A 57,671-nucleotide genomic window follows, 5' to 3' on the forward strand; every position below is an offset into this window, starting at 1 on the left:
ACTCCTTTTGCGTTCCAGGTAAATCCAAATTCAGGAGGTCGCTCAGCCAAACCAGTAATTACAGGGATTGCTGATAAGAGTAAATTAACAATGGATTATAGAAGAACTTTCAACTATTATAATTTCTTTGGAACACATGTAAATGGTCAGCCAAGTGCGGTAGGTACATTTATGCGTAGTCTTTGGGAACAATACGCTGAAAGCAAAAATATAAATCCAAATTATGGTTCAAGAGATCCACTATCTTATTATGGCAATAGAACCAGCACCAATCAAGCGCTTGCATATGTAGATCCAACCACTTTTGAGTTAGTTGTTAACCCGAATAAATGGATTTCTAATGGAGAAGCTGCAAATGGTGCCATGATTGGACAGATTACATTCGGAACTGATGGAGCGGACCCACAAGGTAGTGCTTCTCAATTGTTCCCTATTGTTTTATGGTTTGACACTAAATTTTAAAAAGTACAGAAATGCATAATATGATAAAGATAAGTGTAAATAAGGGATTCATCATGACCATGGTGGCATTACTGTGGTCATTAAGTCTGTCAGCACAGAAACTTACCTTAAAGGGAAAAGTTTTAGACGAAACAAATACTCCTTTAAAAGGAGCTTCAATAACTATCGTAGGAAGACCCAATGGGACAATGACCGGAGATAATGGAGATTTTTCTATTCCTGCTCAAAAAGGTGAGACTTTAAAAGTGAGATATGTAGGATACAAAGAACAAACACTGAGAATAGGTGATATGAACAATATAACCATCAGATTAAAACCTGATAATGAACTACTTGACGAACTGGTTGTAGTTGGTTATAGTACTGTAAAACGTGGAGACCTTACTGGGTCAGTTTCTACAGTTAAAGGTAAAGATGTAGAAGGATTCAAATCAAGTTCAGTATTAGGTGCTTTAGGTGGCCAGGTATCTGGAGTTCAGATCACACAATACGACGGAGAACCAGGTTCAGGATTTAATGTTAACATCCGTGGAGTTGGAACTTTAACAGGTGATGCTTCTCCCCTGTATATTGTAGATGGATTTGAAGTTGCCAACCTTAATTTCCTGTCAAATTCAGATGTTGAATCTATTGAAGTACTGAAAGATGCATCAGCTTCAGCTATATATGGAGCAAGAGCAGCAAACGGAGTTGTTTTAATTACTACTAAATCTGGAAAAGTTGGCAAGCCTCAGATTGCATTTAGCAATGCAAGTACATACCGTCAGATCAATAAGACACTTGACTTATTAAGTCCCTATGAGTTTGTAAAACTACAGGCTGATGTAAATAGTGCTTATGCAGGTGCTTATTATAAACCAGGTAATGATGAAAACGGAATACCTTACAAATACCAGTCAGCTGAAGATTATATTGGCGTAAAAGGTATCAATTGGCAAGAAGAAACATTCAGACCTACCTGGTCACATGATCAGAATTTCTCTGTTAGTGGTGGTATAGAAACAACTAAATATAACTTCTCTCTAAACAGATATAATGAAAATGGTATATTCAACAATAGTGATTTTGGCAGAACAGCGGCCAAAATGAGAATCAACCAGAAACTTACCAGAGATATCACTGTAGATGCTACAATAAACTATGGTAAGACACTTAGATCAGGAGTTGGAACTACAGCAGATGCAGGACGGTTTAACATGCTGGGACAGATTTTTAGCGCCAGACCTACAGGTGGATTGAAAGTAGATGATGAAACGCTTTTGACATCAGCTATCGACCCTGAAATACTGGAAGATGGCTCGAGTTTAGCTCAGGTAAACCCTATCGTGCAAACAGAATCTGTAGTTAACAACAGAGCGACAGAGCTATGGTCATCCAACTTATCTGTTAACTGGGAAATCTTCAAGGGATTAACCTTCCGTTCGGCTGGTACCTTTAACACAACCTACTCACGCAATGATCTATTTTATAGAAACGGTTCGAAAGAAGCTTTCCGTAATGGACAAAAACCTTATGGGCAAACCCAAATGGGTAAAAACCTGCGTTGGACGAACTATAATAACCTAACCTGGAAAAAGAAAATTGACAACAAAAATTCTTACGATGTGATGTTAGGACAAGAGCTATCTTTCAATAGCACTGAATTTTTGTTAGGTCAGGCAATGGATTTTCCTTTCGACAATCTGGGTAATGACAATTTAGGAGTTGGTGCTACCCCAAGTCGTGTAAATTCAGGCTATTCAGATAAAAAACTATTGTCATTTTTCGCCAGAGCAAATTACAATTTTGACAATAAGTATTTGTTAACTGCTACAATAAGGGCCGATGGGTCAACTGTGTTCTCGGAGAAAAACAAATGGGGTTACTTCCCTTCATTTTCTGCTGCATGGCGCATTTCTCAAGAGAGTTTCATGAAAGATATAAGTGCTATATCTGATCTTAAGCTTCGTTTAGGATGGGGAGTAGTTGGTAACGATAGAATATCAAACTTCCTTTCACTAGATCTTTATGAACCAAGTAAATATGGTATTGGAAGCACCACATATACAGTATTGACTCCAAAACAACTTAAAAATGATAACCTGAAATGGGAAGGATCATCTACCATTAATATGGGGATTGACTGGGGATTCCTAAAAAATCGTGTAACTATGGTATCTGATTTCTTTATTAAAGATACCAAAGACCTTCTATTAGCCCAATCACTTTTAGAGCTTACAGGCTTTTCATCTCAATATCAAAACATTGGAAAAATCAGGAACAAAGGTTTTGAGTTGAGTATCACAGGTAAACCTATTCTAAAGAAAGATTTCTCATGGGAAACTAATTTCAATATTTCATTCATAGATAATAAACTGGTGGCGCTGCAATCAGGTGCTAACGCTATGTACACACGTTCTGGTTTTGATAGTAATTTTACCGAGAATGATTATGCAGCAATTATTGGTCAGTCATTAGGTCTTATATACGGTTATGAATTCGATGGCATATATCAGTACAGCGATTTCAATACTACTCCTGATGGAAAACTTGTTTTAAAAGATGGAGTTACAGACAATAGACGTATTACAAACCTGTCTCCTGGAGTGGTAAAATACAAAGATCAGGATGGTGATGGTATTATTTCAACAAATGATCGTACTGTTATAGGAAATGCTATTCCGAAAATGTATGGTGGTTTTAACAATACATTCTACTATAAAAATTTTGATCTGGGTGTGATGGTACAATTCAACTATGGCAACGATATCTATAATGCAACTCGTTTATATGCGACACAGTCTCGTTCCGGACGTAGAAATATGCTTGCAGAAGTTGCTGATAGATGGACACCTACACATGCTTCTAACAAAGTTCCTTCAACAAATGGATATATCACAAACGATGTTTACTCGCGCTTTGTTGAGGATGGTTCTTTTGTAAGATTGAAAAGTGTTGCATTAGGCTATACCCTACCGGCTGCATGGACTAAAAAAGCTTATATGTCTAAAGCCAGAGTATTTACATCAGCACAAAACCTGTTGACTCTTACAGGATACAGCGGTTATGATCCTGAAGTTAGTACATCAGGAGGCAATCCGATGACCCCTGGCTTAGATTGGGGAGGTTATCCAAGAAGTAAGGTATTTACATTCGGATTAGAAGTTCAGTTTTAATCAAAAAGAAAGAAATCATGAAAAGTAAAATTTATTATATACTAGCTGCACTTGTGTTAATGATGAGCACATCGTGTAAGGATTATTTGCTGGAAGAATCAAGGACAGATATTGATAAAAGTAAGTACATGCAGAATGCGGCAGAAGCCGAAAATGTATTGTTAGGCGTTTATCGTAATATGGTAACTGATGAATTATATGGCTATCATCTATCTATCCTGTTTACCATGGGTACAGATATTTCCCAGGTAGAAGGAAGTACAAATGAGAATTTCCGTATCATCCCTACAAATTCATTTTCTGCTAATCAGGTAGAAATACAACGTACATATGCAACATTGTATAACTCTATCTACAATGCCAATGATTTTATCGAAAGTCTGGAAAAGAAAATGGTTAATTTTTCGGATAAAGATAAGCAACTGGCTACTATTTACCTTGCCGAGGCAAAAGGCTTACGTGGATTATATTACTTCGAGTTATTACGCCGTTATGGACATATTGTACTAATTACTAATACTGCAATGTCTAATCAGGCTCCTTCTACATTTGTACAGGAAGACCCTGCAAATGTTTATAAATTTATTGAACAAGACTTAAAGTATGCGGTAGAAAATCTTCCCTATGCAGTTGACGACACTTACAGAAACAATAAGAGTTTCAGACTATCCAGAGGTTCTGCATTAGGTTTATTAACAAAAGTATATTCAACATGGGCGGGAAGTCCTGTTAAAGATGTTTCAAAATGGGAAATGGCAGCAAAGACTGCACAAATATTAGTTGAGTCGAACAAACACGGATTGCTTGAGAATTATGAGCAATTATGGAAGAATTCTGGAGCTGGATTATGGAATCCTACTGAAAGTTTAATTGAAGCTTCTTTCTACTCTCCGACAGCTACTAACGGAGCGGCTGACCCAATTGGTCGTATTGGTAAATGGAACGGTGTTAGAGCCACTATTAGCGCAGAACGTGGAAGTAATGCTGGTAATGTGAAAGTTGTACATACTTTTGTTTTGGATTGGCGTAACTATCCAGAGGATCTGAGAAGAGATATTTCTGTAGCAAACTATCAATATAATCCGACTAAAGTATTATGGGTAAAAGCAGCCAGTGAATCCGAGCAAACTGCCTTGACAAATGATGCAGACCCAACAAAAAAACAAAAGGAAAAACAAAGTTATACACCTGGTAAATGGGATACTGAAAAATATGTACCTCAAAGCAATAAACTCATCAACAATGATAAATCTAATGTCAATTGGTATGTTTTGCGCTATGCAGATGTACTATTGTTGTATGCAGAAGCATTGAACGAATGGAAACAAGCTCCTACTAACGATGCCTATGCTGCCATTAATATGGTAAGAAGACGCGGGTACGGTTTACCTGTAACTGCAACAAGTGCTCTAGCCGATTTACCAGCAGGTCTGGACGTAACTGGTTTCCGCAATGCTGTCCATAAAGAAAGAGCATTCGAATTGGCTTTTGAAGGAGACCGTAAATTAGATTTAATACGTTGGGGAATTTACTACGAAACAGTTAAGGAAACAGCTAAGAACCTTGGATCTTGGTGGATAACTGCTGGTGCTCCTAACTATGTTGTTGCACAACCAGGTTACACCACCAAAACGAAACATGATCTATTACCAATTCCACAAAGAGAAATGGATTTGGCTCCACACTTTGACCAGAACTTTGGTTGGTAATCATTTTAATTAAGCCATTAGGGTAATAATTGAATTCGCATAAAGGAGACGGTTAAGAAGAAATTCTTAGCCGTTTTTTTATAACAACTTTGTATTACAAAAAAAGCCATCCTTACGGATGACTTCCCCCAAAACACTTAAACTAAAAAAAGCATTTATCTGGATTTTTCTTTAAGCAGCTTTACTTCTTTCTTTAAAAGCTCTATTTCTGCCTGCTGCTCTTTAATGGCAGCCACAAGTACAGGAATCAGATTCTCTGTTTGCACTTCACTATACTTAGCTACTTTAGAGCTATTTTTACCAGCATCATATACTTTTGAAGCCTCATAAACCATTTCAGGAAACTCTGTTTGCACATTGCTGGCCATAAAACCATACTGTGCTCCTGCTGGTAATTTAAGATGCTTATACTTGCTTACATCGTAATTAAATGTAACCGGTTCAAGATTTTTCAAATGTTGCGTCGAGTTTGCGATCTTACCAACATTAACTTTCAGTTCCTGCTCATTAATTTTTTGTGCACTAGCTGTTAATGTAGCTGCACCTAATAAAAGTCCTGTAACAGAACATTTAAAAAAATGGTTCTTCATAAAATAAAATTTTGTGTAAATACTTAATTATTGACTGTTCAGATTAAGAACAATAGTCGGGAGGCGGATATGGCAATGAAATACAAAGAGCCATAACATCAGGCACAGTGATATGTGCCGCTTTTTTAGCAATTGTTAATGAAGCCAGTTCAAATAAAGGTTCGCCAATAAAATCTTCGTCTGCACTTTCTATTTGCTTACTTTCTTCTTCAGCTTCAGAATTTTCATCCGTTCCGTGATGAATACAACAAATAAGGGTATTCTGTACGCGTTGATGATCAGAAGCAAATAACGGCACCGCTTTTACCAGTAAAAAGGTAAGCAAAACAAATAAGCCTGTTATTCTTCTAAACATAAGCCGCTGGTCCGTATAATGTTATATTAGTATGCCAGCAAATATAAGTGCTGACTCTCTAAAAGCCAATCACTTCAATGTATTTTTTTTAATAGAATAATGCCGGGAGAAGTTATTATTTCTATAAAAGTATTAGGTTTGAAATACTGACGCTGTATATATAATATAGTAATCCAGGAATTGCAGACAAGTTGAAGTAAAAATATTTTAACAAGATATCATGTGTAAAAAGTACCTTATTATACTTATTGTATGGCTGAGCTCATTAAGTATGGCCATAAATGCCCAGGATCACCTTTCTGTATGGAAAATCGAGTATCAATACATCAGCAAATCATCTGATACGCTTATTAGTCCAGATACAAAGATGGCCAATATAGCAGCATATGGAAGAGTAACATTGTATTATACAGATTCAGCATACCGCATTCAGTATTCACCTGATTACTGGGAAATTGGAGATTTCAATGCCCCTCATCGATATAGCATTTATGATAATCTGGCCAGAGAAGGACTTTCTGCTACACAACAGATGCCAGATCTTTATGAAATTTCGGATGGTGAATTTCCAATAATTTTATGGGCTAATGACTATAAGATGCTTAAAGCAGAAGGAAATGCAAAGATTTTGGGAAAAGTATGCAATAGACTCGTATTTCATCCTCAAAAAAAACTTGTTGATGCGGTATATGAAATTTATGTCTCGGATGATGTACCCCGAATTTCCTGGTACCCTTATACATTCATCAGCCAATTACCAACTGGTTTTTTAGCTTTATATAAAAAAAATGTCGCCAACACTTTATTAGAAGGTATAGAAGCAAGAGAAATTAAAAAGGTGAATGTACCTATTGATTTTTTTAATGTCCCCAAAACGATGAAAATTGAGAAGATGATTGCTCCCCCAATGCTTAATCATTAATTTGTATTTAAAGCTTGATTTAAAGAACTTTAATTCATTATTTCCGATGAAGAAGTAAGTGTGAAATCTGCATATTTCCAAGCTTTATCTAAAGCAGTTTTTATTTTTTTTGCTTCATTATTTTTGTTTTGTTTTAGCAAAGATTGATATAATCCCGTAAGTGCCCAGCCATTTTTTTCCCAGGTTTGTAAATCTTCTAAATATACTTTCTCAGCTTCAGTGTATTTGCCGGCATAGAGCAGTACTGCTCCCAGATGATGCCTTACAGAGAAGAACCAATCTGGTGGTTCGTTATAATTAAGATTATCTTCAAGGACAATGGCCTCTTTGAGTGAGGAAATCGCTTTGTCTGTCTGTTTTTGTTTCATAGCAATTCCTGCATGTAATACCTTTGATGCAATCTTTACCAGATCAGCCGTTGTATTAATATCCCAAACCGTTAAACTCTGCAGGGTAGTGTCGGCACTCAAGACGGAAAGTATTTTCATTTCCTTTTTTGCATTAAGAATATCCTTTTTGCCGAGGTAAGCCATCCCCCTGGCATAATGCCAGATCGCCTTTGGATAAATCAGGTCTTTTGGTGGAATGGGCAAAGAAAGTATTGTATTCCACATATTCAATTTTATTGCTACGTAATATGGTATAGTATAATAATGCTGCAATGTTCCCCACCCCGGCTCTCTCATAATGTCTTTAGCAGTATGTTTTTGCACTTGCATAGCAGACTTCCATGCCAAAGAAGAATTTCCTTCCAAAGTGGCAGTTGCAGCCAGAAAATGAAAATTGTGCGGATAATATGCTAAGGGATATACCCCCTGCGCATGGCATGCTGTACTGTAAATACTATCTGTTTTTACAGCGTTTATGTTTGATAAAGTAGCCAGGTGATAATCTCCAGTATTGATGTAAATATGGGAAGGCATATGTATAAGATGCCCGGCACCCGGCACTAATGTATCTAACAATTTGGCACTAACCAATGCCTTTTCAGGAACAGAAGAAGCTTCCATAGCATGAATGTAAAAGTGGTGTGCACCAGGATGCTTTGGATTGATCTTTATGAGATGTTCCAATACTGTTATAAGTTCTGGTGTCCAGGGTTGTGCTACTTTCGTTTTCTTTTGATATAAATCCCACGGATGCAGATTCATCAATGATTCAGCATATAATGCTCCAACATCTGGGTCAGATGGATATTGGTGGTACACTTTTTTCATTGCTAATGAATAGGCTTTATCAAGTGATTTTCGGTCTGCTGGTGGTTGTGCAACATACCGGCTAGTCAATGCTATTATCAATGCTTTTTCTTTAGGTGTACAATTAGATGAAAGATAATGAGCTTTAATCACGGCATCATAAGCGCGTTGGAAATTATCTTCTTCCATACCACCATTGTAATTGGGGCCTAAAACATACGCAAATCCCCAATAAGCCATAGCGCATGCTGAATCCAGCCTCATGGCTTCATAAAATGATCTTGCGGCTTCTGCATGATTAAATCCGTAGGCCAACATCATTCCTTGATTAAAGTACTCCTGCGCTTCCTTATTTAAAGTTGAAATTTTAAACTTTATGCCTTTAAGACCTTTCAACATCGGCGCCTTACTACCAGAAGTATACCAATCTTTGTCATTGGTAGAAGGACTATAGCAAATACTTACCTGTGTTGTATTTGTCTGTGATTCTTTATGTTTTGACGAATTATCACTGAGACATGATACAAGAAAAAAGAAAACCAAAAGAAGATGACTAGGTTTCATAATCATAACTGGTTTTTATTAAGCTATTAAATATAAGGTTTTTATACCTTTATGTTTGCAACTTTGCTAAATATCTACAATATCTTAAAGGGGAATCATGATTAAGAAAACTATATTCATTGCGCTATTCGTATTATCTATTAAAACTGCATGGGCTCAAAAGGCTCCTGTTTTAAGTTCTGGTAAATGGCATGCTACATTGTTACGAACAGATGGGCGTCACATTCCTGTTCAATTTGAAGTTAAGGAGGAAAACAAGAAGTTAGCTATTTATATCATTAATGGTACTGAACGACTTAAAACTGAGCCTATACTTTCAAAAGATTCTGCAATTATTAAAATGCCTGTTTTTGAATCTTATTTTAAAGTTAAGTTTATCACGAAAGACAGCATCAATGGATTTTGGATCAGGGCTGCAGAAAATAAAGATATCATCATGCCTTTTTCTGCTTCTTCAAAGCTTAAACCTTCAGCCAGAGTAGCTAATAAAGCTCCCGCAAATTTAACTGGTAAATGGACAATTGAATTTACCAGGGCTAATCAAACCAAAAGACCAGCAATCGGACAATTTGTTCAAGACAAAAATTCAGTTTCTGGTTCCATACTAACTCCATCTGGTGATTACAGATATTTGAATGGAACTATTTCTGGGGATTATTTTAACCTTTCAACTTTTGATGGCATTCATGCCATGTTGTTTGAAGCCAAAATTGAAGGAGATACCATTAAAGGTTCTTTGTTATCTGGAGCTTCTGGAAAAGAAAGCTGGATAGCCTCAAGAAATGATCAAGCAGCCTTATCTACTACTCCGGTAACCACAATAAAAGAAGGAAGTAGCGGCATACCTGATTTTCAATTTAAAGATTTAAACGGCAACCTGGTATCCATTAAAGATCAACGCTATAAGAACAAAGTAGTCATTCTGCAGATCATGGGATCATGGTGTCCAAACTGTATGGATGAAACTGCTTTTTTAAGTGAATATTACAAGAAAAATAAACATAAAGGCATAGAAATTATTGCTTTGTCCTATGAACTAAGCACAGATAATGAGCGCTCAAAAAAGAGTTTGCAAAAATTCCAGACCAGGTTTGACGTTCAGTACCCTATCTTACTCACTGGTGTTACTGTATCAGATCCGAAAAAAACCGAAAAAACACTACCACAATTGACAGATATAAAGGTTTTCCCGACAACCGTTTTTATAGATAAAGCTGGAAAAATAAGTCATGTAGAAACTAGTTTCTACGGACCAGCTACCGGGCAGCATTATTTAAAGTATAAAGAAGAATTTGAGAAAACTGTTAATCAGCTATTAAAGAAATAGTTTAATAAACAAAGCCTCAATGAAAATTGAGGCTTTAATTTATCTATAGTAGTCTGTTAAATTTGTAATCTTCAGGATAGGTTCCCTTCTCGAATCTTACCAATTTTTCGCTCTTAAAATAGAAAAATTTATAATTTGTTAATTGGTTAAAAGTTCTATAAACCTTATTCCCTTCTTCTGTAGCTAAAACCAACTCTGGTTTATTTTTCTCTACAAATTCTTTTTCTGACATCCCCATTGTAAAAGTAGGTTCAAGACCATAAAAGAAAGTTTTGCAGCTTAGCATCATCATGGCTAAGCAAATTAAAATTACGTTTTTCATTTGTGTATATAGTTTGTGTGTATTTCATTTTTAGCAAAAAGCAAACCGTAAGATGAGATTATAAAAGTTTATTAGAAACATTTATGTGACATCGTAGCTGTCGCATTTGCCCCCTTAACTTGTCATTTTTACACATCTTTATGTCGATGTTATTACTGTACATTTGAGTAAACTAAATGAGAAAACAATTATGGCAACCCAAATTTTCGTAAATCTACCCATTAAAGACCTCAAAAGATCTGTAGAATTCTTCACTAAACTTGGTTATACATTTAACCCAAAATTTACCGACGAGAAAGCAACCTGCATGATCGTAAGCGATACCATTTACATTATGCTGTTGATTCTACCTTTCTTTCAGACTTTTACTAAGAAAGAAATCGTAGATGCCCATAAATCAATAGAATGTACGATTTGCTTATCTGCTGACACTAAAAATGCAGTTGACGAAATGGTAAGTAAAGCAGAAGCAGCAGGTGCCAATATACCTAATCCGGCTAGCGATTACGGTTTTATGTACCAGCATAGCTTTGAAGACCTTGATGGCCATCATTGGGAATTTGTGTGGATGGACCCTAATGGTGCACCCGAACATCAGGGATAAATTTTAAATTTAGATCAAAGTAATGGCAGAAAACAAATTAATTAGAATGGACAATATCGGCATTGTTGTAGAATCACTCGACAATGCCATTCCTTTCTTTATTGAGATAGGTTTAAAACTTGAAGGACGAGCTATTGTTGAGGGTGAATGGGCTGGTCGTGTTACCGGACTGGGCAATCAACTTGTAGAGATTGCCATGATGGTTACTCCTGATGGCCACAGTCGTCTGGAGCTTTCGCAATTTCTCAACCCGGTTACGATTTCAGATCATCGCATAGCCCCAGTGAATTCTCTTGGATATTTACGTGTCATGTTCACTGTCGATAGCATTGATGAGATGGTATCCAGACTTATCAAACATGGTGCTCAACTAGTTGGCGAAGTGGTCCAATATCAGAACTCGTACAGATTGTGCTACATTCGCACCCCAGAAGGAATTCTGATAGGTCTGGCAGAACAACTGCATAGCCAATAAGCCTGAATGTTATTTTTTTATTAAATAATTAAATTTCAAGCTTAATCTTCATTAAAGAGCAGTAACTTTAATATAGAACCAATCTTTACTCTTATGCTGCAAATCAACATCCCCCTCACAGCTTTGGCTGCAATTCTTGTCATCGGCCTGATTATTTATCTCATTTACAAAAACATCAAAGACAAAAAGAAATATGAGAAAGAAAAAATTCAGTCTGAAATAAAACCAGACAAACACGATGGAGATCATATTTAATATTATTACTAAAGTAAATTCATAAATTATTTGTTACTTTATTAAGAAAATCCCATCAATATGAAAAAAACTAAATTAATCAAAACTGCAATTGCTTTCACTGCTGTTGTTTTATTTAGTGCAACAAAAAAAATTGACGCTTGCACGAGGGTTGTATATAAAGGCCCTAACAATACAATTCTTACTGCCAGGAGCATGGACTTTACTATCCCTATTCCTTCTAACCTATGGTTGTTTCCAAGAGGAATGGAACGTGATGGAAGTACAGGAAAAAATACTGTAAAGTGGACTTCTAAACATGGCAGTATGACCACCAGTTCTTGGGATATCGCTATATCAGATGGTATGAATGAAAAAGGGCTTGTTGCCAATATGCTTTGGCTTGTAAGCTCAAAGTATCCTGAATTTATAAAAGATGGTAAAGGTAAAAAAGGTCTGGCAGTTTCTCTATGGGCACAATATGCACTGGATAATTTTGCTACAGTAGCTGAAGCCGTGGAGCAGTTAAAGAAAGAAGAATTTATTGTAGTTACAGATTTTATCCCGGGAACAGATAAGTATACAACAGTGCACCTTTCTTTATCCGATGCAAGTGGTGATAATGCAATTCTAGAATATATAAACGGAAAGTTAGTGATCCATCATGACCCTTCTTATACTGTAATGACAAACGACCCGGTATTTGAACAACAATTAGCAATAAATCAATATTGGAAAGGTATTCCTGGTAATATATTTCTTCCAGGTACCAACAGAGCGGCAGACAGATATGTACGTGCTTCTTATTATATCAATGCAATTCCACAGACGGACGATACCAGAATTGCTGTAGCTGGTGCTTTCAGTGTAATAAGACAGTGTTCTGTTCCTTATGGTATATCTACCGAAGGTTTCCCAAATCTATCCACTACAAGATGGAGAACTGTTTCTGACCAGAAAAATTTAGTGTACTATTTCGAAGATGCCCTTAGCCCTAATGCTATTTGGGTTGATCTAAAAAAATTGGATTTCAGCAAAACAGGAAAGGTGAGAAAATTGGCTTTAGATAAAAACCAAATTTATGCTGGCGAAACATCTAAACAATTTGTTGAAACAAAACCTTTTGTATTTCAGGGTATTTAAACTTAAAAACAGTATTTCCAAACCCAGTCATCAGTAAGCTGGGTTCTTGTTAACGCCTTAATGATAAGTACCCCCCTATATGTCAGGAATATCTCATCTAATGCTCTGTATATCTTTATGTTTTTGCCTGCGTTCAGCTTATGGGCAGAGTGCCACTGATTCCGTTGAAATAACGATCAAACCTTATGTGGGGCTTCGCGGCCATACAGCTATTTTTGATAAAAAAATGGAACTTCAGGAAAATGCATCAAGAATCGGAGCAGAACTCAGTATCAAACAAGGAAAAATTGGGTTTATTGCTGGTGTAGAAATACAGATGAATATGTTTAGAGGAAGTTCATCATTCAATGCTGATGGCAATTTATCAGGTGGATTTCTGAACATTCAAGCAGCACAAACTCAACAGGTTTTCGGAAACCGTTTGGGATATTTAGGAATAAATATGTATAAATATGGTATCCTTACCATTGGGAAGCAGTGGAGCGTTTACCGGGATATTAGTTCTTACACAGACAGATTTAATGTTTTCGGGTCAAGGGCATCAGCAACTTTTATTGGCGGAACAGATGGCGGTGAAAATGGCACAGGACGTGCAGATCAGTCCATAATCTATAGAAACAAGGTTGGTCCATTACATTTTGGCGCCCAGATTCAAGCAAGAGCTGGCAATAACAATCGGTTTATAGATGGATTTGGATTATCTGCCCAGCTGGAAATCATGCAAGATTTTTTCATTGGAACAGCTTATAACCGCGCTTTTCTTAGCGAAAATACAATAACTGGTGGAAAAATATTAGGGCTTTCCGGACACCCGACTTATATCACTTCAGGTACTAAATATATAGGTAAGAAAATGGATTTCAGTATAATCTATTCATTCCAGAAAAACGGAGACTTTGCACAAGGCCTTTATATAGATCCTCAAGCTGGGGAAGTCAGACCTACCATTGTTTTTGGTGCCAGGGGAATTGAAATCTTTGGCAAGTATAAACTTGATAAAATAGCTATGCTTGCAGGATATAATCATTATATGCCAATAATAGGCAACATTTCAACCGTTTTCGGGCAACTTCCCATTCACAACAGATTTAAAAGAAACGATTTTATTGTGGGGATTGCTTATCTACCTCTCAAATTTGTTCAGCTGTATAGCGAGCAACGTATATCGACTGGGAAAAATGCTGTTGGAGAACAAGAAAAAAGTGTTTTTACATTGGGAATTAAAATAGATGTTTCAAAAAAGTTCAATAAAGTTGTCCATTTATAAATACCTACCCTGTTCTACGAGCATTTTCATACTATAGTTCGCTATAATATTTATTTTTATAGTACCTTCGAAATGATACATTCTTATAACTTATGAAATTCAAATCTATTGCAACGCTTTTTTTCATCAGCACATCTATAACTATAGCACAGACAAAACAGACCCTTATCGAAAATGTCAGACTGTTAGACTATAAAACATCTTCACTTACAGTTCCGATGAATGTTTTAGTTTCTGGTCAAATAATTCAAAAAATAAGTCCTTCTGTTATAGAAGTTAAAGATATAGATGTAATAAAAGTTAATGGCAACGGTAAAACCTTAATACCTGGTTTAATTGATGCCCATGTACATATGGTATTTGGTTCTTTAACTATGGCTCAAATGATGGCTCCAAATATGTCTGAAGAAGGTTTAATAAGTAGTGTTGGATTATCTTCGCAACAAATGCTTATGCGAGGATTTACGAGTGTTCGTGACGCCGGTGGTCCAATCTTTCCATTAAAATCGGCCATTGATAAAGGTAAAATTGTAGGTCCACGAATCTGGCCTTCCGGAGCAACTATTAGTCAAACAGCAGGACATGGTGATTTTAGAACACCAGATGAGCGTTCACGTCGATTCTTTGGAAAACCATCTCGAGCAGAACAACTTGGAGCCACTTTTATAGCCGATGGACGAGATGATATACTTACTGCGGTAAGAGAAAATTTACGCTTCGGAGCAAGTCAGATTAAGTTGATGGCAGGCGGAGGAACTTCTTCAGCTTATGATCCTATTGATGTAACTCAATATACATTAGATGAAATGAAAGCTGCAGTAGAAGCGGCTGAAGATTGGGGAACTTATGTGATGGTACATGCCTACACGCCAAGAGCAGTACAGCGTGCAGTTGAAGCTGGTGTAAAGTCTATAGAACATGGTCAAATGCTTGATGAGGAAACCTTAAAATTACTTGCCAAGAAAAATGTTTGGTTAAGCCTTCAGAACTTAATGGACAATCACGATAATATGGACGAGCAACGTAAAGAAAAGCGTAAACCAGTACTAGATGGACAAGATAAGGTTTGGCCTCTGGCTAAAAAGCTTGGTGTAAAATTGGCATGGGGAACAGATTTTCTTTTTGAACCAGAACTAAATAAAGATCAAAATAGTTATATCATTCGACTTCAGAAATGGTTTAGTAATGCAGAAATTTTAAAAATGATTACACAAGATAACGGTGAGTTGCTACAACTTTCTGGACTTCGAAGCCCATACCCGGGAAAAATTGGCATAATAGAGGAACAGGCTTACGCAGATCTAATATTGGTTGATGGTAATCCACTGAAAAATCTATCATTAATCACCAACCCAGAAAAAAACTTCTTGTTAATTATGAAAAATGGAAAGGTTTATAAAAACACCATAAAAACTAAAAAATAACTCTTAAATTTTGAATTTGGTAGATAATGCTTTAATCCAAGCCCCCATTTAATTCAAATAGTGCAATGCAGTCTCTAGTAGGGTATTTTTGTGTATATAAAAAAGCACATTTATCTCTACTAAAGTAGTTTAAAAAGGATCAACTTGGATTGAAATACATTCAATGTTGCAGACAATAAGTTCACTAGAGAATACATTGAAATGTATTCAGCATTCGTATATATGCTCCTTTGTCTTATTTTTTACCAAGAAAACCTAAATTTAGTATACTGAGAAAATTTTACTAAATTTATTTAGCTTTCTCAATCCAGCGGCGGATAAACTCTATGAGTGACAGGATCTTAATTGGTTAGCAAACCTTATCCGATTTATATGAAAAATATCGCATTGGCTTTTTCTGGTGGTGGTTTTCGTGCAGCAGCATTCTCATTAGGTACACTATCCTATCTTCAATCAATAAACTATCAGGGTAACCCTCTGTTGGAAAATGTTAAGTTCATAGGATCCACTTCAGGAGGAAGTATCACTAACCTTGTCTATACTGCAAAAAAATGTGACGGAGCGACTTTTGATGACTTCTATCTTGATCTTGTAGAAATACTAAGTGGAGACACACTGATTGAAAATGTCTTCAAGATCCTCAATGACGACAAGATATGGGAAACAAGGCCTGGAAAGAGTCGAAACCTGATCAATGCATTTTCTATTGCCTATGACGGGAAAAACATACTCAATGGTAAAACATTTGGTCTATTCAGTGAAAAACTGACCAGCACACACCTTAACCAAGTTACCATCAATGCAACTGAATTTGCCAATGGCCTCAGTTTCCGATTCCAAAGCCAGGATAAAGTCAATAAATCGCCAATGGGCAGAGTGGGGAATAATTATATTTATTTTAAAGGTGCTGGAATGGAAAGTGCAGATAAACTAAAACTTGCTGATCTACTGGCCTGTTCATCCTGTTTTCCTGGGGGCTTTGAGCCTTTTATCTTCCCAGATGATTTTACCCATGCCCAGCTATCGAATGAAGAACTCTCAGATGGAATAAATTTCACAGAAAATCCTTTTAATATAAATACGGAAAAAAACGATCCGTTCAGGGATGAACAATTTAAAAGTAACAGCAAAAGATTTGGTCTTATGGATGGCGGTGTTGCCGATAACCAGGCAATTGACAGTGTACTAAAGGCAAATTACAGGCGAAAGGATAACAATAAGTTTGATCTTATAATTGCGACTGATGTATCGAGTTATTTTATGGATGGATATACCTTGCCCCTGGAGAAAAAGAACTTTTGGTCCCATTTTTCCTTGCGACACTTATCCAATGTACTACTTTACTTTGGACTTCTATTTCCTATATTTTTGTTACGCTGTTTTTTCAACTGGAGTCCATGGTTCAGCCTGTTTCTAATCCCAACAGCCTTGTCGTTAATTACCTGGATATGGGTTAAATTAAAACTGCGTAGCTCGGCAGCGCAGTCAATAAAAGATAAAAGCACCTGGGGTATTGAATTTTTTAAGTTCGGAAAATATTTTTCGCATATCAGACTTTCGGCACTTAAACAGTTCCTTACTTCCAGGCTTAAATCCGTGCTGCTGCTTACCAATGATATCTACCTTAAACAAATCCGCAGGCATTATTACAACATGCTATATCGAGACCCTGAGCTTTCAAAAATCATCATAAGTAATGCAATCTATGATCTGAGCAAAGTGAAACAAAATGCAAAACTCGACCCAGAGCTGGATAAGGTTATTGGATCAAATGCTCTTACCGAAAAAGACTTTGGTCTTCTACAGCCCAGTTTGGACCTTATTGAAACAGCCGAACGGGCCAGGTTGATGCCTACCACTTTATGGTTTGACAACAATCATCAGCAAGAGTATAGCATGGCCACCATTATCGCAACAGGGCAATTTACAACTTGCTATAATCTGCTCAAACACGTAAAGAAATTGGAAAGCGATGCCATCAAAACGCTAAAAGAAGCAAATCTTTCAATTCCAGACCAGATACTGGACAATGATTTGGAAGAACTCATGGCTAAACTTGAAGCAGATTGGCTTAAACTCAATACCACCTCACCTTTCTGGCTCTATAACCAGATGGGCGCAAATATCCAGGGGTTTAAAACCATATAAAATCTTGTCAATGGACTATTCAAACTATCCTCAACCATTTTTCCGTAAACTCAAGGGGTATGCCTTCGACCCCTCATTCGCTTCAACCCTAGCCAGGCGTCAGGTAAATGAGGTATTGTATAAAATAAAATGGGAAGAAACTTTACCCGGGCCTGTGGGCGAATATGTAGAGGTCATCGATTTTGACCCTACTAAAAACTGTTTCTATGAGCCCTTAAAGCTCAACCATCAGTTTGTTCTTGCTGATCACGGAATGGAGCTCTCCGAAGGCGACCCCAGGTTTCATCAGCAGCAGGTCTATGCTGTTATCATGAGTATCATCACTCAATTCGAAAGGGCATTGGGCCGAAAGATCATCTGGTCAAAGATTATGGATAATGAAACCACTGAGGGACGACCATATAGCCAGCAGTTTATCTCAAAGCTAAGGGTATATCCACATGCGATGCGACAACAAAATGCCTTTTACTCACCAGATAAAAATGCATTGTTGTTCGGTTATTTTAAAGCAGCCAATAACTGGAATGGAAATAATGTACCGGGTACTACCGTATTTACCTGTCTTTCCCCGGATATTGTAGCGCATGAAGTTACCCATGCTATCCTGCATAGCATCCACCCCTATCTCACAAGTAACACAAACCAGGATATGCTAGCATTCCATGAAGGTTTCGCGGATATTATTGCCTTATTACAGCGGTTCACTTTCAGATCGGTTGTAGAAGACCAGATTCGGAATTCAAAAGGTGATATGCTTTCCCCTGAGAACCTGCTTGGAGATCTTGCGATACAATTCGGGCAGGCAGTTTCAGGTAACAGGCGTGCACTGCGCAGCTTCCTGATAGAGAAAGATGAAAACGGGAACTGGAAAAACGTTCAACCAGATCAATCACTTTATCAAACGATTAGTGAACCACATAGTCGCGGAGGTATATTAGTAGCTGCCGTATTTGATGCTTTCGCAAGGCTATACAAATATAAAGTTGCAGACCTTATCCGACTGGCATCCAATGGGACCGGAATACTTGCCCATGGAGAAATCGATCCGGACCTGGTCAAACGTTTATCCAAAGAAGCCTGTGAAATTGCAGATAAACTAATGATGGTATGCATAAGGGCACTGGACTATTGCCCGCCTGCCGACCTCACTTTTGGGGATTACCTCCGATCGCTAATCACTGCAGACCTTGCTCATAATCCTGATGATGAAGAAGGCGTTAGATATGCCATTATGGAATCTTTCAGAAGCTGGGGAATAATTCCGGATGATGTCAACACCTTCTCAGTTGAAGCTTTAAAATGGGAAAGTCCCGACGAATTTTTTGATGATAGCCCGGAATTACGTTCATTGGTAAAAACCATCAAATATGCATTCGATCCGGATTTTTCATTGGGTCAACAATTAAACCATCCAAATCTTCGTATTCACGAGGTGCAAGGTGGCATAGAACGTATCATTAGAGAAAACAACAGGAAGATCATTTTTGAACAGACCAGAAAACTTTCGGCCATTGTTCATGACCTATTTAATCTAAAATGGAACATTCTGGATAAAGGAGCAGAAAAACTTCTTGGAATGCAGTTTACCGAGATCAATTATATACAAAAGGAAGAGATTATCAGTGAAGACAAAAAAGATATCGTTCTTTCCGCTAAGGGAAGAAAAGTCTTCCAGGTATACCAGTGCCGGCCATTGGTCCTGCCTGATCCATATACCGGAAACAGCAGAAACGTGATGCTGATTATGTTCCTGCAAAAAGTATTTATACCACTTAAAGGAACAAAATACCAGGGTTACATTAAAGACGACCGCTACATTTTCAGAGGTGGGGCAACACTAATCATCGATATGGCGAATTATGAAATCCAGTATATTATCTCGAAAAATGTCTACAGTTCAGACCGGCTTTTCCGCCAGTTAGACTATGCCATTAGGGATAATAGTCCCCTCTCAGAAACCGGTGCCTTGCTGATGCAGGAAAAAGAGCCATTTGCTTCCCTTCACCTCCATTAAAAAAAATAAAATGTCTGTTACCACAACCATACGCATGTATAACCAGAAAAACCTGGGCGATTGCTTTCTGCTGAAATTCCAGGCAGAAGGAAAAAATGAATGCTTTGTACTCATCGATTTCGGATCTTATACCGGAAATAAGGACAGAGAAAGACTTATTGCAGAAGACATCCGCAAGACCGTAGAAGGTAAAAAATTAACAGTTGTACTTACCCACCAGCATAAGGATCATATTAGTGGTTTTGGGACTTCTGAGGATATACTCCAGGGGCTTCCTTCAGAACTTTGGCTTTCTTTTCTGGATGATGAAAACAGCAAAGAAGGTCAATTATTAAGGGAATTGACACAAAAATACTGGAAGAAGAACGAAAAAGTAAAAAAGCTGGTTGGTGAAACGTTCCCGAACAATCCTAAGGTAAAGGCCATGATGAAAGCAAAGGAAGGTTTCGATCTTTTTGCCGAAGGTCAGTCCAACGGTGCAGCAATGAGTAGTTTACTAAAGTTAGCCGGGGACAATACCAGATTTCTTACTCCTGGTGATTCTTTTTTCCTTCCCGGAACGGATAATGAAATTAAGGTATATGTATTGGGGCCACCGGTAGATAAGAACATGCTAACCAAATTGGATCCCAATAATCAGGAAGAGGTTTCGGGCTTAAATATTTCCTTAGAAATGACAAATATGGACATTTCCGGCACCTTGATGCTTGAAGCATTGAACAACTATGGAGGTGTTAGTGGTCGGGAAGCCAATTTCCCTTTTAATGCAAAATACATCGGAAAACATAGCAATGAAACCTTGATGATTAAAACATTATATGAAGAGGAACAATGGAGAAAAATTGACCACGACTGGCTTAGCGAAATAGGCAGGCTCTCGCTGCATATGGACTCCCTGACCAATAATACAAGTCTGGTACTGGCCTTTGAAATGGTAAAATCAAGAAAAGTATTGCTCTTTGTTGGAGATGCACAAATTGGCAACTGGCAAAGCTGGTTTAACGTAAAATTCAAGGACAGTACAGTAAATGGGCAGGACCTGCTTTCGCGCACTGTAGTTTACAAAGCAGGCCATCATTCCAGCCATAACGCTACTTTAAAACAAGGATTGGAACTCATGAACAAAAAGGATCTGACTATTCTAATTCCTGTTGATGAATCGATTAGTACCAAACAGGGATTCCTCATGCTCAAACCCGATATGCTCATGGGCTACCATAGACAGAGTAACGGAAGAGTACTTAGATCGGATACAATAGAGCAATCAGGTGAAAAATTTACCCTGGATTTTCCTTTTGCAAAAAGGGCTGACTTAAAAAACCTTAAGGTAAACGAGGATGAAACTGGTAACCATCTTTCTATCGAATTAACCATAGAGGACAAAGTACAACGAATCAATACAGATGATTTCTCAATAGCTACAAATAAAACTATAGACCTTTCAACGGTTCCAAAAATCAAAATCAAACCAAGAAATCGACGAAAAGAGTGAACCTAACGTGGACAATTTGGAATTGTGAAGCAGAACTAAAGGAATTAAATTGACCCCCAATTTCTGAATATTTTGCGGTTCCCCGGAAAACAAAAAAGCTTGCAATCATTTGATTTGCAAGCTTTTACGTAGTTTTCACACTATCTTCTGTGATCCCGCTGGGATTCGAACCCAGGACCACTACATTAAAAGTGTAATGCTCTACCAGCTGAGCTACGGAATCTTCTTCTTTTATTTGAAGAGGCTGCAAAGATATAATTATTAATTTATTCTTCTAAAGAAAATTTAAAAAAATCCAAAGTATTATTTCAAGTATTTTATTCTCAGGTTTTTATTTTTCATTCCCTTTCTTCAATCTTAAGCTAAACTGAAGATTCATGTAGCAAAATCGCATAAAAATGTGTAATAACTATTAACGATTGTAAAGACTGGAGTTCAAATATTGTGAATTAATTTACATATATGGGACTGTATGCCTTATTTGATATGTAAACCTTTACAATTTACTATACAACTGAGTTGCTCCCGTTTTTCTTGAAATATTAATTCTATAACTTTATTCAGCAATAAAAAAGAATATCGTTTTGTAAACTTTTAAATTCTATTGAAATGAAAAACTTATATCTTTTTTTATCAATTACAATGGTCTTTATGGCCTGTTCTCCTCAGCGGGACTTAGTTTATTTTAGTAACCTATCAAAAGTATCCAGTAGTGAAATTCAAAATACTTCAGACCTTAGGCTTCAAAAGAATGATCAAATAACTGTCTCTATCAGTAGCCCGAACCCTGAATATAATGTTTTATTTGCCAGCAGCGGAAATCTGGGAACCAGCAATGTTTCTGGTGGGAAGGTAGCTATTAGAATAAACAATAAAGGAACCATTAACTTACCTCTTTTAGGTGAGTTAGCTGTTGAAGGATTAAAAATTGAAGAAGCTCAAAATCTAATAGCAAAAGAGTTTAGTAAGCAAGTTAAATCTCCGGTTGTGACCGTTGAATTGATAAATTTCAAAATTACTGTTATTGGTGAAGTCAACAAACCTTCATCTCTTAATGTTCCAGGAGAACAAATAAATCTATTGGAAGCATTAGGTATGGCCGGAGACATGACTGTGTACGGTAAAAGAGATAATGTTTTAGTCATTCGTGAGGCAAATGGAGTTCGTAATATGGCCAGACTAAATCTAAATGATAAAAATGTATATGAGTCGCCCTATTTTCAGTTAAAGCAAAACGACATTGTTTATATTGAGCCAGACAAATCAAAAGAAAAAGAGTATAGCCCAAACAATCGTGCTCTTCCAATTATAACGGCTTGTATATCCGCTGTCGCAGTACTTGCAACTGCTTTAATCAGATAATGCATTATTTATAACTAAAAATCATGAAAGTGCCCGTTCATCAATCAACATCTGCGATGATTAAAGATATGAAAGAGATAGTACAAAAGTATTCCAAATACTGGTATGTTTTTGTATTCTCAATCGGGTTGAGTATCTCAGCTGCTTACTTTTACTTAAAAAACACTCCTCCTATCTATAAGATTAGCAGCACGTTACTAATGGAAGACGATAAAAAGGGAGATGGAGAATTAAAAGGGACTGCTTTTAGTGACTTGAATATGTTTAAGACCGATAAAAAGGTTGACAATGAAATGGAGGTTCTTCGTTCAAGAGACTTGATACGCCCAATCTTGAAAAAGCTTGCCTTAGAAACCTCTTATTTTCAAAAAAATGGTTTCCAAAAAAATGAATTGTATGGCCCTACTTTGCCTATAAATGTTAAGTTATTAGGTGTAAACAAACTTGGTTATACAAAGACATTAATTATAACACCGGCAAAGGACAATACTTTTTTACTGGAGGACAAGAAAGAAAGCTGGGAATTACCGTACGGTCAGGCTATACAAAGGCCCGGTTATAAAATAATAGTAAACAAAGGCCCTACGAACAGCAAGAATACTAAACCGGTTTACATCAATTTCAGGGACTTAAATCCGCTGACGGAATTCTATAGCGTATCAGGATTAACAATTCAGCCAACCGTAAAAGAAGGTAATACTATTACGATCAGTCTAAATGACAATATTCCTCAGAGAGGTTTAGATATACTTACTTTATTAATTAAGACATATAATGATGAGAATGTAGCTAAGAAAAATACAATTGCCGTTAATACAATTCGTTTTATTGACAATAGGTTGAAATATTTGACCAAAGATCTATCAATTGTTGAAGAAGATGTAGAAAACTACAAGCAATACAATATGGTATCTGACCTTGGGGTAGAGTCAGAAATGAACATAACAAAATCTGGCGAGTATAGTTCTATGTTAGCATCTACTGATGTACAATTACGCTTAGTCTCTTCATTAGAAAAATACATGAATAAAGGGAACATCAACCTTGTCCCAAGCTCATTAAACATTAACAATAGCACTTTAAGTGAATTAACCAGTAAATTCAACACTTTACAGCAGGAACGGGCAACGATGCTTCGAACATCCGAAGAGGGAAACCCCTTAGTACAAAATCTAACTGCCCAACTAGGAGGTTTAAAATCTGACATTCAGGAAACCCTACAGAATATTAAGAAAGGATTAGTCATTGAACGAAATAACCTACAGGCTATGTCGTCCAGTTTTAACTCTAAAATCCGTTCTGTACCCGCTGTGGAACGTGGAATTCTGGAAAGAAGTAGGGAACAAAGTGTTAAAGCTGGATTATACAAATACTTACTTCAAAAAAGAGAGGAAACAACACTATCACTGTCTGGAACGATGCCTACATCTCAAATTGTTGATAAACCAGCTTATAGCAGTAATCCTATTTCTCCAAAAAAACAATTGGTTTATTTATTTGCTGGTCTTATAGGGTGCTTTACCCCCATTGCTTTTATTTATGGAAAATCAGTTCTGAATGGTAAGGTATTAGATGTGAAAGATATTGAACTTTATACCGGTGCACCTGTATTAGGGGTACTAAATCATCTTAAAAGAAATGAATCTGCTGTTATTGAGCAGAATAGTAGATCCACAATTTCAGAATTGTTCAGATATATCAGAAGTAATCTGCATTTTATGAATAGTGGTATGCCAGATCAGGTCCTATTAGTTACCTCATGTATGAAATCAGAAGGAAAGACATTCTTCTCTATTAACCTTGGAATGACGCTTGCTTCTGTGAATAAAAAAGTGGTATTACTGGAATTTGACATGCGTGAACCACAATTGCTACAAAAAATGCATTTGCAGTCTAAAGTTGGAATTACTGATTATTTATTGAACGATGACTTTAGCATTGATGATCTTCTAATGCAATCAAGAAAATATAATGAGTTATTACTTGTTGATTGTGGAAAGATCACTGGAAGTCCAGCAGAACTGATGATGCATCCTAAAATCGGTCAGTTAATTGAGGAGTTAAAATCACGCTTTGACTATGTAATTATTGATACTGCCCCTGTAGGGCAAGTAGCAGATGCATTTAGTTTATCACCTTTTACCGATGCAAGTATCTACCTTGTACGTTATAATTATACGGACAAACTGCAACTCAATGTCTTAAAGGATATACTTTATTATAAGAAATTAACCAATCCAATGGTAGTTTTTAATGATGCAAAACTAGAGAATACAAGCACCTATGGATACGGTGGATATGGATACGGACTAGAACTCTCAAAAAGTTATTAATAATCCCTAAACAAGAGCTTAAAAAGAATTACGTGAGTGATATAGCGAAGCTCTGCGCTTTCAAAAGTGGCCATCCTTAATTACTACTGTACTCTAAATACTCTTAATATGGAAAATTTATTCGGTATTCGTACTGCCTTAAACAGGCGCTGGCTGGTAGTTTACACACGTCCAAGATGGGAAAAAAAAGTAGATAAGCTACTAAAATCGATGGACATAAAGTCCTATTGTCCACTTAAGAAATCAACTAACCAGTGGTCAGACAGAAAAAAAATAGTAGAGGTACCTCTATTTAGCGGATATGTATTTGTTTGGATAAATGAACGTGAAGAATATAAAGTGAAGCAAACTTTAGGAGTACTGAACTTCATCTACTATATGGCCAAACCCGCAGTAATCAGAGATAGTGTAATCGAAAAAATTGAGCAATTCCTGACTACGGAAACTGATTGTGAAATTATAAGTTCTAAAGAATTAAATGCTGGAGATAGAATACGTATTAAAAGTGGTATTTTCTATAACCAGGAAGGTACAGTTATAAAAGTAAATGGAAGAAACGTACTTATGGTTTTTGATCATTTAAATTGTGCATTGGTTAGTAGTACTCCAATTACCAATGTAGTATTAAGCAGTGCTATTTAAAACTACATCTAAAAGTCTTAAGCTGACAGTCATAGCGACTATCAGGACTTCAAAATTATAATTTTAAAAACATGATTCCTGTAACCAAACCATTTCTTCCAAGAGAAGAAGAATTTAAAGAATATTTGGACAGCATCTGGGAGCGCCAATGGCTAACCAATAACGGTCCGCTTTTAAATGATTTTGAGCTAAAACTCAAAGAATATTTAAATATAAGACATCTGCTATTCGTTTGTAATGGAACTTTTGCATTGCAATTAGCAATAAAAGCACTTGAATTAAAAGGTGAGATAATTACAACGCCATTTTCCTATGTTGCTACAACAAGTAGTATCGTATGGGAAGGTTGTAGACCTGTGTATGTAGATATTGATCCTGAAACATTTAACATTGACCCCCTAAAAATTGAGCAGGCTATAACCAACAAAACTTCAGCGATTTTAGCAACCCATGTTTATGGAAACCCTTGCGATATAGATACCATACAACAAATTGCAGATAAACATGGGTTAAAAGTTATATATGACGCTGCCCATTGCTTCGGTACAAAGTACAAAAACAAATCTGTATTTGAATATGGAGATATTAGTACGACAAGTTTTCATGCGACTAAGTTACTACATACTATTGAGGGAGGTGCTGTTTTTACAAGAGACCCTGATTTGCTAAAAAAAATGCTTTATCTCCGAAATTTTGGGCACAATGGTCCGGAAGCGTTCGCTAGTGTTGGCATTAATGGAAAAAACTGTGAATTCCATGCTGCAATGGGGCTATGTAATTTAAAGCATGTAGACGAAATCCTGGAAAGAAGAAAACTATTATCTGAACATTATTTCCAACGGTTGGCTAATATTCATGCCAGATTTCCAAAGCTAAATCAGGATAAGGATTACAACTATGCTTACTTTCCCATGCTATTTCAAACAGAAGATTTAAGGATAAAATGTATGAACCAGCTGGAACTGTCAAAAATATACTGCCGTAGATACTTTTCACCGGCCCTTTCGACACTACCTTATGTTAGACAAGTAAAAATGCCTGTATGTGATGATGTCGTAAAAAAAATAGTTTGTTTACCACTTTACCATAGTTTAACATTTCCTGATTTGGATATGATCTGTCGCATTATTGAAAGAACTCAAAACTACAACATTATCGAATCAGCTTTACCCGAAAATTTCGGAGTTACAATTGCAGATAAAATTGAAACCGAGATTAATGATTTAAAATCATTTAGCTGACAATATAAAAAAACATTTTTTTAAACTTTTAAACTAAATCATATGAATATCGCATTCTCTCCACCTTTTATTGACCAGAGTGTAATAGATGAAGTAGTGGAGTCACTTAAATCTGGATGGATTACATCCGGACCAAAGGTTAAAGAATTAGAAGCTGAGGTTGTACAATTAACCAAATCAAAATCAGCCATCTGCGTAAACTCCTGGACTTCAGGCGCTATTATGATGCTTAAATGGTTTGGCATCAAAGAGGGTGATGAAGTAATCATTCCTGCTTATTCTTATTGCGCAACAGCACTATGCATTTTGCATTGTGGTGCTACACCAGTAATGGTAGATATATCAGATGATCTAACCATAGATCCTTTGCAAATTAAGAAAGCTATAACTAACAAGACTAAAGCAATAATAGCAGTAGATATTGCGGGATTACCTTGTAACTACAATGGTATTAAAACCATTATACGAAGCTCCAGAATAAGAAAGTTATTTAGACCTGAGTCTGAAGAGCAATTGAAGCTAGGCCGAATATTACTGATTGCAGATGCAGCTCATTCTATAGGATCTATATATATGGGACATTCAAGTGCTCTAAGCAGTGATATTACTATATTCTCATTTCATGCCGTAAAAAATGTTACAACTGCAGAAGGTGGGTGTATTTGTTTAAACCTACCTGGATTTTTTAATTCCATTGAGGAATATAATTTCCTTAAAATATTTTCGCTAAATGGTCAGAACAAAGACGCATATGCAAAATCCAGGGGGGCAAATTGGAGATATGATATTCTTTACAAAGGTTTGAAAATAAATATGCCTGATATTTGTGCTGCAATTGGTCTTGCTCAAATAAGACAATATAAAAGAAGATTACTTCCAATCAGAAAACAAATTGCCCTAAAGTACTGTCAGGCTTTATGCAATTTTGAATGGTTTATACCACCATTATTAAAAGATAGTAGCAGGGAATCGTCCTATCATATTTTTCCAGTACGTATAAAGAACATCACCGAAGCTCAGCGAGACCAAATTATCGAAGATATTGTTAACCTGGGTGTTACAGTGAATGTTCATTTTGTTCCTATGCCAATGCTCACCTATTTTAAAAAATCAGGTTATAATATAGAAAATTATCCAAATAGCTATAAACAATATGCTTGTGAAATATCACTACCAATTTACCCTGGTCTAAGTGATGAAGACACTGATTATATCATTGACGCAGTGGTTAGTGTAGTAGAATCTCAATTAAGAAACAACAAACCAAAAGAACTGGTACACATTCAATAAATTCTAATATCCTTCTTGTCTCGTAAATAAAAAAGGTGTATCATTAAAACGATACACCTTTTTTATTTATGATTCTTTACCTCGAATAACAACCGAAGAAAACTCCTTAAGCAAATCGTTATATTTTTCTAATAAGTTTATGTATTTATTCATCCAGTAACTAACAGAATCAGAATATGTTTCATTCGAATTAAAATCTACACTCATAAAAAGAGGTTCATTTAGTTCGTTATTATATTTTAATCTAGCAAAGTCTTCTGGAAATTCTTTTGAAAAATCATGTTTGATCGCATTTCCTATTTTACAAATAATATCTAAACTAAGTGTTTTTTGATTGAACCAATTATATATGGTTCGTCTGCTTACGTGTAATTTTCTGGAAAGGTCACTTATTCCTACATGATCTTCTCTTACAATTTGCTCAATTACCTGTCCTACATTCGAATTCATAGCAATTAATTTAATTTGTAAATAGACTGATATAAAGTACAATGTTGGGATGACAATTACTCTAAATTAAGAAAATTTCAATAACAAATAAAACTTAATAAAACATTTATTATCAAGACTCTATCAACACATCAACCAACTCATAATGAGAGTTTTTACTTTTATAATCCGGGATAATTTCTTTCATTTTCTTAACCATTTCAAAATCATTATTTAAACCATTTAGCCTTAACAACTCTTCAATCATATTGTTTATATAAAGGAAGCTATGATTTATGATTTTTAATATTTTAATCTTAGGATGATATGTTGATATATTTTGTTCATCCACCAATAGTAACTCTTCATACAATTTTTCTCCGGGTCTTAATCCCGTAAATACGATCTTAATATCCTGATCAGGAGTCAGACCACCTAGTTTTATCATATTTGTGGCCAAATCAACAATCTTTACAGGCTCACCCATATCAAATAGAAATATTTCGCCTCCGTTTCCCATAGCCGCAGCTTCTAATACCAATTGAACGGATTCAGATATGGTCATAAAGTATCTTGTAATTTCAGGATGCGTTACTGTAATAGGTCCACCACGTTCTATTTGAGTTTTAAACCGTGGTAAAACAGATCCATTAGACCCTAATACGTTTCCAAACCGTGTAGTAATGAATTTAGTAGCATGTTTGATTGTTTCATGACAAAGAGATTGAATGTACATTTCGGCCAAGCGTTTTGATGCACCCATGATATTAGTTGGCCTAACAGCCTTGTCTGTCGATATCATAACAAACTTTTCGACTCCGGCATCAATAGCTAAATCTGATATATTCTTAGTTCCTAATACATTTGTTAATATTGCTTCAGATGGATTACTTTCCATCATAGGAACATGTTTATAAGCAGCAGCATGGAAGATAATCTGAGGACGGTACTCATCGAAGATGGTTTTCATCCGACTCTTATTTTGAATATTTGCCATGATTACATGTATTTTAGCTTCAGGAAAATCATCGCAAATCTCCAAATATAAGTCGTGCAAAGGTGTTTCGGCCTGGTCACATAATACTATATATTCTGGATTAAAATTAATCACCTGACGGACAATCTCTGAACCTATTGACCCTGCTGCACCAGTAATTAATATTCGTTTACCTGCAATCTCTCTTAAGATATTATCTTTCGCCAATATAATTGGAGCTCTATGCAGTAAGTCTTCAATTTTTAGATCCTTTATCTGATTAGGGGTTAATTTACCATAAATCCATTTATCAGATTCTGGCACCTTAACTACTTTTATACCCATCTCTATACACTTATCTATTGTATTTTTTTTACCATTTATATTTATATCATCACCCACAAAAAGTATCTTTTTAATGTTTGCTTTCTGTTTTAAACTTTCTATTGAGTTCGAATGATAAACATGCTTTTGTTCGATATGTTTGTTTATTTTATCCAGATTATCGTCTATAAATGCATATACATTTAAGGTATTTCCCTTACTACTGTCTAAAGCTTTTTTCACTAAAATAGATTCCATACCCGATCCATATATAAGAATATTTTCCTTTTTATCACAAGGCTGAATTTCCATAATGAAACTGAATAAACTCTTTACAACAATTCTTAATATTATCAGTAGTGAAGAGGAAACAAAAAAATTCATCACCATAATTTCCGGAAACCATTTAGAAGAAATCTTAAAATACGGAACTAAAACTAAATGGCTTAATATTGTAAATATGCAACTGGTTATGAAAACAGCTAGAAATACTCTTATAATGTCTTCAGTATTTGAATATCTGATAATACCTGTATGAATACGCATTCCTATAAATACACAAATAGCCAGAAAACAATAAAAGCTAGTGTAAACAAAAAAATTGGCATAATACAATTGCTCATATTCAAACTTATTAATTAATAAGAAAGAAAGAAAAAGTGTCCAGACGATAATAATCTGGTCAATTAGTAAGATCAACCAACGTGAGTAAATCTTTTCACGAAACAATAGTCTTTTCATTGTGCTAAAATTTAGATTATCAATTATAAACAACTATAAATCATAACATTGGTCATTGCACGATATAAAGGAAAAAAATCAAGTTTTATATTTTTATCAATCCCAAACCTATTCACCAAGGAATCATAGACTGCTCGATTAGCAATATAGCGCAGGCTTTTATAACTCATAAACAAGTCAGAAAAAGATGATTTCCATTTGAATAAAGAGTCATTTTTAAAACCGACACCACCTCCCAAATGCAAATGCTTCATTCCTTCATTTCTCCCTAATAACGAAATCTCATCCACCAAAAATTTAGCAGGAGATTCATTTAGGTACGCTGTTTTAGTTGCAATCAAATGCCCTTGTATTACCCCATGAGTTAGTGTAATAATTGTTCCACACAAAATTTCTTCTTCAAAACACACCAATAACAGTCGACAATCAAATTCATCAGAATTTAACAAATCGAGAAAGTATTGCCTATTAAACAAATAGTAATCTGTAGAATGTACACGTTGCATATTTTCTGCATACATATCAATAAATATCTCAACATCATCTATCTTTTTACTTTCTCTAATATACAGCCCCTTCTTCCAACTTTTTTTTATGGCACGTAGCGTATCTGAATTATATTTTCTACGTTGAACATCAATCGGCAAGGATAAATCCATCGCAACTGTTTTGCCATTTTCATGAACACCAATAAAGTGTTTTACCAATCTATCTTGATTAAAAAATGGATGAAGTCTAGAGAAAACAGAGACGATTTGTCCATCTTTAAGAAATTTCAAAAATGCATTTTTGAAATTCATGATCAATTCGGTACTAAGATATTTGTTCTCTCTGTTTGATATTGGTCCTACGTAACCATACACAGAGCTTAAGTCAAAAAAAGAAGTCCCTGGAATTTCTCTTTTCAAAAATGGAAATGCAATATAATCACCCTCTTCCTGATAAACAAAAAGCATCGCAATACCACTATGATCTAGCGTATGATAACTCCAAGTGTGGTAAAAATCGTGAACAAACGCATTCTTGACATAGGAATTCCATTCCTCCTTTTGGGTCAAAGTAATTACTTTAAACATAACTATGGCATTTTAATTTAGACGATACTGTTTTAACAAATCTCTTTCTGTAGGGTCATTGACATTTCTATTAGATCTTATAATTACTCTCTGATTATGACAACCTAATTCTTTTAATTTGTATATTTCTTGATACAACCTTAATGACGTAAATAAGATTAGATAATTATCAAAATAACTATGGGTGGTTAACATATATAGCACTAATGCTAACGATATAAAAAAAACAGAAGGATTTTGCTTGAAAAAATAGATCCCTTTCAAAATAAGATAGCCATAGATACATAGAAAATATAATAATGCAAAGATCCCAGCTTCCCCAATTATCATTAAAAAAATATTGTGAACACTAATTTGAATGGTGAAACGGATATCTTCCTCACCAGCTGTTTTGCCGTAGCCATTACCAAATAATGGATTCTTCAGAACTTTATCATAATACAATGTCCAAGTTTCTTTCAGATTTTCAAACTTAGATTCTTTATCAAAATTGCTTGACTTAATTGAATCTACGGCAACTTGTTTTGTATTCAAATGCATTTGATCATTGAATGAAATAAATGCAATAAATGAAGCCATGCATACAGCAAACTTATATGTATTTTTCCTTTTTGAGAACAAGGGTTGAAAATTGATCAGGCCCCATATCACCAGAAAAATAACTGAAAAGGTTGTTAGACCAGCAATTGTGAATACAAATTGTCCAACAATCTTTAAGTTTTTTTTATACATTGTTGAACCATATATGTATCCTACTGCACAAACAAAAGCTGCCAAATTGGAATTTAAATAAAAACCACTATTTCGGCTTCCTATACCATTTATAAAAATCGCTTCACATATTATACTTAGAGCGCAGATCATGAGTATGCCGTATATTTCATCATCTTTGACATCACGTAGTATACTTGACATCAAGGCTATAAAAATAAAATACTTAGCAAATGTGATTAAGAATGATTCCGAAAACTGATTATTTATAACTAATGAAATCAGAAAAAACAAGATTCCAAAAACAACAAAATGAATATTTGGATTCTCCTTTTTACTCAAAAAGTAATATATAGTGATAAAAGAAAATTCAATTATATATAAAGCAGTTCCTAGAATATCATTATGATGTATTAATAAATATCCAGAAAGGTTACTTAAAATCAATAACAGAATAAGGAATTTCAAGTATTTCATATACCCATTATTGAAGCCAACACAATTTTACTTATAATCCAAATGAGGGATTTTCTCGGCTAAATATTGCTTTTGTGATAATCATTTCTTTAAATCCATTTTTTTCCTTTTTACCGGAATAGCCAAACCCAATTTTTTCATATAACTTCCACGCAGCGATATTTAACGAATTAACTTCCAACAAAATCTTTTTTAAGCCTAGTTCTGAGAAAGCATAATACAGTATAATTTTGGTTGCTTTTTTGGCCACTCCCATCCCCCAAAACTTCTTTTCACCAATAAAAATATGAAACCATGCCTTTTCATAATCGATATCCAGTAACTGCACATTTCCAATATATTGTCCAGTATCCAACAAACAAATTGCAAATCTTTTTTCGTTATGATTTTTTAATTTATTGCTCAACCATTTTGTTTCGATCTCCCTGGTAATATGGCGGTCAGGTTTGAATCCGGTAAATTTCCAAATCTCCGGCTCATTTCTCCATTTATAGGAAATTCTAGCATCTGCCAGTACAAGCGGTCTTAAATAGATCAATGAATTCATATTATTTTTTTTAAAAAATCAACGATATAAGCCATATCACTTACGTTGTACCGCTGATCGACAGGCAAATAAATTGTACGTTTAGCCAACCTGTGTTCAAACATATCTTCTGTTGTCCATTTAAATACATTTGGCCAATAGGTCGGAACAAATATTTTCTTTTCTATCAGTTTCGCTTTTATACCTTTTTTTGAAATTAGTAAAGGATATACCATTGCGGGTATACCATCCTGAAATGCAATTTCTAATTCATTCGCTAAAAACAGCTTGTCATTTAAGTACCTAAAATTTTCTATACGTTTTCTTTTGCATTCACGGTAATTGACATTTCGTAGCAGAGCCTGAGTCAATAGAGACATAGATTTAATGTAATTGTCTTTCAAACTTTCTTCGTTATCCAGAAAGTCTGCATAATTATTTTCTATACCATAATCAATACTTCCAATTAAATGCCTAAGTCTATCTGCAGAACTATCCTTTTCTAAGACTAAACGATCATCTATATTAATCTGTAAATATGCTCCATCCGAGACTCCGAAAAACTTTCGACAAGAATAAAAAGTATCAGTTCCTTGTAATGGTTTCGAAAAAAAAGCCTGTGCATTATCTACAATTAAATTGTCAATACTCTCACTAAGCTTCTTGACCGTTTTTTGTGTCAATCCAAAGTAATTGGTGTATAATAAACACTCTGTTGGGCCAATCTCGAAATCAATTATTGGTTCAAGTTCTTTGTTGATATTATAAAACTGATATTTAATATTCAACCTGACAATAGGTTCCAGCAATACCTCACAGGTAAAGTAAGGAAGATATATCTTGGTATAACCTTTAACAATCAATATATACTCCAATGCATTCCTTGAAGTATTCAATTTGATCAGATCAGGATAATATTCTTTGCCCTGCTCAAGGCTCAGTTGAAAATATCCTCCAATGGTCTTTGAAGTTTGAGTTTCCATAACACATTAGCCTTGTCCAGGTTGATACATTCTTAAATGCACAGGTTGATAGAATTCAGATAAATTAGCCGGTATACGGGCATTATAACCAATGACTTGCCGTAAATTATCACTTAGTGACTCGCCAAATTCATAACCCAGAAAACGAGGAAAATCGAACTGTGGCTTAAAATAGGGTTTTGTAAAACTAAGTGTTAAAACCCTACGTGGATAATCAGTATAATTTTTTCCAGCAGCATGCCATAAATTAGAATCAAATAGAATAATGCTTCCTTTTTTTGCTAACGCCCTGTCTGCATGCTCATAAAAATATTCATCTTCAGGTTTATCGTCCTTTCTATGCGAACCTGAGAGTAAATAGGTTGCACCATTCTCCTCAGTAAAATCATCCAGAAGCACAATCATCTGAATCATCATTTTCATCTCACCTGTAAAGGTTCTTAAATCACGATGTACATTTTGTACATAAGGGCGATCGTTTTTCATGTTTATAACCCCACTTAAGCCATTTAGAACATAGTTGCCGTTAAAAAAGTTACGCATTTCCTTATCGCAAAACATCTGTTCAAGAAAATGCAGACCAAAATTATCACGTTCTAACAAGTGATGAAGCGTACCTTCCATATTGCTATCAATACCATTCTTAATCTGAACCTGTCTCCGGATGTCATAAGCACTTATCAGATCTTCTCTAATTTCATCTATCAATTCATCTGTAAGGGCATTTTCATAAACAACCCAACCGAATTGGCTCACTGAATTTTGAAAATCATCCAGTGAAGCTTTTGCGTAATCGAATTTATTGTTCATAATTTTTTAAACTAAAGATTTCTATATAATGGAAAGTAGGTGCTGTTGCCATTAAGATTCTTCTCATCAACCAACTGATTATACAACTGATCATCAGCAATATAACACCATATTTTATCTTCTAAAAGCAGATTGGAAAAGGAAAGTTTAAATTTAAAAAGTGTATCTTCCCGCCCTCCCACGCCTCCTCCCAAATGAAAATATTTCATACCCAAATTCCGTCCTATTATACTGATCTCATCGGTTAACAATTTGCTTGGTGAAAACTGAATATGGGATTCAGCTGTTGCCGACAAATGATTTCTAATTACTCCATCTGACCACATAATTGTTGCCCCACAGATCATTTTATCTCCGTCGTATATTAATAATAGCCGGCAATTGAAATCTGTATTTTCAAGAAGCTCATTAAAATAGTTTTCATCAAAGAAATAGCTTTGATCAGCATTCAATCTAAGCATATTCTTATTGTACAAATCGGTAAATAATGAAATTTCGTTTCGTGTATCTGCATATTTAATTAGATAATCCTTTTTTCTGAGTTGCCTGATTTGTCTATAAAGTCTTTTATCATACCTATTCCTTTGCTCTTCTAAAGATTGTTTAAGGTCTATGTATACAGTTCGGCCATTATTTCGTACTCCACCAATCTTATCTAGTAATTCACATTGATTAATAAATGGATTTAACCTGGAAAATACACTTACAGCACGATTATGCTGCATAAAATCTCCAAATGAATAACAAAACTGTGTTATAAAAGCTTTATTAAGCCTATCAAAGCTTTTATTTGAAATAGGCCCCGTATATCCGTAGCTTGACGTAAAGTCATAAAATTCTACGTCCTCTATTTCCCTTTTTAAAAGTGGTAGTGCTATAAATGTATTCCCCTCTTCGTATACAAAAAGCATAGGTTCTCCACCTCTTTTATCCAATCTATAATAATGGAATGTATGATAAACATCATAACTAACTGACTTTTTCAAATATTCAGCCCAATTATCTGGTTCTGTTATGATCTTATATTTAGCTTTAAGCAAATTATTTTGTAAGTAGCTCATCTCAAAATTTCTTAGTTCAGTTGCATAATCTTAAGCATTGCCTCATTAACCAGATTCACATCAAACTTTTGTCTGGCAAATTCTCGCCCATTAAGGCCATATGTAAGAATGTCTTTAGTATGATTTATATAATGTTCCATTTTTGAAACAAGTGCTTTAATATCCTTTATCGGAATTAAAAATCCATTTGGCTGTTTTACTGATAAGTTTATGGTTTCGCGACAACCAACAGAGTCACAGGTAATGATAGCCCTTCCCATTGCCATCCCCTCTAGAATACATCTTGGAACTCCTTCTCCATAATAAGAGGGCAAAACCAATACAGAGGCGTCTCTTATATAAGGCCTTACATCATCAACCTGACCAACATATTGCAATACTTTTCCGGATTTAATATTAGCATATAATTGATCATCAATAGCATCAATATTATCATCATAAGACCCTATAAGCTTAAACTCTATCCCAGAAAACTTCTCACTAACCAATCTAGCGGCCTCATAAAATTCTTTAACCCCTTTCGCATTGATGAGTCGTGAAATCATTAAAAAGCTAATGACCTTGGTTTCAGGAGCTGAATAAGCATAATCTATCAAATCCACACCAGAACCATTAACTACAAAAGCCTGATGTTTTTTACCAATTATACCTGAAGCAATTAGTTTGTTATAATCATCTTTATTCTGAAAAATAATCCGAATCCGTTTATTAGCAGATAAACTTAATTTTAACAAGGTTTTAGTAATCATACTTACCAACCAGTTTTTTGTATTCTTATCTGAAAAGTTATACCCTAAACCAGTTAACATTGGAGTGATACAACTTATTCTACATAAGTTTGCTACAATTGTTCCGTAGATTACAGGCTTAAAAGTATACGGAAAAAAAATATCAGGTTTGATTTTCTTAATAAGTTGATACAATTGAACAATATACTTCAGATCAGAATAAATGGAAACATTGCTTCCATTTAATCCATTTTCATATACCGTTACCTTCATATCTTTTAGTTTTTCTCTAACATGTTGTTGCGAAACTTTAGGTGTAAAAACGTATACTTCATTCTCTTTAAGAAGCTGTTCTATAAGCTTTCCCCTGAATTGCAGCAAGGTTCGTGATGAATCACAGGCAATCAATACTTTTTTTTTGTTAGTGGTCATGATATTGAAATTAAAACCTTAATAAATCACAAGGCCACCTGACTTACAGTCAGATGGCCTTATTTATAGCTATTTAATTAATATTGATTACAATGTTGCACCTGATCCATTAGTTACAACCGATGGAACATTTGCTGCCACATTAAATCCAGTTTTATATTCGTAAGATGGTACCCAACTTGATGGTGCAGTAGTAATAATATTTTTACCACAGTTATCAAAAATGTTAGTACTTTCTCCACTTATAGTACCAGCTTGTGGGCTAAGCTCCGTTCTAATCGGAAGTTTAGTATTTTTGAAATAGTTGTTATCTACTCTTACCGTAGCTCCCATTAACGAACTAACAAATCCAGCGTTATCGTAATAATTATTGAACACATGAACTGTTCCATATCTTACGTTTGGACAACGTTCTGAAACATTATAAAAGTAGTTATTATGTACAGTAACGCGTAATTTCCCAACTGATTCTGGTTCATTATAACTAAAGCCGATTAACATTGCTTTGTGGTTATCATGTAGCTTGTTCCATGATAATGTAATATAATCAGCACCCGTTCCAACATCTAATAATCCATCATAAAAATCCCAATCGCTTACTCGCTCCGAAGAAAGATCATTATGATCTACCCATATGTGATGCGACCCTTCTTTTATGATAATGTTTGAATAGGTTTGAACTTTACTTATGGTCATATTTCTGATGATAATATTGTTCTTACCATAAATAAACAAACTCGCACCAACTAATTCTGATCCTTTTAACCCTAAAATCGTCTTATTTGATTCAACTCGAAGTAAGCCTGTTCCACTAATTTTACCAGAAACCTGAACAATCATCGGAGAAGTTGAAGACAAAGCTGTTTTTAATGCTGAAAAAGTAGTTACTGTAACGGTTTGTCCACCCTTACCTCCAGTTGTTTTACCATTAACTGATGCATAACCAATCGGTTCATCTCCTGAAACTGGAGCAACAGGTCCAGTTGGATCTACTGGATCTACTGGAGGTACTACTACTGGTGGTGGAGTTGTAACACCTTGTCCATTTACAGTATAAGTATACTTCTTTCCATTACTTTTCGGGTTTGAATTGTCAGATGCAGAAAGAAACAAAAAACCCGATTTATGACTAAAACGTCCCTTACCTTTGGCTCTGATATCTGCATGGCTACTATGTGCTGGGCCTATTTCAACACCATTTTCAAAAACTCTTAGACTAGAAGCATTGGGCTCGGTATTCGAATCACTAGTTAGTTTTGCATCCATTGGAATCCGGATAGCATAACCTCCATCAGAAATCGCTTTTGAGACATTTACAATGAATTCATTAGTCTTTCCATAATTTGCACTTTGTGTATCTACTGATATAGGAACATCATTAATTAAGTTATCTACACCTTCTTTTTTACACTGGCTAAATGTTAAAACGGTAGACAATAGTAAACCCAAGACACACACTCTTTTTAATTTTTCTTTGAATCTTTTCATTAATTACCTTGTTTTTTAAAATTAACCTTCTAACGCGACAGGCGAAAAAAGATTGTATCTTAAAAGTTACAGAGTAAATTAAGAAAAGACTGATGGTTTTCTAAAAAAAACAGCAACATATGCGTTTAAACATAGATTATCCCATTGTACAATTATTGTGAACTACTTTTACAGTTTTAAAACATAAAGTTTTAATGAGACAAGACAGACAAATATAAACCAATAGTTAATATTAAACTTTTAATATTGCCTGACGGCTCCGTTTTCTAATAAAAGGATAAGTTTGATTATACTCAGATGTCAGATAATGTGCTTTATACCAGTTAACAAAATTGCACACTCCTTCTTTAACTGAAACTTTAGGTTTATAACCTAATTCATTCTCCAATCCTGATACATCTGCCCAGGTATCTGCAACATCACCATCCTGCATTGACAAATAATTTTTCTTTGCTTTAATACCTAGATTATTCTCTATTTCCTTTATAAATTCCATAAGACTTACAGGGGCACCTCTACCAATGTTAAATACACTAAAAGGTGCTTTCGAACTCGATGGATCTGGATTAAGAGCATCCCAATTAGCATCACATTTTGCAGGCTTATCTATTAAACGTGTAATTCCTTCTACAATATCATCAATATAAGTAAAGTCTCTGCTCATATTTCCGTTATTAAAAATTTCTATTGGTTTGCCTTCCAGTATTGATTTTGTAAAGATAAATAACGCCATATCTGGTCTTCCCCATGGTCCGTAAACGGTAAAAAAACGTAAGGCAGTAGTTGGCATATTAAAAAGATGACTATAAGCATGTGCCATTAACTCATTGCTCTTTTTGGAAACCGCATATAAGGAAACAGGATGGTCAACATTATTTTTAACTGAAAAAGGCATTTTTTTATTTAAACCATAAACACTCGAGGAACTTGCATATAGTAAATGCTTAATTTTTGCATGTCTACAGCATTCAAGTATATTTAAAAAACCATTTATATTCGATTGTATATAAGCCTCTGGGTTAGTTAAACTATAGCGTACACCTGCTTGAGCAGCCAAATTACAAACAGCATCTAACTTATGTTCATTGAATATATTTTGCAAGGCCTCTTTTTCTGTTAGGTCCATCTTGACAAACCTATAACCAGGATACTTTATACTGTCAACATATTTGCCATTATCTGTCTGACTTTGTAATATTCCATGTTCCTTTAACCTTGAATACTTGAGATTTACATCATAATAATCATTGATATTATCAACTCCTATTACTTCGTCTCCTCTTTCTAATAACCTTTTTGTTAAATGAAAACCGATAAATCCGGCTGTACCTGTTACTAAAATTTTCATAATCTTTGGTTTTAAAATAATTTTCGAAATGCTCATTGCATACGCTCTGAAAGCGTCATACCATTTAGTTTAGCTTCTTTTAGAATAGAATCCATAAACTTTTTTGGCGTACGATAGCTGAAATAACTCGTCTTGACTTTATTATTGGCATCACTACATAAAACAGCATCAATTGCTGAAGCTAGTTCACTGACATCATTTACTTTAACCTTTATAATTGAAGGAATATCTTCAATACCTCCAGCACATAACGTTGAGATTACAGGAGACCGACTTACTGCCATCATTTCTAATAGAACATTTGGAAAACCTTCCTTAATGGAAGATACCACACATATTTTTGCCCTTTTAAAATAAGGGATAGGATTATTTACATGTCCCAGAAGAACTATCTTTTGCTCAAGACCAATTTCTTTGATTAATTTATTAAGATTATTCCTTTCCACCCCTTCGCCTAAAATCAATAGCTTTAAATTGGGATATCGTTTTGAAATATTTGAAAAGGCTTGAATTAATACAGGAAAACCCTTTTCAGAAATCAAACGACCTGCAGAACAAATAAAATCTGAACCGCTTATACTTTCAATTATCGGCTCTTCAGATTTTTCTAATATATCATTCAGATCTATAGGGTTTTCTTTAACAAGGACTTTAGTCTTTGAGATAAATGCATTCTGTTCCAATAGTTGCTTGCACATTAGATCGGTCTGACAGACAATTAAACTTGTCCCTGGATAGCCCAAGTTATATGCGATCCGGTAACTCATTTTTTTTAATCCTGTGTACCGACTAAAAACAGACGTACACTCCCTAACAATTAAATCAGATTTGAGATATCCGATACGTCTTAGCATTCCTAAATAAGAGTTGACATAAGAGTGTGTACTAATAATGGTATATCCCTTTCGATATGGATAAAGTGCTTTTAAAAGCTTAAAAAAACCAAGCAACATACTTCCTTGTGTTAAATATCTTACTTTAATAGAACCAGGTATAACCAACCTGGAATCATACATGTGCTTCACAAAGATTAAAGGACTTTCCTTTTCTGCGGCCATCATACACAGAATCTTTTCTGCACCTCCTGCGGTATCAGACATTGATACAAATAACAATCGCTCTAAAGATTCCATTTGAAATAATTTTACCAGTACTAGCTAGTTTTGCACCGATTCCGTCTTTTGTAAAGAATTTTCTTCAACAATCTATGTATTGGGGTAATTACTGAATGTCTCCTTCTTTTTCCATCTACAACAATGAGGTTATTCGCAAAACTAATATTATGCATCCCTTCCAGATATGGTGCTTCGGGTATTAATTCAAAGTCTATTTCTGATTTAAAATATTCTTCAGAAAGTTCCGATATTTTATTAATCATTATAGAACCTCCGTAACGAACTTCAAGATTCTGAGTTGGTCGGTATAGTTTCTCACCAACAATAAATAGGTTTCCAGCACCTCTACAATTTTTTGAATCGACCTGAATTGGATTTAATTTATGAGGTTTAAACTCTTCATCTAATGAATTTGAGTAATAAATGTATATGTCATTTAACCGACCGTCTATATTTGTAAATAACCAATACTTATCATTATAATATATTATTGACGTATCCACATAACGAGATCCTTTTAATAAAACTCGCTTTTTTTCAAGCTTTGTATAATTTGTTTGACTAAGTTCATACAAACTTACTTCTCCCACATCTGCAGTTTCAGGGATGCAATAGACTTTTTTTTGATCTTGGAAGATATATGGATACGAGAAATGAATTCCATTAGGTAAAAAACCTTTGATTCTTTGCTTAGTGCCAAAATTAAAATTCTCAATCCTTGAAATCTTACCCGTAATTGTCCAAAAATTAAGTTCTTCGTAATAAATAAATAGATTAGAATCTATATTTATGACAAATGGATCTGCAGAATAATCCGATTTATCTTCTGTTAGCCAAACAATTTTCTCACTGAATTTTTTTCTGAGCACTAAATCTTCTGCAGATTGGTTTACAAAACCTATATTCCATTTATCAGACCCAAAATATCTGTCGATCACCTGCTTCATTTTATTTTAATTCATTTATTGGTTAAACCAAGACTATAGGTTTGAAAATGCTTCCTACCAGAGGCTTCTATATGATATTTAAGTTTGAATGAATTAAAACTATTTTCTTTAATCTTCTGTTTATCCGGATAAAAAATTGCTTTTTTTATAGTTTGATAATAAGAGTCAACACTGTTATCTACACTCAAAAAACCGTTAACTTCATTTTCAATCATGTTTTTAATACCTCCAACTTTTGTACTAATGGATATGCAACCAAGAGACAATGCCTCGATTAAAGAAATGGGCATCCCTTCGTAGAAACTAGAGAGACAGAAAAAGTCTGCTATATTTAAGTAATCAGCAACATTATCTTTTCCTCCTAAAAATTCAATAGATTTATCCTTACCAGCCAAAGTATGCAATTCTTGATATAAAGATTCATCTCGTATATCTCCTATAATAAGCAACTTGCATTTTTTATCCTCTATAGCATTAAATTTCTTTACTGCCTCAATTAGTAATTGTTGATTTTTCACTTTGATAATCCGTCCTATATGAATCAGGATAAAAGAATTATTATCTTTTTTATATTCTTCAATTAACAAAGGAGCTTTATTAGTTAGATTTAGGAATGGACGACCATTTTCAATTACTGTTACCTTATTTAATCCATAATATTTCCTAAATGATTCACTGCCGTCTTGGGAAACTACAATAGGAGTTACTTTGTTTCTTTTATATAGCATTTCTCGAAAAAATTTGATTAAATAATTTGGACATTCAGCTTCTGCAACAGAATGAATAGTATGAAAGAAACTACAGCTACGACTTCTCAACCTATACATCAATACATATTCAAGTGCATTTAAATGAGTATGTACTACAGTCGCTTTTTGTCTAACTAACCAAGATGTTAAATTAAAAAGCACTTTTAAATTCAGTCCTTTTCCTTTATGGAAGGATAGATAATTGACATTGCCATCTATTTCATTCAAAAAAGATGTATCAGCATTATTGTCACAAAGAGAAACTAAATATATTTCATAATCTTTACTCTTAGCCAATTCATTACATAGATCGACAACAAAGCGCTCTGCTCCTCCTCTTCGAAGTGCTCCGATAATATGAACAATTTTTAATTTGATCATAACCGTAATTCTTACTTATCTTATTGCTATTTTTTTTAAAGTCAGTAGTATTATCTTAAAATCAGTCCATAAATTGTGTTTATTAATATATTCTAGGTTCTGATTTATTTTTAATCCAATCAATTCATGTACGTAAAAACTCTCTGGGTCTTCAGCTTTTTCAAGTAACTCACTCTCATTCGAGAATCTAATTGAGGCCCAATCAGTTATTCCCGGTTTTACTGAAAGTACCATTAGCTGTTCATCATTATAAAGGTTAACATACTTCCGGACTTCAGGACGAGGGCCTACTAAGCTCATATGACCTTTTAAAACATTTAACAACTGCGGCAATTCATCAAGCTTATATTTTCTCAACCAATATCCTATCCTTGTAACACGAGCATCATGATCTCCAATTGTGAGTAGTTTTTGATCAGTTTCATGTACATACATTGTTCTAAACTTATAAAGAGGAAAATCTTCAACATTCTTTCCAACACGGATTTGCACATAAAATACACCTCCTCTAGACTCTGTAATAATCAGTAAACTTATGATTATAAGAAGTGGACTCAATACAATTAACCCCACTGATGAAAAAATGATATCAAATATTCGTTTCATATCCATAACTTTTCCATTTAAACATTAGACAAGATCAGTCTTTCCCATTTTAAGAATACGTCTTTTAAAGAATTAGTATTTTGTATTAATCTTGCATTTTCTGCTATTCTATTCTTCAATTCTACATCTTTAAGCAAATTCTGAATTGCTGATGCCAGTTTTAATATATTATCAGCCTCAACCAGAATTCCATTTTTTTCATTCTCTATTAACTCTGATGGACCAAATTCACAATCCATGGCAATACATGCACATCCAAAACTCATGGCTTCTATTAAAGCATTTGGAGACCCTTCGTTTCTAGATGGTAATACGAACAACTCTGCCTGGCTATAATAGTCTTGAAGGTTTTCTTTAGTGCCGATTAGTTTAACTTTATTTTGAAGTCCCAATTTTTCAATTTGCTTTACTAAATTCTTATGTTCACTACCCTCGCCAATAATAATCAGATCAATATCATCTGATTCAACTTTATCATATGCTGCAATTAACTGATCAAAACCTTTAATATATGCGAGCCTACCTACACCAAGAATGAATTTTTTATTATACACGTTATCAGTAGATGGCGATTGAAATTGGTTGATTGGATTACCAATTATTTGTGTATTGTTTAGTTTTTTAAATGTTTGATTTTTTTTAATACAGTCTTCAATTCCTTTAGCGGGAAGGACTACTGTCTTAGATCTTTTGTAAATTAAAAAGGTGAGTTTTCTCAAAAAATAATTAAATGAATTTATGGTGTTATCAGGAGTTGTTCTTTCGGAGACTATGTAAGGAATACTTAGGATATTACAAACTAATCCTGTCCATAAATTAGAAGTAGTCATAAAAGAGACTACACAACGTGGCTTTTCTTTTATCAGGAGCCTTAGCAGCCTAAAATATATCAAAAAAGCATACTTAAATCTATTGATTACATGCTCCTTACCCCTTTTTTTTAAAAGCGTTCTAATTTTAATTTCAGGTGAAATCAGGTAGCCAGACTCTGCCTCATTTAAACACACTATGAAGACATTAAAACCTTGTCTATTAAATTCATTAGCTAATGTCGAAAGGACTCTTTCTGCTCCACCGCTATAAAGGTTGTTGATGATAAAAAATAATTTACCTTTCATTTTTACCAATTTAATTTTAGTAAAACATCAGATTTTTAGTCAGCTTCTGCCAGAACCTGTTCTTTCTCGATTTTTCTTTTGTAGAATCCAAATTCCTGATACCACCGAGATAGCACGTATAACCTCCATATATAGGATGAATAATCATATTCCCCTTTTAAATGTTGCTGAAACATCGATTTGAACTTTTTCACATTCAAATTGGGAATCATAAACAAGAAGTCGTCAGTTAAATTTTCTTCAAAATCATTTCGAAGTTCATTTCTTATCCATCCATCGAGAGGAACTGCAAATCCTTTCTTTGGTAGGTCAAATACCTCTTCAGGAATGTATTCTTTAAGTATATCCTTTAATATTTTTTTCTTTTTCTTTTTGTCATAACGAAATGCAACAGGTAGTGTTCTTGCAAATTCTATAATATTGTAATCTAAGAAAGGACTTCTAACTTCTACAGAATAAGCCATACTTGCACGATCAACTTTAACATTGCTGTCATTTTCCAACCACAGCTTTATATTCAAATCTGCAGCAGCCTGCAATAAATCTTTAGACCATATCCGATATCCACTGTAGTGAGAAAGCCAATTAAAGTCTCTTTTTTTTAATAGAGAATCATAACCTACAAATATTCCAGCTATAAAATCATAATTAGAACCAATACTTAATATTCTTTTATAGGGATCATTTCTACGCCCAAGAACATTCCAAATCAACATTTTAGATATCGTTTTCCTTATAAATTTTGGTAAGCCAGTTACTTTATTTGCGTATGTGACTAATCTGAAATGATTGTAACCAAAAAAACTTTCATCCCCCCCATCACCAGATAAAGCCATCGTTACGGACTGTTTTGTAATTTTATTTAGTAATAATGAAGGTAAAGCAGAACTATCTGAAAATGGTTCGTCATAAACTTCTATAAGTTTTGGGATCATTTCTAAAACGTCAGTAGCCTTGCAAATTGTTTCTGTATGTTCTGACTTCATAATAGCTGCATAACTGGCTGCAGCTTTACTTTCATCATATTTAGGATCTTCAAATCCAATTGAAAATGTACGAATAGGCTGATTAGAAATTTTAGCGGCAATGCTTGATATTAAAGCCGAGTCTATTCCCCCAGAAAGAAATGATCCAAATGGGACATCTGACTTTAATCTTATTTTCACTGCTTCTTTTAACAATTCATGGAGTTTCTCCTTTGCCTCATCATAGGATAAACATGTTTCAGTAATAGCTTTTAAATTCCAGTATTCTTTAATTTCAAAACTCTGCGTTTTCAAATCAATTTCAAGATTGTTACCAGGTGGTAGCTTATAAACATTTTGGTATATTGTAATAGGGCTAGGGATATAACCGCAGTCTAGGTATATTGAAATAGCTTGTTCATCTATTCGTTTATTTTGGTTAATTGGTCTTAATTGACTGCAAATCTCAAATTGTCCATTTTTCCATGAATAATAAAATGGCTTAACACCTAATCGATCTCTAGAACAAAATATTTTTTTTGATTTAAAATCGTAAATAGCGAATGCGAACATTCCATTTAATTTAGTTACAACGGATGAGCCCCATTCTTTGTAACCTTTTAATAACACTTCAGTATCACCTGTCGTATTAAAAACATAGCCTAAACTTTCTAAATCATTTCTTAACTCTTTAAAATTGTAAATTTCCCCATTAAAAACAATGGTAAGACCTTCGAAAGACATGGGCTGATTTGCCCGAACATTTAAATCTAAAATGGATAGTCTTAAATGTCCAAAAATCAAATCGCCTTGTTTTTTTATCCCCAAATAATCGGGGCCCCTAAAACGTATGGTTTTTAATTTTTCACTTACTTCTTCTTTAGAAAAAGGAATATTTGTTAAATAAATACCGCACATATTCTAAATACCTTGACTAGATAAAGATTCACTGCTTTTCCATCTATCTATTTGAATATAGATCCATATAGAAACAAACAACACCAAATAGTTATCAAAATAGTTATGGTTAGTGAGCATATACATAATCATAGAGAATGAGACTAAGAAAATCATTGGATTATCGCTAAACATTCTCATACCATTGACTAAAAAAGCACTATAAATCCATAAAAAATATAATAACACAAAAAATCCAGCTTCACCGATAACCATTAAGAATGTATTATGAACACCATTTCGAATGGTAAATTTGTTATTTTCTTTACCCGAGGTTTCACCACTAAATGAATGATAACCATTCCCCAAAATTGGATTAACTAAAATTTTATTATAATAGTGTGCCCATGTTTCTTCTCTAGATTCCTCTTTTAAATCGTCATTTACTTTACCATTAAGTATACCAGAAAAAGCATGTAACCTTTTGGCACTTAAATCTAACTTACTACCAAAAGAGAGGAATAGACTAAATAAAACAACTCCAATAGCAATTTTATAAACATTTTTATAGCTGATCAATAGTGAGAAGAGGTTTATCAGAACCCAAATTAACAAAAACGTTCTTGAAAAAGTCATAAAGCCTGCTATGGAAAATAATAGTTGACCAATAATTTTTAATCTCTTATCATTTATTGAAAAGCTTAAACAATAGCCTATTATACATGCAAAACCTGCAGCATTTGGATTTAAGTAAAACCCTCTGTATCTCCCTCCTATTCCTTCTATAAATATAGATTCATGAATAATACTTAAACATCCCAATAAAAGTACTACATACATTTCTTCTCTTGTAATATCATTTACCATAGCCGCTCCCATCACAACAATGATGAAATACTTGACCATAGTTATCATATAAGTTTCGGTATTTTCAGCACTTACCAAGATGGAAACTAAAAAGAATAAAATACCTAGAATAATAAATGGCATCACCAGTTTTTTATTATCGCTAAGAAGATAATAAGCAATGACAAGAAGAAAAGTAGTATAACTTAGAAGCTGCCCTAACGAAGCACTGGCCTTAGCTAAAAAATAACTTGGTATATTACAGAATATTAAAAAGATAATAATTATTCGAATGTATTTCATCTTTAAAACCTGTGTTCATTATACATTTATTAATAACTGTAGGTTTCAATTATAATATGGTTTTTATTGTTGCAAAAGCACTTTGAATACTATGCCTTCTTGCTTCGAATAAAAAATAATTTTTAAGGTAGTAGAATAGCAATTTAATTTTCTGAATTCTCGAATATTTAAAAATTCTAATGATCAGGTACAAATCATTAAGTGTTCGTTGCTTTATGATTTTAGGATGTATAGTACTCCAAATGCCTCCGATATGTTTTCTATAGCAACTCATTACCTCTGGCAATACATAGATCTTTTTCTCGGATGTGAAAGTGGCATATAATTTTAACAATCTATCAGGTGCATTAATTTTATAGAACCAATCCTCCTTATACATTTCATTAATTTCAGCCGTATTTCTAAAAACAACCGAAAGGAGAACTGTCTCAAAATCGTTGTCAAACAATATATCCTCAAAAGAATATACTATTGGCTTTGGATTTAGGTTCATATAGTATATTTCATTATTCTCTCTAATTCTTTTTGAATAATGGCAGCACATGATATACTCTTGGTTTTGCTCGAGAAAGTCTACTTGTTTCTGCAATTTTAAAGGATCTGTCCAAAAGTCGTCTCCATCACATAGCGCGATATATTTACCTTTGACCTCTTTAATTACTCTCGCTGCATTCTGATGGGCACCAACATTAAGACCTGAAGTAATCAGTTTTATTTTATCAGGATATCTTAATGCATATTCCTCTACGATTTTTCTTGTTCCATCAGTAGAACAATCTTCTCCAATAATCACTTCATATTTAAAAGAGGTTTCTTGCATAATAAAACCTTCAATTGCTTGTGCGATATATTTTTCGTGATTATAAGTTACACAACAAATACTAAGCACAACATCAGATTCTATGTTCTCCATAATTAATTGTTTCTTTAGACTGCTACTATCAACATTCATCTTTTTAAGATTAGTTGTTTAAACTCTACTGCTGCCGAAAGCCTAACGAGATTACTAAGTCCCAAATAAACTATATAATAAAACAGCATACATATTATAATCCGGTATAAATCATTTGAAAATAAAGGCAATAATAAATAAGAATTGAGTAGATAAGTTAACATCCCAATAGATACTGATAAAGTTATCATAGGTAAAATATCGATGATTTGTTCTCGTATTGGATAACCAATTAATTTTCCGCTATAAATTGAATTGATATAAAAGCCGACGAAAGTAAAAAACAACTGAAAATACAGCAATCCGTAAATCCCAAATGGTATTACACATATTATTCCTATAGCACTTGCTACCTTTTTTATAATTTCAAGTTTTAAGAACAAATCACTCCTACCTTTAACTTTCAAAATATTAAGATTATAAGAATGCAAAGGATGTAAAATCCCAGCAATACAAAGTATTTGAAAGTAAGGGACTGCGGGCAACCATTTATCTGTCAGTAAAAATCTAAACAGCGGCTCTGCAATTACACACAAGGAAACAAGCATTGGTGCGTTCCAAAAAATAACTTGTTGCATAACTTTTTTGTTTACTCTTTTTAGCTGCTCATCGTTTTGCGATATTTCTGAAAACATAGGATAAGTAACTTTACTAATAGCAGCTGATATGTTTTCAATTGGCAGCTGACTAATGGCATAAGCTCTTGAGTAAAAACCCAGTTGTATTGCAGAATAATATTTACCAATGATAAGCGTATATATATTTTGATAAAGTGTTTCCAGCAAACCTGATAGAGTCATTTTATACCCAAATTTAAAATGTCGTTTAAAACTCTCTCTATCGAACAATAGTGATGGACGCCATTTAGAATAAAACCAGTGCAGTACAGTTGATAAAAATGCCGTTAACAAACTCATCCAAACTAGACTCCAAACTCCGTATCCCATTTTTGAGAGTAAAATTCCTAGAAGACCTCCTGCTATAGCAGAGGGTATTTGAATATTAGTTTGAGCTTTAAACCTCATTTCTTTTATCAAAAGTGTACTTTGTACGACGAAAAAGGCATTTATAATAAGTGTTAATCCATATACCCTGATTATTTTTGTTAAAACGTCCTGATTATAAAATGCTGAGATAGCCGGAGCTGTTAAAAACAAAATGATATATAAAAGTATACTTCCAATCAGATTAAAATAAAAGACTGTTGAAAGATCCTTTTGACTAACGTCGGCAGTTCTTATGAGCGAGATAGTAAGGCCACTGTCTAATAATGTATTACCTATAGATATAAATACCGATAGCATCGCTATCAATCCAAATTCCTGAGGGGTTAATATCCTGGCCAAAACTATGGTTATAAAGAATCCAACTATCTTTGAGCTGAATTGTTGTCCAATTGACCAAATAATCCCTGATATTGTTCTCTCTTTTAAGCTCATTTTATTAAAGACGTGAACTCACAATCCCGTTAGGTAAAACAGACTTAATATCATACACTACTGTATTTTTTTTACATAATTCAGCAAGTTGAATATCCTTAAATTCCTGATGGGCCACAGCCAATAGTATTCCATCATATTTCCTGGTTTTTGATTCCCCGTTTTCGCAAATGATTCCATATTCATGTTTAGCATGTATAACATTTGCCCAGGGATCATGCACTGTTACATGAACATTGTATTCCCTTAATCTATTTATGATATCAATTACTTTAGTATTACGTACGTCCGGACAGTTTTCTTTAAATGTAAACCCCAGGACTAATACTTTGGCACCAGTTATCTGTGTCTTTTTCTGAACCATCTGTTTAATTAACTGATCTGCCACATAAGCTCCCATCCCATCATTTACTCTCCTGCCAGCCAAAATAATCTCAGGATAATATCCTACCTCTTGTGCTTTCTGTGCAAGATAATATGGATCGACTCCTATACAATGCCCCCCCACAAGTCCAGGTTTAAAGTTTAAGAAATTCCACTTAGTACCAGCTGCATCTAACACCTCGTTAGTGTTGATACCTAGCCGATTGAAAATCATCGCTAGTTCATTTACAAAAGCTATATTGATATCACGTTGTGCATTTTCAATAATTTTGGCAGATTCAGCAACCTTAATTGAAGAAGCTTTATATGTCCCTGCTGTAATAATTGATTTATACAACTGATCGATATATTCTGCAACTTCCGGAGTAGAACCTGAGGTAATTTTAAGTATATTTGCTACAGTATGTGTTTTATCTCCAGGATTAATTCGTTCTGGTGAATAACCCGCAAAAAAATCAACATTGAATTTTAAGTTAGATTTTTTGGCTAAAACCGGTACACATTCATCTTCAGTTACACCCGGATAAACTGTAGATTCATAAATCACAATATCTCCCTTTTTAAGAACCAGACCAACCGTTGCACTAGCCTTCATTAGGGGAGTCAGATCTGGGCGATTGTTTCTATCTACGGGGGTTGGCACTGTAACTATATAAATAGTACACTGCTTTATCTTTCCAACATCACTAGTAAAATATAAGCCTGAATCTGAATTTATATCTTTCTTAATTACACTATTTAGTTCATCCTCGCAAATTTCAAGAGTATGATCAATTCCCATTTTAAGTTCGGAAACCCGATTGATATTGATATCAAATCCAAATACTTGATATTTTTTTGCAAATTCTACAGCCAAAGGTAAGCCTACATATCCAAGGCCAACAATAGCAATTAAAGGGCGTGGGTTTAACATATTAATAGTATTTAAAGCTGATTAAAGTTTTTCGTTTAAAAACTCAATGCATTCGTTGAAACGATAGGCTATTTTGATAGTATTATACAGCTTCGCTACACCAGTTACATCGTTCGACTGGAACTGAGACATCCAATTTTTTCTGCCTATCAGAAGACATTCTGGACTGAAAAAGTAATTGTTAAATAAATCTATGTATTATATTTCAAGAAGATAAGTGAATATTTGAATTGTAGTATAAAATTGTATAGTACAACACATAATTGTAAATACAATTGCACAATTGTGTAATTAAACTGGACAACTTTTGAGATTCATTATAGATAATTTCACTAACAAATAATAAAACATTGTAACAATAATTTACAACAGGTAAAAATAAAAATAAAAATTAAGGTTTTAATTAACAAAAGACACCTAAAAGAGATAGCTAATTCATATAAATTAACTGCAGGATATAAATTTATTTATTTTATTCTATTTTTTTTTTTAACTTTCCTTAAGATTAGCACATCCCTCTGATCCAAATACTTTGGTTATAAAAATTAAATAAATTAAAGCTATTTACTAATGATTTCAAACAAAGGGGATGTAATTGAACGTGTTGTTCGGACTAAAATAGGAATCAGCGAACTTTCACGTATACTAAATGTTAGTAGAACATCTATTTATAACTGGTTCGAGCATGGACATATAAATCTTGAAACGATTTGTAAAATTGGTCATGCAATAAATCATGATTTCTCCAATGAATTTCCTGAGGAATTTGCAAAAAATCGAAATTACCCTACAACAGACTCAATTTCTAAGAACAGTTTCCAAAATGAAAGTTGTGAAAACTCAATTAGCTACTGGATAAATAAATACATCACACTATTAGAACGGTGTAATGATTTGTTAATTGAAATTGCTAAAATTGACAATAACAAACGGGAGTTAGAAAAATCAGAAACAAAAGGTCCTCAGTTTATAAATAATAATCATACTGATCAAAGTAAGATTATGATCTCCTGATGATCTTAACCATTCAGGAGATCAATTTTAGTTTTTTTTATCAACTAAATAAAAAATATGCTATTATCAGCGTAATGATGATATTGAATCCTTGTGCAATCATAAAAGCGTAGAATGGTGTCTTGCTATTTTTTCCAAAAAGATCTTTAAAGTTTGTTTCTAGTCCGATACTTGTAAATGCAAGAGCAAACCATAAACCCTGCATATTTTTAAGCATCCCTTTTACTTCTTTATTGACTTCTGGTGTAATAAAGAATGAGAACAATAACGAAGCACCTACAAAACCTATTACAAACTTAGGGAATCGTTCCCAGATTACTTTTATAGTTGGTTTTGACTCTGCCTCCTTACCAGCTGGATGCTGTGTAACTGTCCAATAGATAGAGATCGCAAAAGCAGCAATTCCTAACAATACATTTTGAGAAAATTTTACAATTGTACTAATCTTTAATGCTTCTTCCCCCACTAGGCTACCTGAAGCAACTACGGCCCCGGTGGTATCAATACTTCCTCCTAACCATGCTCCGGTAATAGCCTGCGGAAAATTAAAGTAGTTTGCTATATAAGGCATAAAGATCATCATTGGTATAGCTGTAATTAAAACCATTGATATGACATAGGAAAGCTTTTTAGAATCTCCTTTAATGGCTCCTGAAGTTGCTATTGCAGCGGAGACACCACAGATAGATACAGCGCTCGAAATCATCATAGTCAACTCACTGTCTACTTTTAATTTCCTACATAGCCAATAAGCAAAATACCACACAGACAATACCACTATCAACGACTGTAGTAAACCTTTTGAGCCCGCTTCTAATATTTCTGAGAAAATAACTGTTGTACCTAATAATACAAGTCCTATCTTAACAAATAATTCAGTTGACAGCGATGATTTAAACCATTCTGGAAGTTTAAAAAAGTTACCGATGATCAGTCCTATAGTTAAACTAAAGATAACAGCTTCAAGGTTTAACGCTTTAACTTGAGCGTTACCTGCCGATATCAATGCAAGAATGGTTAAAAGATAGATCCCTGGAAAGGTTAATACTGCATTTTTCACTGATTTTCCCATTAATATTGCACCTAATGCAGCTATTGCAATTACAAACAAGAATTGAACTCCAATTAATTGCAAATTTGAAGCAGAACATACGATTGTAGAAAGATCAGTAATACTCTTCCAACCAAATACGGGAACGCGTAATACAAATCCTGAAATGGCTAAAATGATTGTTAAAGTACCTAAAATTACGACGACCCAATCTTCATGGATACTTAGTTTTTTGTTTTCTGACATTATATTTAATTTGTGTGTTTCTATATTGAAGTCATACCTATCCACTTTCACTTAAAAGTGAGTGAACAATACATATAAGTTTAGAATCAGGATAATTCCTGCATCAGCTTATCAAAAGCTTCTTTTAGATCTGACAATTCTTGTTCAACTTTACTCAAACGACTTTCCAATTCACTAGAAGGTCTGCTGCTACTTACTTCATCCTGTAAATCAATCTGAGTAAGATCAGGAATGCCACTCAACAAATGAGTGTATCGAACTTCCTTTTGACCAGGACGCTTTGGTAACTGCATTACATAAGGCATTTCATGCACAGAAAGTCTTTCTAATACTTCTTGTACCTCATCTAATGTTTCAAATTCGTACATTCTACCAGAATTTGTATTGAGCTCACCGGGTGTTTGAGGCCCTCTTAACATCAATAAACATATAATGGTTACATCTTGTGGAAGAACAGGAAAAACAATAGCAAAGTTATGTTTATATTTTACACTGCGACTTGAGCCACCTGTTGCTGTAGATACAAGGCTTTTTCTTTTTAAAGTATCAAGCGCAAGTATTACTGTTTGATCATCGTATTGAACGACTGGTTTACGAGAGGTTTTTTGGTTACAGGCCAGTGTAATCGCATTTATTGTCATTGGATAATACTCTGGCGTTGTCTTTGATTTCTCCATTAGCACACCTAGAACGCGAAGCTCAACAGCATCAAGGACTGGTAAAATTTGTATTGATTCCATTTCTAAAGATAGAAATAAATCATTTATTACGGCATTTAAACGAGCCTCAAAAAATATCAGTAACCAACTGAAAGCGGATTACTGATATTTATACTAATTCTTATTATTTAGCATTTTTCTTCTCAGTAACCTCCGTACGGATTTCCTGAGCCAAAACTTTTAAATCTTGCATTGCTTTACGTACTCTTGTACCAGCTGCATTGTTACCTGCGCTATAAAACTTCTCAGCATCAGCCTCTACTGCAGCTAATAATTCTTTAACTTTTGAAAATTTTTCCATGTTTTTTCTTTTTAATTATATGAAAGCCACCTAGGCAGTTTTCATGTTTTGTTTTTATTTTAAGTCAAATATATATTATTTTACAAATAAACGTACATAACTAGTCTGTTATTGCACTTTTCCACCTCAAATATTTTTCACCAGAATGTTTTCACCCCAAAATGATTAATTCAAAAGCTATCATTTTGTAATATTCAGATATCTATATTAATTAATAATAAATGAATCTATTTAGAAAAAATTCCAAAAAATACAGAAAAAATTCCTACATTTGAATAGATTTAAAATGTAACCCAAAATGGCCGCTACTCCAAAAACATATAAAACTAAAGAAAAGGTCTCTATAGTCTCAGAAAGCACAATTATTGCGCCTTATCAATCTTTATATGATAACCCCATAAGCTTACTGACTAGTTCCAAAAAAGGCTTATCGGCAAAAGCCGCTCTTGATTTCCTAAACCTTTCTGGCTTTAGTAAAGAGGAATTTCAGGATACTTTTAAGACCAATGTAAAAACGATACAAAATTATATAACAAGCTCGTCTAAGCTAGATCCTTCCCTAAGTGAAAAACTATTAAAATCTTTTTCATTATTTGATAAAGGAATTGCTGTTTTTGGTTCTGCTAAAGCATTTTATCAGTGGCTTAATATGCCTTCTTATGGCTTAGGAAATCAAATACCTTTTGATTTGATGGATACGATTACAGGTATTTCCCTTATCGAAGAAGAGCTTATCCGCATAGAATACGGTGATTTAGCATAAAATGCAGGTATTTAGGATTGGACTGGCAAAATATACGGATTCACTTCAAGCTTCAGGAAGAGCAGCACGCTGGAATCCCAATGATATAGAAATGATTTATACAGCAGGATCCCGATCTCTCGCCTGCCTTGAAAATGTAGTACACAGAAATCAAATAGGATTAAATCAGTCATTCAAAGTAATGACTATTGAAATTCCTGACGACTTGGTTATTTTATCTATAGAACAAAAGAAACTACAACCAGACTGGACAGAATTCCATAATATGCCAGTTACCCAGAAATTGGGAGAAGATTGGATTATGGCTGGTAAATCAGCAATATTAAAAGTTCCATCGGCCATTATCAATGCTGAATACAACTATTTAATTAACCCTAAACATCCTGATTTCAAATCCATTAAACTCTTAAAATCAGAAGTTTTTATTTTTGATAAGCGAATAAAAATGTCATAATCTTCATTTTTCTTTGATTTTTGAAAAAAGCTGACGACATTAGCAAAAATGGAACAAACAGGTACTCATAAAGCTACAATGATGACTTATAATAAAAGTCAATCGCAAGCCTATGCCCTGTTCAAAAGATTCTTTAGAGAAAACTACCCATTAGGTTTCACATTCCAGGTAACCAGTAAGGACTTTATCATTTAAGCCCCGAATCATTCTTATCACCTTCTTCGATTCAGGGGCTCAGAAATTTTCTGAATCATTATTCTTTGTTAATTTTTAACAAAAAGCTTTATAACACATCTACATAGGGTTATTCTTTTGATACCCCTTAAACTATATAAAATCATATTTAAGAGAATTAAAATCATGGAAACAAAATCATTATCATTATCAAAAAGTGATTTCAAATTGTTAAAAGAACATTTAGAGAAATCGAACATGAGCGCTTACAATAAAGAGAAATTACGCGAAGAGCTTAAAGCAGCTACAATTTATACTGAAGAAGAACTTCCTCTGGATGTAGTTTGTTTAAAATCCGAGGCGCGGATTGCCAATGTGAAAACAGGGAAAGAATTTACATTTAAATTGGTTATGCCTGAGGAAGCAAATATAAAAGTTCAGAAAGTATCTGTTTTTGCACCAATAGGAATTGCCTTATTTGGATATAGAACTGGAGACAGTATTAACTGGGAAATGCCAGATGGCATCCAGGAATTCAAAATCCTTGAAGTAAACAGATTATAATTAAAATGTGTCAAAGGGGGAGATATTGCTTCTGCCCTATCTCCTGCCGGCCATTTTTATCATACGTTGAGAAAGATCTTTACCCAGATAGCCATCAATAATACCGTGTACGAGATATAGCACAGGTGTCATTAATATAGCAACAATAAATTTATAGACATAACCTACTAATCCGATTGCCATTACCATTTGGAAGCTCCAATGATATTGAGGATTTAAGTAAAATGCTATAAAAATAACAACAAAGCTATCTATAAATTGAGAAACGACCGTGGAGCCTGTAGCCCTTAACCAAAGGGCTTTATCACCAGTTATCTTTTTAATGCGGTGAAAAATCAATACATCAGCAATTTGTCCGACTAAAAATGCAGTAATAGAACCGACTATTA

53 protein-coding genes and 1 tRNA gene (2 of these 54 running past the window's edge) are annotated in these 57,671 nt (G+C 34.3%); 24 read left to right on the plus strand and 30 right to left on the minus strand.

Annotated elements, in window-relative coordinates; translation table 11 throughout:
* The 3 genes in view from ABDJ41_RS06050 to ABDJ41_RS06060 are tightly spaced (at most 20 nt apart) and all read left to right on the plus strand, a layout consistent with a single transcriptional unit that may run on beyond the window.
* On the plus strand, positions 1-462 hold the 3' portion of the coding sequence (locus tag ABDJ41_RS06050; RefSeq protein ID WP_349784937.1) for a surface glycan-binding family protein. The gene continues 1,683 nt to the left of window position 1, outside the view; 462 of the gene's 2,145 nt are visible here — the last part of the coding sequence; its start codon lies off the left edge, out of view; the stop codon is at positions 460-462.
* Between the two features lie 20 nt (positions 463-482).
* On the plus strand, positions 483-3,617 hold the full coding sequence (locus ABDJ41_RS06055; protein ID WP_349784938.1) for a SusC/RagA family TonB-linked outer membrane protein: 3,135 nt from the start codon (positions 483-485) through the stop codon (positions 3,615-3,617).
* 17 nt (positions 3,618-3,634) lie between these two features.
* Positions 3,635-5,326 carry a RagB/SusD family nutrient uptake outer membrane protein gene (locus ABDJ41_RS06060; RefSeq protein WP_349784940.1) on the plus strand — a complete coding sequence of 564 codons (1,692 nt, stop codon included), beginning with the start codon at positions 3,635-3,637 and terminating at the stop codon, positions 5,324-5,326.
* 155 nt (positions 5,327-5,481) lie between these two features.
* Here ABDJ41_RS06060 and ABDJ41_RS06065 read toward each other — a convergent pair whose 3' ends face one another.
* Both ABDJ41_RS06065 and ABDJ41_RS06070 read right to left on the minus strand, forming a co-directional pair.
* The gene (locus tag ABDJ41_RS06065; RefSeq protein ID WP_349784941.1) at positions 5,482-5,916 is read right to left on the minus strand and encodes a tail fiber domain-containing protein; all 435 of its coding nucleotides are present in this window, start codon (positions 5,914-5,916) and stop codon (positions 5,482-5,484) included.
* Between the two features lie 43 nt (positions 5,917-5,959).
* Positions 5,960-6,271 carry a hypothetical protein gene (locus tag ABDJ41_RS06070; RefSeq protein ID WP_349784942.1) on the minus strand — a complete coding sequence of 104 codons (312 nt, stop codon included), beginning with the start codon at positions 6,269-6,271 and terminating at the stop codon, positions 5,960-5,962.
* A gap of 220 nt (positions 6,272-6,491) precedes the next feature.
* On the opposite strand from ABDJ41_RS06070, the gene ABDJ41_RS06075 reads away from it, so the two are divergent.
* Positions 6,492-7,193, plus strand: a complete 702-nt coding sequence (locus ABDJ41_RS06075; RefSeq protein WP_349784943.1) for a hypothetical protein — start codon at positions 6,492-6,494, stop codon at positions 7,191-7,193.
* 29 nt (positions 7,194-7,222) lie between these two features.
* Here the strand turns inward: ABDJ41_RS06075 and ABDJ41_RS06080 are convergent, their stop codons facing one another.
* Positions 7,223-8,953, minus strand: a complete 1,731-nt coding sequence (locus tag ABDJ41_RS06080) for a tetratricopeptide repeat protein (protein ID WP_349784945.1) — start codon at positions 8,951-8,953, stop codon at positions 7,223-7,225.
* A 97-nt stretch (positions 8,954-9,050) separates the two neighbouring features.
* On the opposite strand from ABDJ41_RS06080, the gene ABDJ41_RS06085 reads away from it, so the two are divergent.
* Positions 9,051-10,280: a peroxiredoxin family protein gene (locus tag ABDJ41_RS06085; protein WP_349784947.1), complete on the plus strand. Its 1,230-nt coding sequence runs from the start codon at positions 9,051-9,053 to the stop codon at positions 10,278-10,280.
* Positions 10,281-10,323: 43 nt separating this feature from the next.
* Here the strand turns inward: ABDJ41_RS06085 and ABDJ41_RS06090 are convergent, their stop codons facing one another.
* On the minus strand, positions 10,324-10,602 hold the full coding sequence (locus ABDJ41_RS06090; RefSeq protein ID WP_349784948.1) for a hypothetical protein: 279 nt from the start codon (positions 10,600-10,602) through the stop codon (positions 10,324-10,326).
* 190 nt (positions 10,603-10,792) lie between these two features.
* Between ABDJ41_RS06090 and ABDJ41_RS06095 the strand changes: the two genes are divergently transcribed.
* The 9 genes from ABDJ41_RS06095 to ABDJ41_RS06135 all read left to right on the plus strand — a co-directional run bounded on the left by ABDJ41_RS06095 (position 10,793) and on the right by ABDJ41_RS06135 (position 21,403).
* Entirely contained in the window at positions 10,793-11,206 is a 414-nt protein-coding gene (locus ABDJ41_RS06095) for a VOC family protein (RefSeq protein ID WP_349784949.1), read from the plus strand.
* Between the two features lie 22 nt (positions 11,207-11,228).
* The gene (locus ABDJ41_RS06100) at positions 11,229-11,681 is read left to right on the plus strand and encodes a VOC family protein (protein WP_349784950.1); all 453 of its coding nucleotides are present in this window, start codon (positions 11,229-11,231) and stop codon (positions 11,679-11,681) included.
* 93 nt (positions 11,682-11,774) lie between these two features.
* Entirely contained in the window at positions 11,775-11,936 is a 162-nt protein-coding gene (locus ABDJ41_RS06105) for a hypothetical protein (protein WP_349784951.1), read from the plus strand.
* A gap of 60 nt (positions 11,937-11,996) precedes the next feature.
* Positions 11,997-13,058 carry a linear amide C-N hydrolase gene (locus tag ABDJ41_RS06110; RefSeq protein ID WP_349784952.1) on the plus strand — a complete coding sequence of 354 codons (1,062 nt, stop codon included), beginning with the start codon at positions 11,997-11,999 and terminating at the stop codon, positions 13,056-13,058.
* Positions 13,059-13,284: 226 nt separating this feature from the next.
* Positions 13,285-14,325 (plus strand): porin, encoded by a 1,041-nt coding sequence (locus ABDJ41_RS06115; protein ID WP_349784953.1) that lies wholly within the window; start codon positions 13,285-13,287, stop codon positions 14,323-14,325.
* 92 nt (positions 14,326-14,417) lie between these two features.
* Positions 14,418-15,749 carry a metal-dependent hydrolase family protein gene (locus tag ABDJ41_RS06120; RefSeq protein ID WP_349784954.1) on the plus strand — a complete coding sequence of 444 codons (1,332 nt, stop codon included), beginning with the start codon at positions 14,418-14,420 and terminating at the stop codon, positions 15,747-15,749.
* Between the two features lie 372 nt (positions 15,750-16,121).
* Positions 16,122-17,897, plus strand: coding sequence for a patatin-like phospholipase family protein (locus ABDJ41_RS06125; protein ID WP_349784956.1), 1,776 nt, complete (start codon positions 16,122-16,124; stop codon positions 17,895-17,897).
* 10 nt (positions 17,898-17,907) lie between these two features.
* The gene (locus ABDJ41_RS06130; protein ID WP_349784957.1) at positions 17,908-19,911 is read left to right on the plus strand and encodes a gluzincin family metallopeptidase; all 2,004 of its coding nucleotides are present in this window, start codon (positions 17,908-17,910) and stop codon (positions 19,909-19,911) included.
* A gap of 10 nt (positions 19,912-19,921) precedes the next feature.
* Positions 19,922-21,403, plus strand: coding sequence for a ComEC/Rec2 family competence protein (locus tag ABDJ41_RS06135; RefSeq protein ID WP_349784958.1), 1,482 nt, complete (start codon positions 19,922-19,924; stop codon positions 21,401-21,403).
* A gap of 150 nt (positions 21,404-21,553) precedes the next feature.
* Here ABDJ41_RS06135 and ABDJ41_RS06140 read toward each other — a convergent pair.
* Positions 21,554-21,626 (minus strand) — tRNA-Lys (locus ABDJ41_RS06140).
* 386 nt (positions 21,627-22,012) lie between these two features.
* Between ABDJ41_RS06140 and ABDJ41_RS06145 the strand changes: the two genes are divergently transcribed.
* The 5 genes from ABDJ41_RS06145 (at position 22,013) to ABDJ41_RS06165 (ending at position 28,271) form a co-directional block, all read left to right on the plus strand.
* The gene (locus ABDJ41_RS06145) at positions 22,013-22,765 is read left to right on the plus strand and encodes a polysaccharide biosynthesis/export family protein (protein WP_349784959.1); all 753 of its coding nucleotides are present in this window, start codon (positions 22,013-22,015) and stop codon (positions 22,763-22,765) included.
* 68 nt (positions 22,766-22,833) lie between these two features.
* On the plus strand, positions 22,834-25,098 hold the full coding sequence (locus ABDJ41_RS06150) for a GumC family protein (RefSeq protein WP_349784961.1): 2,265 nt from the start codon (positions 22,834-22,836) through the stop codon (positions 25,096-25,098).
* Between the two features lie 108 nt (positions 25,099-25,206).
* A complete protein-coding gene (locus ABDJ41_RS06155; RefSeq protein WP_349784962.1) occupies positions 25,207-25,740 on the plus strand; it encodes a UpxY family transcription antiterminator in 534 nt (177 codons plus the stop codon).
* A gap of 71 nt (positions 25,741-25,811) precedes the next feature.
* Positions 25,812-26,981 carry a DegT/DnrJ/EryC1/StrS family aminotransferase gene (locus ABDJ41_RS06160; RefSeq protein WP_349784963.1) on the plus strand — a complete coding sequence of 390 codons (1,170 nt, stop codon included), beginning with the start codon at positions 25,812-25,814 and terminating at the stop codon, positions 26,979-26,981.
* Positions 26,982-27,023: 42 nt separating this feature from the next.
* Entirely contained in the window at positions 27,024-28,271 is a 1,248-nt protein-coding gene (locus ABDJ41_RS06165; RefSeq protein WP_349784964.1) for a DegT/DnrJ/EryC1/StrS family aminotransferase, read from the plus strand.
* Positions 28,272-28,337: 66 nt separating this feature from the next.
* Here ABDJ41_RS06165 and ABDJ41_RS06170 read toward each other — a convergent pair whose 3' ends face one another.
* The 21 genes from ABDJ41_RS06170 to ABDJ41_RS06270 form a co-directional block, all read right to left on the minus strand.
* The gene (locus tag ABDJ41_RS06170; protein WP_349784965.1) at positions 28,338-28,721 is read right to left on the minus strand and encodes a helix-turn-helix transcriptional regulator; all 384 of its coding nucleotides are present in this window, start codon (positions 28,719-28,721) and stop codon (positions 28,338-28,340) included.
* A gap of 112 nt (positions 28,722-28,833) precedes the next feature.
* Positions 28,834-30,741 carry a polysaccharide biosynthesis protein gene (locus tag ABDJ41_RS06175; RefSeq protein ID WP_349784966.1) on the minus strand — a complete coding sequence of 636 codons (1,908 nt, stop codon included), beginning with the start codon at positions 30,739-30,741 and terminating at the stop codon, positions 28,834-28,836.
* A 23-nt stretch (positions 30,742-30,764) separates the two neighbouring features.
* Positions 30,765-31,817: a GNAT family N-acetyltransferase gene (locus ABDJ41_RS06180; RefSeq protein WP_349784967.1), complete on the minus strand. Its 1,053-nt coding sequence runs from the start codon at positions 31,815-31,817 to the stop codon at positions 30,765-30,767.
* A gap of 12 nt (positions 31,818-31,829) precedes the next feature.
* Positions 31,830-33,005 (minus strand): O-antigen ligase family protein, encoded by a 1,176-nt coding sequence (locus ABDJ41_RS06185; protein ID WP_349784968.1) that lies wholly within the window; start codon positions 33,003-33,005, stop codon positions 31,830-31,832.
* Between the two features lie 31 nt (positions 33,006-33,036).
* Complete coding sequence (locus ABDJ41_RS06190; RefSeq protein WP_349784969.1) at positions 33,037-33,552, minus strand: GNAT family N-acetyltransferase; 516 nt, start codon at positions 33,550-33,552, stop codon at positions 33,037-33,039.
* Positions 33,549-34,514 (minus strand): hypothetical protein, encoded by a 966-nt coding sequence (locus ABDJ41_RS06195; RefSeq protein WP_349784970.1) that lies wholly within the window; start codon positions 34,512-34,514, stop codon positions 33,549-33,551. The genes ABDJ41_RS06190 and ABDJ41_RS06195 overlap by 4 nt, the downstream gene beginning before the upstream one ends.
* A gap of 6 nt (positions 34,515-34,520) precedes the next feature.
* Entirely contained in the window at positions 34,521-35,324 is an 804-nt protein-coding gene (locus ABDJ41_RS06200) for a phytanoyl-CoA dioxygenase family protein (protein WP_349784971.1), read from the minus strand.
* Between the two features lie 11 nt (positions 35,325-35,335).
* Complete coding sequence (locus tag ABDJ41_RS06205; RefSeq protein ID WP_349784972.1) at positions 35,336-36,385, minus strand: GNAT family N-acetyltransferase; 1,050 nt, start codon at positions 36,383-36,385, stop codon at positions 35,336-35,338.
* Positions 36,386-36,396: 11 nt separating this feature from the next.
* Complete coding sequence (locus ABDJ41_RS06210) at positions 36,397-37,545, minus strand: glycosyltransferase family 4 protein (protein WP_349784973.1); 1,149 nt, start codon at positions 37,543-37,545, stop codon at positions 36,397-36,399.
* Positions 37,546-37,632: 87 nt separating this feature from the next.
* Complete coding sequence (locus ABDJ41_RS06215) at positions 37,633-39,033, minus strand: pectate lyase family protein (RefSeq protein WP_349784974.1); 1,401 nt, start codon at positions 39,031-39,033, stop codon at positions 37,633-37,635.
* 232 nt (positions 39,034-39,265) lie between these two features.
* Positions 39,266-40,381, minus strand: a complete 1,116-nt coding sequence (locus ABDJ41_RS06220) for an NAD-dependent epimerase (RefSeq protein WP_349784976.1) — start codon at positions 40,379-40,381, stop codon at positions 39,266-39,268.
* A 32-nt stretch (positions 40,382-40,413) separates the two neighbouring features.
* Positions 40,414-41,514, minus strand: coding sequence for a glycosyltransferase (locus ABDJ41_RS06225; protein ID WP_349784978.1), 1,101 nt, complete (start codon positions 41,512-41,514; stop codon positions 40,414-40,416).
* A 20-nt stretch (positions 41,515-41,534) separates the two neighbouring features.
* The gene (locus tag ABDJ41_RS06230) at positions 41,535-42,443 is read right to left on the minus strand and encodes a glucosamine inositolphosphorylceramide transferase family protein (protein WP_349784980.1); all 909 of its coding nucleotides are present in this window, start codon (positions 42,441-42,443) and stop codon (positions 41,535-41,537) included.
* An 11-nt stretch (positions 42,444-42,454) separates the two neighbouring features.
* Positions 42,455-43,573, minus strand: coding sequence for a glycosyltransferase (locus ABDJ41_RS06235; protein ID WP_349784981.1), 1,119 nt, complete (start codon positions 43,571-43,573; stop codon positions 42,455-42,457).
* A gap of 15 nt (positions 43,574-43,588) precedes the next feature.
* A complete protein-coding gene (locus ABDJ41_RS06240; protein WP_349784983.1) occupies positions 43,589-44,179 on the minus strand; it encodes a sugar transferase in 591 nt (196 codons plus the stop codon).
* A gap of 17 nt (positions 44,180-44,196) precedes the next feature.
* Positions 44,197-45,297, minus strand: a complete 1,101-nt coding sequence (locus ABDJ41_RS06245; protein WP_349784985.1) for a glycosyltransferase — start codon at positions 45,295-45,297, stop codon at positions 44,197-44,199.
* A 35-nt stretch (positions 45,298-45,332) separates the two neighbouring features.
* Complete coding sequence (gene asnB / locus ABDJ41_RS06250; protein WP_349784986.1) at positions 45,333-47,180, minus strand: asparagine synthase (glutamine-hydrolyzing); 1,848 nt, start codon at positions 47,178-47,180, stop codon at positions 45,333-45,335.
* 3 nt (positions 47,181-47,183) lie between these two features.
* Positions 47,184-48,308, minus strand: a complete 1,125-nt coding sequence (locus ABDJ41_RS06255) for an O-antigen ligase family protein (protein WP_349784987.1) — start codon at positions 48,306-48,308, stop codon at positions 47,184-47,186.
* 49 nt (positions 48,309-48,357) lie between these two features.
* Positions 48,358-49,221 (minus strand): glycosyltransferase family 2 protein, encoded by an 864-nt coding sequence (locus ABDJ41_RS06260; RefSeq protein ID WP_349784988.1) that lies wholly within the window; start codon positions 49,219-49,221, stop codon positions 48,358-48,360.
* A 35-nt stretch (positions 49,222-49,256) separates the two neighbouring features.
* A complete protein-coding gene (locus ABDJ41_RS06265; protein ID WP_349784989.1) occupies positions 49,257-50,699 on the minus strand; it encodes a lipopolysaccharide biosynthesis protein in 1,443 nt (480 codons plus the stop codon).
* A 4-nt stretch (positions 50,700-50,703) separates the two neighbouring features.
* Positions 50,704-51,996 (minus strand): nucleotide sugar dehydrogenase, encoded by a 1,293-nt coding sequence (locus ABDJ41_RS06270; protein ID WP_349784990.1) that lies wholly within the window; start codon positions 51,994-51,996, stop codon positions 50,704-50,706.
* Between the two features lie 570 nt (positions 51,997-52,566).
* On the opposite strand from ABDJ41_RS06270, the gene ABDJ41_RS06275 reads away from it, so the two are divergent.
* A complete protein-coding gene (locus ABDJ41_RS06275; protein WP_349784992.1) occupies positions 52,567-53,010 on the plus strand; it encodes a hypothetical protein in 444 nt (147 codons plus the stop codon).
* Between the two features lie 40 nt (positions 53,011-53,050).
* On the opposite strand, the gene ABDJ41_RS06280 is transcribed toward ABDJ41_RS06275, so the two are convergent.
* From ABDJ41_RS06280 to ABDJ41_RS06290, 3 genes are all read right to left on the minus strand, one after another.
* Positions 53,051-54,307: a YeiH family protein gene (locus ABDJ41_RS06280; protein WP_349784994.1), complete on the minus strand. Its 1,257-nt coding sequence runs from the start codon at positions 54,305-54,307 to the stop codon at positions 53,051-53,053.
* Between the two features lie 86 nt (positions 54,308-54,393).
* Positions 54,394-55,047, minus strand: a complete 654-nt coding sequence (locus ABDJ41_RS06285; RefSeq protein ID WP_349784995.1) for a YceH family protein — start codon at positions 55,045-55,047, stop codon at positions 54,394-54,396.
* 103 nt (positions 55,048-55,150) lie between these two features.
* On the minus strand, positions 55,151-55,327 hold the full coding sequence (locus ABDJ41_RS06290; RefSeq protein WP_349784996.1) for a BF3379 family histone-like protein: 177 nt from the start codon (positions 55,325-55,327) through the stop codon (positions 55,151-55,153).
* A gap of 298 nt (positions 55,328-55,625) precedes the next feature.
* Between ABDJ41_RS06290 and ABDJ41_RS06295 the strand changes: the two genes are divergently transcribed.
* The 4 genes from ABDJ41_RS06295 (at position 55,626) to ABDJ41_RS06310 (ending at position 57,282) form a co-directional block, all read left to right on the plus strand.
* On the plus strand, positions 55,626-56,090 hold the full coding sequence (locus ABDJ41_RS06295) for an Xre family toxin-antitoxin system antitoxin (RefSeq protein ID WP_349784998.1): 465 nt from the start codon (positions 55,626-55,628) through the stop codon (positions 56,088-56,090).
* A 1-nt stretch (position 56,091) separates the two neighbouring features.
* Entirely contained in the window at positions 56,092-56,544 is a 453-nt protein-coding gene (locus tag ABDJ41_RS06300) for an RES family NAD+ phosphorylase (RefSeq protein WP_349785000.1), read from the plus strand.
* Positions 56,545-56,592: 48 nt separating this feature from the next.
* Positions 56,593-56,739, plus strand: coding sequence for a hypothetical protein (locus tag ABDJ41_RS06305; protein ID WP_349785001.1), 147 nt, complete (start codon positions 56,593-56,595; stop codon positions 56,737-56,739).
* Positions 56,740-56,904: 165 nt separating this feature from the next.
* Positions 56,905-57,282, plus strand: coding sequence for a GreA/GreB family elongation factor (locus tag ABDJ41_RS06310; RefSeq protein WP_349785003.1), 378 nt, complete (start codon positions 56,905-56,907; stop codon positions 57,280-57,282).
* Positions 57,283-57,318: 36 nt separating this feature from the next.
* Here ABDJ41_RS06310 and ABDJ41_RS06315 read toward each other — a convergent pair whose 3' ends face one another.
* Positions 57,319-57,671: the 3' portion of a queuosine precursor transporter gene (locus tag ABDJ41_RS06315; RefSeq protein WP_349785004.1), read on the minus strand. The gene runs 418 nt beyond the window's last position; only the last 353 of its 771 coding nucleotides appear in the window; its start codon lies beyond the right edge, outside the window; its stop codon occupies positions 57,319-57,321.

Source organism: Pedobacter sp. ASV1-7, from assembly GCF_040203335.1.
In the GTDB taxonomy this organism is placed as follows: Bacteria; Bacteroidota; Bacteroidia; order Sphingobacteriales; family Sphingobacteriaceae; genus Pedobacter.

What these genes read in the sequence shown, in the direction of transcription:
- ABDJ41_RS06115 (WP_349784953.1), top strand. Translation starts at nt 13,285, where the DNA reads ATGGAACTTCAGGAAAATGCATCAAGAATCGGAGCAGAACTCAGTATC.
- ABDJ41_RS06240 (WP_349784983.1), bottom strand. Translation starts at nt 44,179, where the DNA reads ATGAAACGAATATTTGATATCATTTTTTCATCAGTGGGGTTAATTGTA.
- ABDJ41_RS06125 (WP_349784956.1), top strand. Translation starts at nt 16,122, where the DNA reads ATGAAAAATATCGCATTGGCTTTTTCTGGTGGTGGTTTTCGTGCAGCA.
- ABDJ41_RS06210 (WP_349784973.1), bottom strand. Translation starts at nt 37,545, where the DNA reads ATGACCACTAACAAAAAAAAAGTATTGATTGCCTGTGATTCATCACGA.
- ABDJ41_RS06280 (WP_349784994.1), bottom strand. Translation starts at nt 54,307, where the DNA reads ATGTCAGAAAACAAAAAACTAAGTATCCATGAAGATTGGGTCGTCGTA.
- ABDJ41_RS06165 (WP_349784964.1), top strand. Translation starts at nt 27,024, where the DNA reads ATGAATATCGCATTCTCTCCACCTTTTATTGACCAGAGTGTAATAGAT.
- ABDJ41_RS06090 (WP_349784948.1), bottom strand. Translation starts at nt 10,602, where the DNA reads ATGAAAAACGTAATTTTAATTTGCTTAGCCATGATGATGCTAAGCTGC.
- ABDJ41_RS06305 (WP_349785001.1), top strand. Translation starts at nt 56,593, where the DNA reads ATGGAACAAACAGGTACTCATAAAGCTACAATGATGACTTATAATAAA.
- ABDJ41_RS06285 (WP_349784995.1), bottom strand. Translation starts at nt 55,047, where the DNA reads ATGGAATCAATACAAATTTTACCAGTCCTTGATGCTGTTGAGCTTCGC.
- ABDJ41_RS06265 (WP_349784989.1), bottom strand. Translation starts at nt 50,699, where the DNA reads ATGAGCTTAAAAGAGAGAACAATATCAGGGATTATTTGGTCAATTGGA.
- ABDJ41_RS06075 (WP_349784943.1), top strand. Translation starts at nt 6,492, where the DNA reads ATGTGTAAAAAGTACCTTATTATACTTATTGTATGGCTGAGCTCATTA.
- ABDJ41_RS06310 (WP_349785003.1), top strand. Translation starts at nt 56,905, where the DNA reads ATGGAAACAAAATCATTATCATTATCAAAAAGTGATTTCAAATTGTTA.
- ABDJ41_RS06060 (WP_349784940.1), top strand. Translation starts at nt 3,635, where the DNA reads ATGAAAAGTAAAATTTATTATATACTAGCTGCACTTGTGTTAATGATG.
- ABDJ41_RS06105 (WP_349784951.1), top strand. Translation starts at nt 11,775, where the DNA reads ATGCTGCAAATCAACATCCCCCTCACAGCTTTGGCTGCAATTCTTGTC.
- ABDJ41_RS06175 (WP_349784966.1), bottom strand. Translation starts at nt 30,741, where the DNA reads ATGAAAAGACTATTGTTTCGTGAAAAGATTTACTCACGTTGGTTGATC.
- ABDJ41_RS06275 (WP_349784992.1), top strand. Translation starts at nt 52,567, where the DNA reads ATGATTTCAAACAAAGGGGATGTAATTGAACGTGTTGTTCGGACTAAA.
- ABDJ41_RS06200 (WP_349784971.1), bottom strand. Translation starts at nt 35,324, where the DNA reads ATGAACAATAAATTCGATTACGCAAAAGCTTCACTGGATGATTTTCAA.
- ABDJ41_RS06110 (WP_349784952.1), top strand. Translation starts at nt 11,997, where the DNA reads ATGAAAAAAACTAAATTAATCAAAACTGCAATTGCTTTCACTGCTGTT.
- ABDJ41_RS06195 (WP_349784970.1), bottom strand. Translation starts at nt 34,514, where the DNA reads ATGGAAACTCAAACTTCAAAGACCATTGGAGGATATTTTCAACTGAGC.
- ABDJ41_RS06300 (WP_349785000.1), top strand. Translation starts at nt 56,092, where the DNA reads ATGCAGGTATTTAGGATTGGACTGGCAAAATATACGGATTCACTTCAA.
- ABDJ41_RS06120 (WP_349784954.1), top strand. Translation starts at nt 14,418, where the DNA reads ATGAAATTCAAATCTATTGCAACGCTTTTTTTCATCAGCACATCTATA.
- ABDJ41_RS06220 (WP_349784976.1), bottom strand. Translation starts at nt 40,381, where the DNA reads ATGAAAATTTTAGTAACAGGTACAGCCGGATTTATCGGTTTTCATTTA.
- ABDJ41_RS06190 (WP_349784969.1), bottom strand. Translation starts at nt 33,552, where the DNA reads ATGAATTCATTGATCTATTTAAGACCGCTTGTACTGGCAGATGCTAGA.
- ABDJ41_RS06080 (WP_349784945.1), bottom strand. Translation starts at nt 8,953, where the DNA reads ATGAAACCTAGTCATCTTCTTTTGGTTTTCTTTTTTCTTGTATCATGT.
- ABDJ41_RS06235 (WP_349784981.1), bottom strand. Translation starts at nt 43,573, where the DNA reads ATGATCAAATTAAAAATTGTTCATATTATCGGAGCACTTCGAAGAGGA.
- ABDJ41_RS06225 (WP_349784978.1), bottom strand. Translation starts at nt 41,514, where the DNA reads ATGGAATCTTTAGAGCGATTGTTATTTGTATCAATGTCTGATACCGCA.
- ABDJ41_RS06095 (WP_349784949.1), top strand. Translation starts at nt 10,793, where the DNA reads ATGGCAACCCAAATTTTCGTAAATCTACCCATTAAAGACCTCAAAAGA.
- ABDJ41_RS06255 (WP_349784987.1), bottom strand. Translation starts at nt 48,308, where the DNA reads ATGAAATACATTCGAATAATTATTATCTTTTTAATATTCTGTAATATA.
- ABDJ41_RS06155 (WP_349784962.1), top strand. Translation starts at nt 25,207, where the DNA reads ATGGAAAATTTATTCGGTATTCGTACTGCCTTAAACAGGCGCTGGCTG.
- ABDJ41_RS06185 (WP_349784968.1), bottom strand. Translation starts at nt 33,005, where the DNA reads ATGAAATACTTGAAATTCCTTATTCTGTTATTGATTTTAAGTAACCTT.
- ABDJ41_RS06085 (WP_349784947.1), top strand. Translation starts at nt 9,051, where the DNA reads ATGATTAAGAAAACTATATTCATTGCGCTATTCGTATTATCTATTAAA.
- ABDJ41_RS06215 (WP_349784974.1), bottom strand. Translation starts at nt 39,033, where the DNA reads ATGAAAAGATTCAAAGAAAAATTAAAAAGAGTGTGTGTCTTGGGTTTA.
- asnB (WP_349784986.1), bottom strand. Translation starts at nt 47,180, where the DNA reads ATGTGCGGTATTTATTTAACAAATATTCCTTTTTCTAAAGAAGAAGTA.
- ABDJ41_RS06245 (WP_349784985.1), bottom strand. Translation starts at nt 45,297, where the DNA reads ATGAAAGGTAAATTATTTTTTATCATCAACAACCTTTATAGCGGTGGA.
- ABDJ41_RS06270 (WP_349784990.1), bottom strand. Translation starts at nt 51,996, where the DNA reads ATGTTAAACCCACGCCCTTTAATTGCTATTGTTGGCCTTGGATATGTA.
- ABDJ41_RS06145 (WP_349784959.1), top strand. Translation starts at nt 22,013, where the DNA reads ATGAAAAACTTATATCTTTTTTTATCAATTACAATGGTCTTTATGGCC.
- ABDJ41_RS06230 (WP_349784980.1), bottom strand. Translation starts at nt 42,443, where the DNA reads ATGAAGCAGGTGATCGACAGATATTTTGGGTCTGATAAATGGAATATA.
- ABDJ41_RS06260 (WP_349784988.1), bottom strand. Translation starts at nt 49,221, where the DNA reads ATGGAGAACATAGAATCTGATGTTGTGCTTAGTATTTGTTGTGTAACT.
- ABDJ41_RS06170 (WP_349784965.1), bottom strand. Translation starts at nt 28,721, where the DNA reads ATGAATTCGAATGTAGGACAGGTAATTGAGCAAATTGTAAGAGAAGAT.
- ABDJ41_RS06135 (WP_349784958.1), top strand. Translation starts at nt 19,922, where the DNA reads ATGTCTGTTACCACAACCATACGCATGTATAACCAGAAAAACCTGGGC.
- ABDJ41_RS06100 (WP_349784950.1), top strand. Translation starts at nt 11,229, where the DNA reads ATGGCAGAAAACAAATTAATTAGAATGGACAATATCGGCATTGTTGTA.
- ABDJ41_RS06150 (WP_349784961.1), top strand. Translation starts at nt 22,834, where the DNA reads ATGAAAGAGATAGTACAAAAGTATTCCAAATACTGGTATGTTTTTGTA.
- ABDJ41_RS06290 (WP_349784996.1), bottom strand. Translation starts at nt 55,327, where the DNA reads ATGGAAAAATTTTCAAAAGTTAAAGAATTATTAGCTGCAGTAGAGGCT.
- ABDJ41_RS06065 (WP_349784941.1), bottom strand. Translation starts at nt 5,916, where the DNA reads ATGAAGAACCATTTTTTTAAATGTTCTGTTACAGGACTTTTATTAGGT.
- ABDJ41_RS06180 (WP_349784967.1), bottom strand. Translation starts at nt 31,817, where the DNA reads ATGTTTAAAGTAATTACTTTGACCCAAAAGGAGGAATGGAATTCCTAT.
- ABDJ41_RS06055 (WP_349784938.1), top strand. Translation starts at nt 483, where the DNA reads ATGATAAAGATAAGTGTAAATAAGGGATTCATCATGACCATGGTGGCA.
- ABDJ41_RS06070 (WP_349784942.1), bottom strand. Translation starts at nt 6,271, where the DNA reads ATGTTTAGAAGAATAACAGGCTTATTTGTTTTGCTTACCTTTTTACTG.
- ABDJ41_RS06160 (WP_349784963.1), top strand. Translation starts at nt 25,812, where the DNA reads ATGATTCCTGTAACCAAACCATTTCTTCCAAGAGAAGAAGAATTTAAA.
- ABDJ41_RS06295 (WP_349784998.1), top strand. Translation starts at nt 55,626, where the DNA reads ATGGCCGCTACTCCAAAAACATATAAAACTAAAGAAAAGGTCTCTATA.
- ABDJ41_RS06130 (WP_349784957.1), top strand. Translation starts at nt 17,908, where the DNA reads ATGGACTATTCAAACTATCCTCAACCATTTTTCCGTAAACTCAAGGGG.
- ABDJ41_RS06205 (WP_349784972.1), bottom strand. Translation starts at nt 36,385, where the DNA reads ATGAGCTACTTACAAAATAATTTGCTTAAAGCTAAATATAAGATCATA.